This window comes from Pseudonocardia autotrophica (assembly GCF_003945385.1).
Taxonomy (GTDB): Bacteria; Actinomycetota; Actinomycetes; order Mycobacteriales; family Pseudonocardiaceae; genus Pseudonocardia; species Pseudonocardia autotrophica.
The window spans coordinates 6,041,745-6,097,662 of sequence record NZ_AP018920.1 but is presented as its reverse complement, the minus strand read 5'-3'; the positions used below and the strand labels follow the sequence as shown (position 1 = coordinate 6,097,662).

58 protein-coding genes and 1 pseudogene (2 of these 59 only partly in view) are annotated in these 55,918 nt (G+C 73.8%); 23 read left to right on the top strand and 36 right to left on the bottom strand.

The genetic code is table 11. The features are described from left to right. The 7 genes from Pdca_RS28240 to Pdca_RS28210 form a co-directional block, all read left to right on the top strand. A protein-coding gene (locus Pdca_RS28240; protein WP_085914850.1) for an ABC transporter ATP-binding protein crosses the window boundary here: on the top strand, positions 1–659 show its 3' portion. It extends 883 nt beyond the left edge of the window; the window shows 659 of its 1,542 coding nt (coding positions 884–1,542); the start codon falls outside the window, past its left edge; its stop codon occupies positions 657–659. Next, on the top strand, positions 656–1,732 hold the full coding sequence (locus tag Pdca_RS28235; protein WP_085914849.1) for an ABC transporter permease: 1,077 nt from the start codon (positions 656–658) through the stop codon (positions 1,730–1,732). Before Pdca_RS28240 ends, Pdca_RS28235 begins: the two co-directional genes overlap by 4 nt. Further along, the gene (locus tag Pdca_RS28230; RefSeq protein WP_085914848.1) at positions 1,729–2,967 is read left to right on the top strand and encodes an ABC transporter permease; all 1,239 of its coding nucleotides are present in this window, start codon (positions 1,729–1,731) and stop codon (positions 2,965–2,967) included. Before Pdca_RS28235 ends, Pdca_RS28230 begins: the two co-directional genes overlap by 4 nt. Positions 2,968–3,003: 36 nt before the next feature. Further along, entirely contained in the window at positions 3,004–3,420 is a 417-nt protein-coding gene (locus tag Pdca_RS28225; RefSeq protein ID WP_085914847.1) for a cytidine deaminase, read from the top strand. Continuing rightward, positions 3,417–4,709 carry a thymidine phosphorylase gene (locus Pdca_RS28220; protein ID WP_085914846.1) on the top strand — a complete coding sequence of 431 codons (1,293 nt, stop codon included), beginning with the start codon at positions 3,417–3,419 and terminating at the stop codon, positions 4,707–4,709. The genes Pdca_RS28225 and Pdca_RS28220 overlap by 4 nt, the downstream gene beginning before the upstream one ends. Before the next feature lie 148 nt (positions 4,710–4,857). Next, positions 4,858–6,654, top strand: a complete 1,797-nt coding sequence (gene murJ / locus Pdca_RS28215; RefSeq protein WP_085914858.1) for a murein biosynthesis integral membrane protein MurJ — start codon at positions 4,858–4,860, stop codon at positions 6,652–6,654. Between the two features lie 25 nt (positions 6,655–6,679). Next, the gene (locus Pdca_RS28210) at positions 6,680–7,810 is read left to right on the top strand and encodes a MalY/PatB family protein (RefSeq protein ID WP_232021250.1); all 1,131 of its coding nucleotides are present in this window, start codon (positions 6,680–6,682) and stop codon (positions 7,808–7,810) included. A 70-nt stretch (positions 7,811–7,880) separates the two neighbouring features. Here Pdca_RS28210 and Pdca_RS28205 read toward each other — a convergent pair whose 3' ends face one another. Next, a complete protein-coding gene (locus tag Pdca_RS28205; RefSeq protein ID WP_085914844.1) occupies positions 7,881–9,272 on the bottom strand; it encodes a coiled-coil domain-containing protein in 1,392 nt (463 codons plus the stop codon). Between the two features lie 199 nt (positions 9,273–9,471). Between Pdca_RS28205 and Pdca_RS28200 the strand changes: the two genes are divergently transcribed. Further along, complete coding sequence (locus Pdca_RS28200) at positions 9,472–10,641, top strand: adenosine deaminase (protein WP_085914843.1); 1,170 nt, start codon at positions 9,472–9,474, stop codon at positions 10,639–10,641. Here the strand turns inward: Pdca_RS28200 and Pdca_RS28195 are convergent. Further along, entirely contained in the window at positions 10,574–11,875 is a 1,302-nt protein-coding gene (locus Pdca_RS28195) for a primosomal protein (RefSeq protein ID WP_085914842.1), read from the bottom strand. The genes Pdca_RS28200 and Pdca_RS28195 overlap by 68 nt on opposite strands. 107 nt (positions 11,876–11,982) lie before the next feature. Further along, positions 11,983–12,219, bottom strand: coding sequence for a hypothetical protein (locus tag Pdca_RS28190; RefSeq protein ID WP_073576391.1), 237 nt, complete (start codon positions 12,217–12,219; stop codon positions 11,983–11,985). A 480-nt stretch (positions 12,220–12,699) separates the two neighbouring features. Here Pdca_RS28190 and upp point away from each other — a divergent pair, with 480 nt between their 5' ends. Both upp and Pdca_RS28180 read left to right on the top strand, forming a co-directional pair. Then, on the top strand, positions 12,700–13,323 hold the full coding sequence (gene upp, locus Pdca_RS28185) for a uracil phosphoribosyltransferase (protein WP_085914841.1): 624 nt from the start codon (positions 12,700–12,702) through the stop codon (positions 13,321–13,323). Between the two features lie 7 nt (positions 13,324–13,330). Further along, positions 13,331–14,083: an SGNH/GDSL hydrolase family protein gene (locus Pdca_RS28180; RefSeq protein ID WP_085914840.1), complete on the top strand. Its 753-nt coding sequence runs from the start codon at positions 13,331–13,333 to the stop codon at positions 14,081–14,083. Between the two features lie 7 nt (positions 14,084–14,090). Here Pdca_RS28180 and Pdca_RS28175 read toward each other — a convergent pair whose 3' ends face one another. Genes Pdca_RS28175 through Pdca_RS28160 form a run of 4 tightly spaced genes read right to left on the bottom strand, consistent with a single transcriptional unit; the run spans position 14,091 to position 18,702 of the window. After that, the gene (locus Pdca_RS28175; RefSeq protein WP_085914839.1) at positions 14,091–14,552 is read right to left on the bottom strand and encodes a flavodoxin family protein; all 462 of its coding nucleotides are present in this window, start codon (positions 14,550–14,552) and stop codon (positions 14,091–14,093) included. Next, entirely contained in the window at positions 14,549–16,168 is a 1,620-nt protein-coding gene (locus Pdca_RS28170) for a phospho-sugar mutase (RefSeq protein ID WP_085914838.1), read from the bottom strand. The genes Pdca_RS28175 and Pdca_RS28170 overlap by 4 nt, the downstream gene beginning before the upstream one ends. Beyond that, positions 16,168–16,962: a purine-nucleoside phosphorylase gene (locus tag Pdca_RS28165; RefSeq protein ID WP_085914837.1), complete on the bottom strand. Its 795-nt coding sequence runs from the start codon at positions 16,960–16,962 to the stop codon at positions 16,168–16,170. Before Pdca_RS28165 ends, Pdca_RS28170 begins: the two co-directional genes overlap by 1 nt. A gap of 27 nt (positions 16,963–16,989) precedes the next feature. Further along, on the bottom strand, positions 16,990–18,702 hold the full coding sequence (locus tag Pdca_RS28160; RefSeq protein WP_232021249.1) for a serine/threonine-protein kinase: 1,713 nt from the start codon (positions 18,700–18,702) through the stop codon (positions 16,990–16,992). 453 nt (positions 18,703–19,155) lie between these two features. Between Pdca_RS28160 and Pdca_RS28155 the strand changes: the two genes are divergently transcribed. Next, complete coding sequence (locus Pdca_RS28155) at positions 19,156–20,400, top strand: amidohydrolase (protein WP_232021248.1); 1,245 nt, start codon at positions 19,156–19,158, stop codon at positions 20,398–20,400. A gap of 15 nt (positions 20,401–20,415) precedes the next feature. Here Pdca_RS28155 and Pdca_RS28150 read toward each other — a convergent pair whose 3' ends face one another. Next, on the bottom strand, positions 20,416–21,066 hold the full coding sequence (locus tag Pdca_RS28150) for an FMN-dependent NADH-azoreductase (RefSeq protein ID WP_085914835.1): 651 nt from the start codon (positions 21,064–21,066) through the stop codon (positions 20,416–20,418). Positions 21,067–21,162: 96 nt separating this feature from the next. On the opposite strand from Pdca_RS28150, the gene Pdca_RS28145 reads away from it, so the two are divergent. Continuing rightward, the gene (locus tag Pdca_RS28145) at positions 21,163–21,645 is read left to right on the top strand and encodes a MarR family winged helix-turn-helix transcriptional regulator (RefSeq protein WP_085914834.1); all 483 of its coding nucleotides are present in this window, start codon (positions 21,163–21,165) and stop codon (positions 21,643–21,645) included. Between the two features lie 3 nt (positions 21,646–21,648). Here Pdca_RS28145 and Pdca_RS28140 read toward each other — a convergent pair whose 3' ends face one another. Then, positions 21,649–22,107, bottom strand: a complete 459-nt coding sequence (locus Pdca_RS28140; protein ID WP_085914833.1) for a gamma-glutamylcyclotransferase family protein — start codon at positions 22,105–22,107, stop codon at positions 21,649–21,651. 152 nt (positions 22,108–22,259) lie between these two features. Here Pdca_RS28140 and Pdca_RS28135 point away from each other — a divergent pair, with 152 nt between their 5' ends. Continuing rightward, entirely contained in the window at positions 22,260–23,663 is a 1,404-nt protein-coding gene (locus tag Pdca_RS28135) for an NAD(P)H-quinone dehydrogenase (protein WP_085914832.1), read from the top strand. Here the strand turns inward: Pdca_RS28135 and Pdca_RS35840 are convergent. The 6 genes and pseudogenes from Pdca_RS35840 to Pdca_RS28110 all read right to left on the bottom strand — a co-directional run bounded on the left by Pdca_RS35840 (position 23,633) and on the right by Pdca_RS28110 (position 28,742). After that, positions 23,633–24,427 (bottom strand): ESX secretion-associated protein EspG, encoded by a 795-nt coding sequence (locus Pdca_RS35840; RefSeq protein ID WP_158092259.1) that lies wholly within the window; start codon positions 24,425–24,427, stop codon positions 23,633–23,635. The two genes, Pdca_RS28135 and Pdca_RS35840, sit on opposite strands and share 31 nt — an antisense overlap. Then, positions 24,420–26,084, bottom strand: a complete 1,665-nt coding sequence (locus tag Pdca_RS37660; RefSeq protein WP_176604120.1) for a hypothetical protein — start codon at positions 26,082–26,084, stop codon at positions 24,420–24,422. Before Pdca_RS37660 ends, Pdca_RS35840 begins: the two co-directional genes overlap by 8 nt. Then, positions 26,081–26,410, bottom strand: a complete 330-nt coding sequence (locus Pdca_RS28120) for a DUF2046 domain-containing protein (protein ID WP_085914830.1) — start codon at positions 26,408–26,410, stop codon at positions 26,081–26,083. The genes Pdca_RS37660 and Pdca_RS28120 overlap by 4 nt, the downstream gene beginning before the upstream one ends. Before the next feature lie 85 nt (positions 26,411–26,495). Next, positions 26,496–27,788, bottom strand: a pseudogene (locus tag Pdca_RS28115) (MFS transporter); the annotation flags it as partial. Between the two features lie 12 nt (positions 27,789–27,800). Next, positions 27,801–28,058: a hypothetical protein gene (locus tag Pdca_RS37195; protein WP_232021246.1), complete on the bottom strand. Its 258-nt coding sequence runs from the start codon at positions 28,056–28,058 to the stop codon at positions 27,801–27,803. 75 nt (positions 28,059–28,133) lie between these two features. After that, on the bottom strand, positions 28,134–28,742 hold the full coding sequence (locus tag Pdca_RS28110; protein ID WP_085914829.1) for an SAM-dependent methyltransferase: 609 nt from the start codon (positions 28,740–28,742) through the stop codon (positions 28,134–28,136). A gap of 102 nt (positions 28,743–28,844) precedes the next feature. Here Pdca_RS28110 and Pdca_RS28105 point away from each other — a divergent pair, with 102 nt between their 5' ends. Further along, positions 28,845–29,447, top strand: a complete 603-nt coding sequence (locus Pdca_RS28105; protein WP_085914828.1) for a helix-turn-helix domain-containing protein — start codon at positions 28,845–28,847, stop codon at positions 29,445–29,447. Positions 29,448–29,519: 72 nt separating this feature from the next. Here the strand turns inward: Pdca_RS28105 and Pdca_RS28100 are convergent, their stop codons facing one another. The 14 genes from Pdca_RS28100 to Pdca_RS28035 all read right to left on the bottom strand — a co-directional run bounded on the left by Pdca_RS28100 (position 29,520) and on the right by Pdca_RS28035 (position 41,858). Further along, the gene (locus Pdca_RS28100; protein WP_085914827.1) at positions 29,520–30,011 is read right to left on the bottom strand and encodes a hypothetical protein; all 492 of its coding nucleotides are present in this window, start codon (positions 30,009–30,011) and stop codon (positions 29,520–29,522) included. 207 nt (positions 30,012–30,218) lie between these two features. Next, positions 30,219–30,731, bottom strand: coding sequence for a GNAT family N-acetyltransferase (locus tag Pdca_RS28095; protein WP_232021245.1), 513 nt, complete (start codon positions 30,729–30,731; stop codon positions 30,219–30,221). Positions 30,732–30,799: 68 nt separating this feature from the next. After that, entirely contained in the window at positions 30,800–32,575 is a 1,776-nt protein-coding gene (locus tag Pdca_RS28090) for an acetyl/propionyl/methylcrotonyl-CoA carboxylase subunit alpha (RefSeq protein WP_085914826.1), read from the bottom strand. 280 nt (positions 32,576–32,855) lie between these two features. Further along, positions 32,856–33,680 (bottom strand): TIGR04222 domain-containing membrane protein, encoded by an 825-nt coding sequence (locus tag Pdca_RS28085; RefSeq protein ID WP_085914825.1) that lies wholly within the window; start codon positions 33,678–33,680, stop codon positions 32,856–32,858. Between the two features lie 181 nt (positions 33,681–33,861). Next, positions 33,862–34,296 (bottom strand): SufE family protein, encoded by a 435-nt coding sequence (locus Pdca_RS28080; RefSeq protein WP_085914824.1) that lies wholly within the window; start codon positions 34,294–34,296, stop codon positions 33,862–33,864. Further along, entirely contained in the window at positions 34,293–35,195 is a 903-nt protein-coding gene (locus tag Pdca_RS28075) for a sulfurtransferase (RefSeq protein ID WP_085914823.1), read from the bottom strand. Before Pdca_RS28075 ends, Pdca_RS28080 begins: the two co-directional genes overlap by 4 nt. 41 nt (positions 35,196–35,236) lie before the next feature. Next, complete coding sequence (locus Pdca_RS28070) at positions 35,237–35,695, bottom strand: nuclear transport factor 2 family protein (protein ID WP_085914822.1); 459 nt, start codon at positions 35,693–35,695, stop codon at positions 35,237–35,239. After that, positions 35,696–36,322, bottom strand: a complete 627-nt coding sequence (locus Pdca_RS28065; protein ID WP_085914821.1) for a Maf family protein — start codon at positions 36,320–36,322, stop codon at positions 35,696–35,698. Positions 36,323–36,361: 39 nt separating this feature from the next. Further along, positions 36,362–37,018: a response regulator gene (locus tag Pdca_RS28060; protein WP_166665866.1), complete on the bottom strand. Its 657-nt coding sequence runs from the start codon at positions 37,016–37,018 to the stop codon at positions 36,362–36,364. Continuing rightward, complete coding sequence (locus tag Pdca_RS28055) at positions 37,015–38,199, bottom strand: sensor histidine kinase (RefSeq protein WP_085914819.1); 1,185 nt, start codon at positions 38,197–38,199, stop codon at positions 37,015–37,017. The genes Pdca_RS28060 and Pdca_RS28055 overlap by 4 nt, the downstream gene beginning before the upstream one ends. A gap of 40 nt (positions 38,200–38,239) precedes the next feature. Beyond that, positions 38,240–38,737 carry a hypothetical protein gene (locus tag Pdca_RS28050; protein WP_085914818.1) on the bottom strand — a complete coding sequence of 166 codons (498 nt, stop codon included), beginning with the start codon at positions 38,735–38,737 and terminating at the stop codon, positions 38,240–38,242. A gap of 106 nt (positions 38,738–38,843) precedes the next feature. After that, positions 38,844–39,935, bottom strand: a complete 1,092-nt coding sequence (locus Pdca_RS28045) for an alpha/beta hydrolase (RefSeq protein WP_085914817.1) — start codon at positions 39,933–39,935, stop codon at positions 38,844–38,846. A 28-nt stretch (positions 39,936–39,963) separates the two neighbouring features. Further along, entirely contained in the window at positions 39,964–40,209 is a 246-nt protein-coding gene (locus tag Pdca_RS28040; protein WP_085914816.1) for an acyl-CoA carboxylase epsilon subunit, read from the bottom strand. Beyond that, positions 40,209–41,858 (bottom strand): acyl-CoA carboxylase subunit beta, encoded by a 1,650-nt coding sequence (locus Pdca_RS28035; RefSeq protein ID WP_085914815.1) that lies wholly within the window; start codon positions 41,856–41,858, stop codon positions 40,209–40,211. Before Pdca_RS28035 ends, Pdca_RS28040 begins: the two co-directional genes overlap by 1 nt. Before the next feature lie 140 nt (positions 41,859–41,998). On the opposite strand from Pdca_RS28035, the gene Pdca_RS28030 reads away from it, so the two are divergent. The 3 genes from Pdca_RS28030 (at position 41,999) to Pdca_RS28020 (ending at position 44,450) form a co-directional block, all read left to right on the top strand. Next, positions 41,999–42,853: a biotin--[acetyl-CoA-carboxylase] ligase gene (locus tag Pdca_RS28030; RefSeq protein ID WP_085914814.1), complete on the top strand. Its 855-nt coding sequence runs from the start codon at positions 41,999–42,001 to the stop codon at positions 42,851–42,853. Positions 42,854–42,948: 95 nt separating this feature from the next. Then, positions 42,949–43,518: a PH domain-containing protein gene (locus Pdca_RS28025; RefSeq protein ID WP_085914813.1), complete on the top strand. Its 570-nt coding sequence runs from the start codon at positions 42,949–42,951 to the stop codon at positions 43,516–43,518. Next, positions 43,515–44,450, top strand: coding sequence for a hydroxymethylglutaryl-CoA lyase (locus Pdca_RS28020; RefSeq protein WP_085914812.1), 936 nt, complete (start codon positions 43,515–43,517; stop codon positions 44,448–44,450). The genes Pdca_RS28025 and Pdca_RS28020 overlap by 4 nt, the downstream gene beginning before the upstream one ends. Here Pdca_RS28020 and Pdca_RS28015 read toward each other — a convergent pair. Both Pdca_RS28015 and Pdca_RS28010 read right to left on the bottom strand, forming a co-directional pair. Then, on the bottom strand, positions 44,425–44,886 hold the full coding sequence (locus tag Pdca_RS28015) for a MaoC/PaaZ C-terminal domain-containing protein (protein WP_085914811.1): 462 nt from the start codon (positions 44,884–44,886) through the stop codon (positions 44,425–44,427). The two genes, Pdca_RS28020 and Pdca_RS28015, sit on opposite strands and share 26 nt — an antisense overlap. Further along, entirely contained in the window at positions 44,879–45,697 is an 819-nt protein-coding gene (locus Pdca_RS28010; RefSeq protein ID WP_085914810.1) for an inositol monophosphatase family protein, read from the bottom strand. The genes Pdca_RS28015 and Pdca_RS28010 overlap by 8 nt, the downstream gene beginning before the upstream one ends. 74 nt (positions 45,698–45,771) lie before the next feature. On the opposite strand from Pdca_RS28010, the gene Pdca_RS28005 reads away from it, so the two are divergent. Then, positions 45,772–46,428, top strand: coding sequence for a response regulator transcription factor (locus Pdca_RS28005; protein WP_085914856.1), 657 nt, complete (start codon positions 45,772–45,774; stop codon positions 46,426–46,428). 3 nt (positions 46,429–46,431) lie between these two features. Then, a complete protein-coding gene (locus tag Pdca_RS28000) occupies positions 46,432–47,706 on the top strand; it encodes an ATP-binding protein (protein ID WP_085914809.1) in 1,275 nt (424 codons plus the stop codon). A 14-nt stretch (positions 47,707–47,720) separates the two neighbouring features. Here the strand turns inward: Pdca_RS28000 and Pdca_RS27995 are convergent, their stop codons facing one another. The 3 genes from Pdca_RS27995 to Pdca_RS27985 are packed head-to-tail and all read right to left on the bottom strand — an operon-like array spanning position 47,721 to position 51,059. Beyond that, complete coding sequence (locus Pdca_RS27995) at positions 47,721–48,713, bottom strand: LLM class flavin-dependent oxidoreductase (RefSeq protein WP_085914808.1); 993 nt, start codon at positions 48,711–48,713, stop codon at positions 47,721–47,723. Then, a complete protein-coding gene (locus tag Pdca_RS27990) occupies positions 48,710–50,263 on the bottom strand; it encodes an acyl-CoA synthetase (RefSeq protein WP_085914807.1) in 1,554 nt (517 codons plus the stop codon). The genes Pdca_RS27995 and Pdca_RS27990 overlap by 4 nt, the downstream gene beginning before the upstream one ends. Position 50,264: 1 nt before the next feature. Further along, entirely contained in the window at positions 50,265–51,059 is a 795-nt protein-coding gene (locus tag Pdca_RS27985) for an SDR family NAD(P)-dependent oxidoreductase (RefSeq protein WP_085914806.1), read from the bottom strand. Positions 51,060–51,212: 153 nt separating this feature from the next. On the opposite strand from Pdca_RS27985, the gene Pdca_RS27980 reads away from it, so the two are divergent. Then, complete coding sequence (locus Pdca_RS27980; RefSeq protein WP_085914805.1) at positions 51,213–51,830, top strand: TetR/AcrR family transcriptional regulator; 618 nt, start codon at positions 51,213–51,215, stop codon at positions 51,828–51,830. Here the strand turns inward: Pdca_RS27980 and Pdca_RS27975 are convergent. Beyond that, positions 51,827–52,345: a GtrA family protein gene (locus Pdca_RS27975; RefSeq protein WP_085914804.1), complete on the bottom strand. Its 519-nt coding sequence runs from the start codon at positions 52,343–52,345 to the stop codon at positions 51,827–51,829. The two genes, Pdca_RS27980 and Pdca_RS27975, sit on opposite strands and share 4 nt — an antisense overlap. Before the next feature lie 34 nt (positions 52,346–52,379). Here Pdca_RS27975 and Pdca_RS27970 point away from each other — a divergent pair, with 34 nt between their 5' ends. From Pdca_RS27970 to Pdca_RS27960, 3 genes are all read left to right on the top strand, one after another. Next, on the top strand, positions 52,380–53,600 hold the full coding sequence (locus tag Pdca_RS27970) for a 5-(carboxyamino)imidazole ribonucleotide synthase (RefSeq protein WP_269462818.1): 1,221 nt from the start codon (positions 52,380–52,382) through the stop codon (positions 53,598–53,600). Continuing rightward, positions 53,600–54,115, top strand: coding sequence for a 5-(carboxyamino)imidazole ribonucleotide mutase (gene purE, locus Pdca_RS27965; protein ID WP_085914802.1), 516 nt, complete (start codon positions 53,600–53,602; stop codon positions 54,113–54,115). Before Pdca_RS27970 ends, purE begins: the two co-directional genes overlap by 1 nt. A 384-nt stretch (positions 54,116–54,499) precedes the next feature. Further along, positions 54,500–55,513: a hypothetical protein gene (locus tag Pdca_RS27960; RefSeq protein ID WP_174824359.1), complete on the top strand. Its 1,014-nt coding sequence runs from the start codon at positions 54,500–54,502 to the stop codon at positions 55,511–55,513. Here the strand turns inward: Pdca_RS27960 and Pdca_RS27955 are convergent. Next, a protein-coding gene (locus tag Pdca_RS27955) for a TetR family transcriptional regulator (RefSeq protein WP_085914801.1) crosses the window boundary here: on the bottom strand, positions 55,449–55,918 show its 3' portion. It continues 226 nt past the right edge of the window; the window shows 470 of its 696 coding nt (coding positions 227–696); its start codon lies beyond the right edge, outside the window; its stop codon occupies positions 55,449–55,451. The genes Pdca_RS27960 and Pdca_RS27955 overlap by 65 nt on opposite strands.

The window sequence follows — 55,918 nt, the reverse complement described above, 5'->3', positions numbered from 1 at the left end:
AGGTGCTGGGGGTGGCCGGCGTCGAGGGCAACGGCCAGACCGAGCTGGTCGAGACGATCATGGGTATGCGGACGCACGCCCGCGGCCGGGTGCTGCTCTCGGGCGCCGACGTGTCCGGGCTGTCCACGATGGCCCGCCGCGAGCGCGGCGTCGGCTACATCCCCGAGGACCGCTCCCGGCACGCCCTGCTCGGCGACCAGCCGCTGTGGGCGAACCGGATCCTCGGCTTCCAGTCCCGGCCGCCGATCGGGCGCCGCGGGCTGGTCGACCGGGCTGCCGCGCGGGCCGACACCGAGCGGATCGTGACCGGCTTCGACGTCCGGACACCCGGCATCGACGTCACCGCCGCCGCACTGTCCGGTGGCAACCAGCAGAAGCTCGTCGTCGGCCGGGAACTGTCCGGCGACCCGGTGCTGCTGATCGCCGCGCACCCGACCCGCGGTGTCGACGTCGGCGCGCAGGCCGGCATCTGGGCCGAGCTGCGCCGGGCCCGCGCGGCCGGTCTCGCGGTGCTGCTGATCTCCGCCGACCTGGACGAGCTGATCGGACTGTCCGACACGCTCGCCGTGATCCTCGACGGGCGTCTGGTCGGCACCGCCGATCCGGCCACCGTCACCCCGGAGGAGCTGGGAACGAAGATGACCGGAGCCTCCGCGTGAGGCGCCTGGGCGGCGCCGTCGTCGCACCGGCGCTGGCGATCGGGGTCGCCGCACTGCTCTGCGCCATCGCCCTGCTGATCAGCGGCGCGTCGCCGTGGACGGCGCTCACCACGATCGGATCCCAGCTCGGCTCGGGCACCGTCGCGGTGGACACGGTCAACTCGGCGGCCGTCTACTACATCGCGGCACTCGCGGTCGCGATCGGCTTCCAGATGCGGCTGTTCAACATCGGCGTCGAGGGCCAGTTCCGGGTCGCCGCCTGCGTGGCCGCGATCGTCGGCGGGACGGTGATCCTGCCGCCGGTGCTGCACACCGTGCTGATCATGCTGGTGGCGATGCTGACCGGGGCCGCGTGGATCGCGATCCCGGCGCTGCTCAAGGCCTACCGGGGCGTCTCCGAGGTCATCTCGACGATCATGCTCAACGCGATCGCCACCGGGCTGATCGCGTACCTGATCCGCGCCGAGACGTTCGGCGAGCTGCGCGGCAACAACATCACCACGCCGCCGATCCCGGAGTCCGGCTGGTTCCCCGGCATCGACGTCGGCAACGGGCGGATCTTCGGCATGGTCGCGGTCGCGGCGGTGCTGGGTGTCGGCTACTGGTTCCTGCTCGGCCGGACCCGCTTCGGGTTCGAGCTGAAGGCCTCCGGGGAGTCGAAGACGGCGGCGTCGGCGGGCGGGGTGAACGCGCGCCGGACCATCCTGATCGCGCTGCTGCTCTCCGGGGCGGTCGCCGGTCTGGTCGGGCTGCCCGAGCTGCTGGGCCGCGACCACGCCTACACGCTCAGCTCGCCGCAGGGCTACGGCTTCACCGGCATCGCGATCGCGCTGCTGGGCCGCAACCATCCGGTCGGCATCGCACTCGGCGCGCTGCTCTGGGCGTTCCTGGACAAGTCCGCCGTGGCACTCGACGTCGTCGGCATCCCCCGGGAGATCGTGCTGATCATGCAGGGCCTGATCGTGCTCTCGGTCGTCGTCGCCTACGAGGTGGTGCGTCGGATCGAGCGGCGTGCCGAGCAACGCCGGGTCGCCGCCGAGGTACCGCAGCAACCGGTGGGGGCGTCGACATGACCGCGGCGGTGCTGGAACGGGCCGGGCGGCTGCCCGGCTGGGCACGATCGGCGCTGATCGCGGCCGGGCTGGTGCTCATCCTGTCGGTCACCGTGACGCTCACCGGGCAGACCCAGCTCGCCTCGTCCGGAACCTCCGAGGCGGCCGTCCGGCTCGGGCTGCCGATCCTGTTCGCCGCGCTCGGCGGGCTGTGGGCCGAACGCGCCGGGATCATCAACATCGGCCTCGAGGGCATGATGGTGCTCGGCACATGGGGCGCGGCGTGGGCCGGCTACCAGTGGGGGCCGTGGGCCGCGGTGCTGGGCGGGCTGGCATTCGGTGCGCTCGGCGGCCTGGTGCACGCGATCGCGACCGTCACCTTCAACGTCAACCACATCGTCTCCGGTGTCGCGATCACGCTGCTCGGCACCGGCCTCACCAAGTACCTGGCGACGCTGGTGTTCACCCCGGTCTCGCAGAACCCGCGCCAGTCACCCCGGCTGGAGGGCTTCGAACAGTTCTCGGTGCCGGGACTGTCATCGGGGTTGCAGGCGCTGGAGGCCCAGCAGCGGGTGTTCGTCTCCGATCTCGCCGGACTGCTGTCCGGCCTGGTCACCGGCCTGACCCCGATCGTCGTGCTGGGCTTCGGGCTGGTGCCGGTCAGCTACTGGATCCTCTGGCGGACCTCCTTCGGGCTGCGGCTGCGCAGCTCCGGCGAGTCCCCGGTGGCCGCCGAGTCGCTCGGCGTGAACGTGATCGCGCACAAGTACGTCGCGGTGATCGTCTCCGGTGCGCTGGCCGGTCTCGGCGGCGCCGCACTGGTGCTCAACCCCGGCCAGCTCGGCTACCTGGAGAACCAGGTCGGCGGCCGCGGGTACATCGGCCTCGCCGCGATGATCTTCGGCAACTGGCGGCCGGCCGGGCTGCTGGTCGGGTCGGCACTGTTCGGCTACGTCGACGGGCTGCAGCTGCGGGCGGGCGGCGAGGCGGTGCACGCGCTGCTCTACGGCGCGACGCTGGTCGCCGTCGTCGTCGCGGTGCTGTGGGCGATCCGCCGGATGTGGACGGCCACCGCGGTCGCGCTCGGCGCCGGGGCCGTGGTCTACGCGCTGTACTGGGCGTTCGACACCGTGCCGAGCGAGTTCGCGTCCTACGCGCCGCAGCTGGTCACGCTGATCGTGCTGGCCGCGGCGTCCCAACGACTACGACCACCGGCGCGGCTCGGCGACGAGTACCGGCGCGGGGAGGGCGGATAGATGGCAGGCGGAGGACCCTCCGGAGCCGGTGCGGGCATGGTGGCGCCCGATCCGCCCGTCCCCGACTGGGACGCGCTGCGCTCGGCCGCCGTCACCACGGCGGGCTGGGCGTACGCGCCCTACTCCGGACTGCGGGTCGGCGCCGCCGCGCTGGTCGACGACGGCCGCGTGGTGACCGGCTGCAACGTCGAGAACGCCTCCTACGGCCTCGGCGTCTGCGCCGAGGTGACCCTCGCCGGGCAGCTGCGGCTCTCCGGCGGCGGCCGGTTGCTGGCGGTCGCCTGCCGGTCGGTGGCGGGCGGGCTGCTGATGCCGTGCGGCCGCTGCCGCCAGGTGCTGTACGAGTTCGGCGGACCGGAGCTGCTGTGCGACACCCCGCGCGGGGTGCTCCCGTTCGCCGAGGTGCTGCCGGACGCGTTCGGCCCGGACGACCTGCCGGGGGGCCCGCGATGAGCGCCCGGACCTACAGCGCCGTCGAGATCATCGCGGCCAAGCGGGACTGCCGGGAGCTGACCCGCGACCAGATCGACTGGGTGGTCGCGGCCTACACCCGCGACGAGGTCGCCGAGGAACAGATGGCCGCGCTCGCGATGGCCGTGCTGCTCAACGGCATGGACGCGGCCGAGACCGCGCACTGGACCCAGGCCATGATCGACTCCGGCGAGGTGCTGGACTTCGGCGACGTCGGGCGGCCGCTGGTCGACAAGCACTCCACCGGCGGCGTCGGGGACAAGATCACGCTGCCGCTGGCACCGCTGGTCGCCGCCTGCGGCGCGGCCGTCCCGCAGCTGTCCGGGCGCGGCCTCGGGCACACCGGCGGCACCCTGGACAAGCTGGAGGCGATCCCCGGCTGGCGGGCGTCGCTGAGCACCGACGAGATCACCGCGCAGCTCGCCGAGGTGGGCGCGGTGATCTGCGCGACGACGCCCACCCTGGCGCCGGCGGACCGGCGGCTGTACGCGCTGCGCGACGTCACCGGGACCGTCGAGTCGGTCCCGCTGATCGCCAGCTCGATCATGAGCAAGAAGCTCGCCGAGGGGACCGGCGGGCTGGTGCTCGACGTCAAGGTCGGCTCCGGTGCGTTCATGAAGACCGCTGCCCGGGCCGGTGAGCTGGCCGACGCGATGACCGCGATCGGTGCCGCGCATGATCTCCCGACGACGGCACTGCTCACCGACATGTCCCGCCCGCTGGGCCGCTGCGTGGGGAACGCGCTGGAGGTCGAGGAGTCGGTCGAGGTGCTGCGCGGCGGCGGCCCGCCGGACGTCGTCGCGCTGACCGTGGCGCTCGCCACCGAGATGCTCGCGCTCGCCGGGATCACCGATGCCGATCCCGCGCAGGTGCTGGCCTCCGGGGCGGCGCACGACGTGTGGGAACGGATGATCGCCGCCCAGGGCGGGGACCCGTCGGCGCCGCTGCCGGTCGCCCGGCACGTGGAGACGGTCACCGCGGAGCGGTCCGGGATCTTCTCCGGTGCGGACGCGCTCGCCGTCGGGACCGCGGCCTGGCGGCTCGGCGCGGGGCGGGCCCGCAAGGAGGATCCGGTACAGGCGGGCGCCGGGGTGCGGTTGCTCGTCGCACCCGGCGACGAGGTGCGGGCCGGGACACCGTTGCTGGAGCTGCACACCGACACCCCGGACCGGATCGCCGACGCCCGGCGGCTGCTGGCCGGGGCGGCGCTGCTGATCACCGGCGATCCGCCGCCGGCGCGCGAGCTGGTGCTGGACGTCCGGCGCGGCTGATCGCGCTAGCGGCCGGCCCGGCCGCGGTTCGCCCGGCTGTGGTCCGCCCGGCCGCCCGCACCGGGACGGCGATCATGCTCCTGCCCGCCCGTCCCGGGACAGGCGGGTCGTGCGTGCTGCCCGCAACCGATCCGGCACGATGGGCGCGATGCGTGAGGACCGACCGGCCCAACGGGCTCCGATACCCCGTCCGGTGATGCCGGAGCGGGCCGGACGTGCACCCGCGGAGTCCGCCGAGGAGGTCACCCGCCCGGTCGGGCGACCGGTGACACCGCCGGACGACGGCCCCCCCACCACCCCGATCGAGCGGGTGCCCGACGCCGGGGAACCCGAGGGACGGCCGAGCGAGAACGCCGGATCGCTGGTCCGCTCCTCCGGCATGATGGCGATCGCCAGCCTGATCAGCAGGCTGACCGGCTTCCTGCGGAACCTGGCGATCGTCGCGGTGCTCGGGTTCGCGGTCGTCAACGACTCCTACACGGTCTCGAACACGCTGCCGAACATCGTCTACGAGCTGCTCCTCGGCGGTGTCCTGACCAGCGTGATGATCCCGGTGCTGGTGCGCGCCCAGGCCGAGGACCCGGACGGCGGCGAGCAGTTCACCCGGCGCCTGCTGACCGTCGTCGGGGCGGCGCTGCTGCTGGCCACGCTGCTCGCGATGATCGCCGCCCCGCTGCTCACCCAGCTGTATCTGGGCTCCGGCGACGGCGGCGAGGCGAACCCGGCGCTCGCGACGGCGTTCGCCTGGCTGCTGCTGCCGCAGATCTTCTTCTACGGGATCGGGGCGCTGCTCGGCGCGATCCTCAACTCCAAGCAGATGTTCGGGCCGTTCGCCTGGGCACCGGTCCTGAACAACGTCGTCGTGCTCGGCGTGCTCGCCGTCTACGCGCTGGTCCCCGGCGAGATCTCGGCCGACCCGGTGCGGATGGGCGACCCGAAGCTGCTGGTGCTGGGGCTGGGGACGACGCTGGGCATCGTCGTCCAGGCGGCCGTGCTGGTGCCCTTCATGCGCCGGGTCGGGTTCCGCTACCGGCCGGTGTGGGGCTGGGACCCACGCCTGTCGCTGGCCGGCGGGATGGCGCTGTGGATCATCGGTTACGTGCTGGTCGGGCAGGCCGGCTACATCGTCACCACCCGGGTCGCCGCCGCGGCCGACGGCGGCTCGTTCACCACCTACATGAACGCCTGGCTGCTGCTGCAGGTTCCCTACGGGGTGCTCGGGGTGTCCCTGCTGACCGCGCTGATGCCGCGGATGAGCCGGGCCGCAGCGCAGGGCGACACCGACCAGGTCGTGACGGACCTGTCGCTCGGTGCCCGGCTGTCCGTCGTCGGGCTGGTCCCGATCGCGGCCGTGATGACCGCGTTCGGCGGGGCGCTGGGCACCGCGCTGTTCTCGGTCGGCGCCGGGAGCGGGGAGGGCGCCGCGCGGCTCGGCGAGACCGTCGCCTGGTCGGCGTTCGGGTTGCTGCCCTACTCGGTGACGATGCTGCAGATGCGGGTCTTCTACGCGATGACCGACTCCCGCACACCGACGATGATCCAGGTCGTCATGGTCGGTGTGAAGATCCCGCTGCTGCTCGCCTGCCCGCTGCTGCTGCCCCCCGGCCAGGTCGTGCTGGGACTGGCCGCTGCCAACTCGCTGTCCTTCGTCGGCGGCGCGCTGATCGGCCAGTGGCTGCTGCGCCGCAGGCTCGGCCGGGTCCGCAGCGTCGAGGTGCTGCGCTGCCTGCTGAAGGTCACGCTCGCCTCCGCGGTCGCCGCGGCGGCCGCCTGGGGGCTGACCCGGCTCGCGGAGCCGGCCATCGCGGACTGGCCGGTCGTCGCGCAGGCCTGGACGCTGCTGGTCGGCGGCACCCTCGTCGCGCTGCCGCTGGCCGTCGCCGGGATGCGGCTGCTGAAGGTCGCCGAGCTGGATGCGGTGTTCCGGCGGCTCGCCCGCCGCTGAGCATTCCCGTGCCAGGATCGGCGGCGTGCCGGATCCGCTGGAGTTCCCACCGCTGCCCGAGCTGCGCCGCCGCACCAGCATGAAGTGGCGGACCTTCGACGACGACGTCCTCCCGCTCTGGGTCGCCGAGGCCGACGTGCCGACCGCGCCCGGGGTGCTCGCCGCGGTGACCCGGATGCTCGCCGAGGGCGACACCGGCTACCCCGCGGGCGACGGGTACGCCCGCGCGCTGGCCGCGTTCGCCCGGGACCGGTGGGGCTGGGACGGGCTCGACCCGGATCGCGCGCTCGTCGTACCGGACGTCATGCAGGGCGTCGTCGAGGCGCTGCGCGCGGTCGTCCCGCCCGGCGACGCGGTCGCGGTGACCCCGCCGGTGTACCCGCCGTTCTTCGAGTTCCTCCGGCATGCCGGATGGGAACCGGTGAGCGCCCCGCTGACCGCCGCCGGGCGGCTCGACCCGGACACCCTGGAACACGCCTTCGGGCTGCCGCGGGTGCGGGCGTTCCTGCTCTGCTCACCACAGAACCCGACCGGCGCCGTGCACACCGCCGACGAGCTCGCCGCGGTCGCCGCGCTGGCCCGGCGGAGCGGGGTCACCGTGGTCGCCGACGAGATCCACGCCCCGCTCGTCGACCCGGGCACGACGTTCACCCCGTGGCTGAGCGTGCCCGGCGCGGAGAACGGGATCAGCCTGCTGTCGGCGTCGAAGGGCTGGAACCTGGCCGGGCTGAAGGCGGCGGTCGCCGTCGCCGGGCCGGAGGCGCCGATCGAGCGGCTGCCCGCCGCGATGCTGGAGGTGGGCGCCAGCCACGTCGCGGTGCACGCGCACGTCGCAGCGCTGGAGTCGGACCGGCCGTGGCTGGACGCGTTCGTCGCGGCACTCGTCCGGAACCGGGAGCTGCTGGCCGGGCTGCTCGCCGAGCACCTGCCGCAGGTCCGCTACCGGCCGGCCCCGGCGACGTTCCTGGCCTGGCTGGACTGCCGCGGGCTCGGTCTCGACGATCCGGCGGCGATGTTCCGGGAGCGGGGCCGGGTCGCGCTCAACGCCGGGGAGCCGTTCGGGACCGGTGGCGCCGGGCATCTGCGGCTGAACCTGGCGACGCACCCGGACATCCTCACCGAGGCCGTGCACCGGATGGCCGCCGCGGTGCGCTGAGCGGCCCCGGACACGCGAACGCCGCGACCCCCTGGCGGGGATCGCGGCGTCCGTGCGTTGCCTGCGGAGGTCAGTCGTCCGGGTCGTCGGCGACCAGATCGGCTGCCGAGGCGCCGTTCTGGCTCTTCACCGCGACCTTGGACCGGGACCGCCGCTGCGCGGGCCGCGGCGGGGGCGGCGGGGTCTGCTGGGCGTACTGCCCGCCCCGGCCCATGATGAGCTCCGCGAAGGTCGCCATCGCCTCGTCGAGCTGGCTGGCGTTGCGCCGCTCGGAGTCCGCGTTGGCCCGGGTCACCAGCTCGGTGACCGAGCCGGTGTCCGGCCGGTCGCGCAGCGTCGAGTCGAGACCGGACAGCCGGCCGTCGACGTCGCCGGTGAGCTTGTCGAGCCTGCTGTCGACGTTCTCGGTCAGCGCCGTCAGCCGGGTGTCGACCCCGTCGGAGAGCGTGTCGAACCGCCCGTCGACGCTGGTCGTCAGGGTGTCGAACCGGCCGTCGACATCCCCGGCGAGCTTGTCGAGCCGGGTGTCGAAGCCGTCGAGCTTCTCCTCGACACCGCTGGCGAACTCGCCCAGCCGGCTCTGCACCGTCCCGTCGAGCTCACCGAGCCGCTCCGAGACCGTCCCGTCGAGCTCACCGATCCGGTCCTTGAGGGAGCCGCCGAGCTTGCCGACCCGCTCCTTGACCGAGCCGTCGAGGTCGCTCAGCTTGCCGTCCAGGCCGGACTCGACGGTGTCGAGCCTGCCGCCGACCTCCTCCAGCCGGGCCGACAGCGCCTCGAGCCGCTCGGTGAGCGCCTCGAACCCCGGCCCCGGGTCGACCGCGGGCCGCTGGGACAGCTCCTCCAGCCTGCGGTGCAGGCCGACCGAGGTGTCGCCGAGCAGGTTGCGCAGGCCCTCGCCGGTCTCCTCGAAGGAGTGCACGGCCGCGTCGAGCTGCTCGCGGACCTGCCGCTCCACGCCCTCGATGCGCTCCTTGATGGGGGAGGCGACCGCGTTGGGCATCGCGTCGAGACGCATCTCGTGCCGGTCGAGCCGGTTGTCCAGGTCGTCGAGGCGCTTGTGCAGCCCGCCGAGCCGGTCGTCCAGGCCGTCCATCCGGCCGGACACCCCCTCGAGCCGGCCGCTCATGCCGTCCAGCCTGCCGTCCAGCTGGGCGATCGGCTTGGCCAGCTTGTCGGGGAGGGACTCGATGGCGCGGGTGATCGCGCCGAGGATGACCTCCTGGTTGTCCAGCTTGGTCACGGTCTCGTCGAGGCGCTCGGCCAGGACGTTGAGCTCGGTCCGGTCGGGGAGTTCGGTGAGCTTCTTGCGCACGGTGCCGATGGCGTCCAGTGCGGCAAGCCGGGCGTGGATCTCGTCGAGGGAGTCGAAGATCTGCTGCTGTTCGCTGTCGCGAATTTCGGCCGCCCGCATGAGCATGCCGCGCATCCGGTCGAACGAGAGGTTCGAAGTGTCGCTCATGGCACCTGCTGCGCTTCCTCTGAGCCAAGTGGGGAGTGCCCAGAGGGTAGCGACCGCCGTTCGAGGGTCGACGGACGGTGTTGCGTTGAGCCGTCCGGGGGCCTTTCTCAGCTCCCGGATCGTCGCGATCATTGCAGCTCCGTACATCCGGTGCCGGACGGCACGCCGAAGGAGCGGTCCGGATCGGTACCGTGCCCCGGTGGCAGACTCACCCGCGCCCGTGCCGATCTCCAGCGACACCGTGCGGCGCGCACCGAAGGTGCTGCTGCACGATCATCTCGACGGCGGTCTGCGCGTCGAGACCGTCATCGAGCTCGCCCGGGAGGCCGGTTACGACCGGCTGCCGACGACCGATCCGGACGAACTGGCCGCCTGGTTCCTGGGGGCGGCGCACTCCGGCTCGCTGGTCCGCTACCTGGAGACGTTCGGCCACACGGTCGCCGTCATGCAGACCAGGGAGGCGCTGACCAGGGTCGCCGCCGAGGCCGCCGAGGACCTCGCCGCCGACGGCGTCGTCTACGCCGAGGTGCGGTTCGCGCCGGAGCTGCACGTCGAGGGCGGGCTGGACGTCGACGCCGTGATCGCCGCCGTGCTGGACGGGTTCCGGATCGGCACCGAGCGGGCCGCCGAGGGCGGGCGCGTCATCCGGATCGGCGCCCTGCTGACCGCGATGCGGCACGCCGCGCGGTCGCGGGAGATCGCCGAGCTGGCCGTGCGGCACCGGGACGCCGGCGTGGTCGGCTTCGACATCGCCGGCGCCGAGAAGGGGTTCCCGCCGACCCGGCACCTGGATGCCTTCGAGTACGTCCGCCAGCAGAACGCGCACGTCACCATCCACGCCGGTGAGGCGTTCGGGCTCCCGTCGATCTGGGAGGCCATCCAGTGGTGCGGTACGGACCGGCTGGGCCACGGCGTGCGGATCGTCGACGACATCGCCACGACCGAGGGTGCCGCCGGGCCGGAGCACCGGATCGGCAGGCTCGCCGCCTACGTCCGTGACATGCGGGTGCCGCTGGAGATGTGCCCGACCTCGAACGTGCACACCGGCGCCGCGGCGTCGCTCGCCGAGCACCCGATCGGGCTGCTGACCGAGCTGCGGTTCCGGGTCACGGTCAACACCGACAACCGGCTGATGTCGGGCTGCACCATGACCAGCGAGCTGACCGACCTGGCCGAGGTGTTCGGCTACGGCTGGGACACCCTGGAGTGGTTCACCGTGAACGCGATGAAGTCGGCCTTCATCGGGTTCGACGAGCGGGTCGCCCTCATCCGCGACGTCATCCGGCCGGGTTACGCGGCGCTCACCGGCGGCGCAGCCGGGCCTCCAGCCCGGCGACCAGGTCGCTCCAGGCCTGCGCCTCCCGGGTGAACGGCGGGCTCGGCGCCATCCGGGTCGGGTCCGGCCGGACCACGAACGACACCAGCCAGCCCAGGCTGCTCGACTCCGCGAGGGACTCGGCCGGCTCCGGGGCGTCGGCCCACTCGCCGACGTCGGTCAGCAGCTCGGAGGCGAGGTCCAGCTGGACCGGGTCCAGATCGAGGACGCCGTCGGCGAGATCCGCGCCGATGCCGGTGAGCACGTAGGTGTTCATGTCCTCGACGGTCGCGTCGAGATCGCCCGCCTTCGCGGCCTCCAGCACCTCGGCGAAGGTGACCGCCGCGGTCAGGTCGGTGCCGGCCACCGCGGGGTGCTCGGGATCGGCCAGCGCCGCGACCAGCTCCTGCTCGGAGCCGAACACGTCGATCCGGCCCTCCGATCCGAGGAAGACCGGCTTGTCGTCGAGGTAGCAGCGCAGCGTCACCAGCGAGGTGTCGCCGCTCTGGATCCGGATCGGGTCGATGCCGACCTCCGCCCAGAAGCCGGTCGGCTCGTCGGCGGTCTCGTCGTCGGCCGCATCGGCGGAGTCGGAGTCGGTGGCTTCCTCGCCGGAGTCGGTGCCGTCTGCGGAGCCGCCGTCTGCGGAGTCGGCGGCACCGGCGTCGAGCGCGGCGGCCCGGGCGGCGTCCCACTCGGCGGCCTCGGTGCGGGCCTTCGCCAGCGCACCGGCGTCGACCTCGGGGGTGGCGACCAGGCCGTCGAGGGTGTCGACGATGTCGTCCCAGTGCTGGGCGACCGCCGCGGACAGCGCGGCCCAGCGCTTGGCGCCGTCCCGGCCGGCGAACGCGGCAGCGCCACCGCGCAGCAGCGCGAACGCGGGCTCGCCGTCCAGCGCGGCGACGATGTTCTCCAGGTCGCAGACATCGGCCAGCGACCGGACCATCGAGACGGCCTCGTGCAGCTCCTGGACGGTCCACGCGTCCGGGTCCTCGGCCGCCAGCTCGGGCAGCGCGACCAGGTCGTACCGGTGCGCGTCGTCCGGCGTCAGCTCACCGACGGACAGCCCGGGGACCGCCGACCAGGCGGGGTGGTCCTCCAGGTCGTGTCCGGACGCGGTCCTGACGAAGGCTGCGAGACCCGCGACCTCGTCGAAGACGAACACGTGCTCGTCGTCGCCGAGGAAGGCCTCCCACTCCTCGCCGTCCTCCCGCCAGGGGGGAGCCCACAGGGTGACCACGTCGCCCCGGGTGAGAGCGAGCCGGATCGGGACGATGTCGCTTGCCACGACGCCGACCCTATCTCGGTCCGCCCACGCAGCCGGGCCGACCGGCGGGGTGTCGCGCCCGGTGTCGGTGTGGTGGGTCGAGCGGGGCCTCGGGGGCCCCGGCGCGGTCAGGCCTGGCTGTGCAGACGGACCACGCCGATGGACACGTCCTCGAGACCACCGCGGTCGAAGTCGCGCCTCAGCTGGTCCGCCTTGACGGTCGCCGTCATCCCGTCGAACGGGCCGTGTGCGTCCACCTCCCCGGTCTGCGGGTCCACCGCCAGAACGACGTAGCCGTCGCACTGCGTGAGCTTTTCCGCAGCAGCGATCAACGTCTGCTCTTCGGAAGTCGTGTTCTCCGGCATCGGATCACCTCCTCGTCATCTAGTACAGCGTCGGCGGGGGCTCCGGTGTGACACCGTTTCGGCCATACCACCCGTTCGGGTCAGGTGAATCCCGAAATCGGCGACCGCGTGTGCCGATAGTGGCACTCAGTGCGCGTGATCACGCTAAGAGGGGAGCTCGGCGTGTCGGGCCGGACACTGTTGGTCACTGCCAGACCGAACGGGGATCGTCTGTCACGCAAGGTCTGTAGCCGTGCTGCGGGCCTCACCCGGGCGGACGACAGGGGCTGGGGCAAGTGCATTGACATCACCCGTCGGTGGCGGAGTTGTGCTCACCCTTCGTGAACCATGACACGCATCCGTGTCGACGTCCGGGCGGGCGTCCGTGCTGGTCCTGCTGTGCCGCAGCGGGTCCGGTGCCCGCGGTGATCCGGTGCCACTGACGGGTGCCCCTCGCCGGGGGGCTTCCGGGCCGCCCGCGCGCACGTAGGCTCTCGGCCCGTGGACACGATCGTCGTCGACCACCCGCTGGCGCGGGCCCGGCTCAGCAACATGCGGGACGCCCGCAACGACAACGCGACCTTCCGGGCGGCGCTGCGCGAGCTGACCCTGATGCTCGTCTACGAGGCGACCCGCGGCGCTCCGCTGGCCGAGGACCCGATCCACACGCCGGTCTCGCGCACCGTCGGCTATCGGCTCGCGTCGCCGCCGGTGCTGGTGCCGGTGCTCCGGGCCGGCCTGGGGATGGCGGAGGCCGCGCTGAACCTCATCCCGGAGGCACAGATGGGCTTCGTGGGGATGGCTCGCGACGAGGAGACCCACCAGCCGGTGCCCTACATGGAGTCGCTGCCCGACTCGCTCGTCGGGCGGCCGGTCTTCGTACTCGACCCGATGCTCGCCACCGGCGGCTCGATGCTGCACACCGTCGAGCTCCTGACCCGGCGCGGCGCCGACGACGTGACCGTGATCTGCGCGCTGTCCGCCCCGGAGGGCGTGCAGCGGCTGCGCGAGTCGGGGCTGCCGCTGCGGATGGTCACGGCCAGCATCGACGAGCGGCTCAACGACTCCGCCTTCATCGTCCCGGGGCTCGGTGACGCCGGGGACCGCCAGTTCGGCTCGGTCTGAGCTCGTAGTGCCGTCGCCACCCGCCCGGACCCGGCGCCGGGTCCTCTCCGGGCTGCTGGCCGCGGCACTCGTCGCGGTGCTGCCCAGCGCGGACCGCCCGGAGGAGGGTGCGGCCCCGGAGCCGGCGCCGGGCGCGCTGCGGGTGATGCCGCTCGGGGCGTCCTCGACGGTCGGGGTGGGCAGCACCGCCACCGCCGGCTACCGGTTGCCGCTGTGGGAGCGGCTGACCGCCGACGGTGTCGCCGTCGACTTCGTCGGCTCCCGCTCGTCCGGGCCGGACGCGTTGCCCGACACCGACCACGAGGGACGGTCCGGCTGGACCGCCGCCCGGATGCTTCCGCTCACCGGGGGCTGGGTGCTGGCCGCCGATCCGGATGTCGTGCTGCTGCACGCCGGTACCAACGACCTGCTCTCCGGGACCTCGGCGCAGGCGACGGCGGCCACCCTGGACCGGATGCTGGAACGGATCTTCACCGCTGCGCCCGGCACGCACGTGATCATGGCCGGGGTATGGGCACCGCTGCCGAAGCAACGGGCCGAGCGGGCCCGGCTGGGCGGGCTGCTGCCCGAGGTCGCCCGGAAGCACCGGGCGGCAGGCCATTCCGTCGAGTACGCAGACGTGTCGGAGCTGTTCCCGGGCGGGCGCACTGCCGACGGCCTGCACGCCGGCCCCGAGGCCTACCGCGCCATCGCCGGGATGTGGGCCGACCGGATCGGGGCCTGGCAGGACCGCGCACCGGCGCCCTCCACCCGCCGCTAGCCCGGGCTCAGTCCGGCATCACGCCGGCGGCCAGCACGGCGCCCAGCTCGCGGCAGGCCGCCCGCGCAGCGGCGTCGGGGGCGCCGGTGACCTCGACCGGCGCGGCCGCCGCGATCCAGCCCATGCCGTCGGCGATCGCGGTGACCGAGCGGGTCGCGCCGGAGGTGTCCGATCCGCCGTGCACCCACAACCCGTACGGCAGACCGCGGGTGTCCTCGCCGCACACGTAGTAGACCTGGTCGAGGAAGTGCTTGAGCGCCCCGGACATGTAGCCGATGTTGGCCGGGGTGCCCAGCAGCACGGCGTCCGCGGCCAGCAGATCGGAGGCGGTCGCGGCGAGCGCTGCCCGGGCGACGGTCCGCACCCCGGTGATCTCCGGATCGGCTGCGCCCGCCCGCACCTGCGCGAGCAGCTCCGCGGTCGCCGGGGACGGCGTGTGGTGCACGATCAGCAGCCGGGCCTCGCTCACCGGCCCAGCATCCCGTCCACCTCGGTGCGCAGCGCGCCCAGCCGTTGCTCGGCCCGCTCCCGGGACGCCGGGACCAGCGCCGGATCGCCGGCCGGCGGTTCGACGACCTCCAGGTAGGCCTTGAGCTTCGGTTCGGTCCCGGACGGCCGGATCACCACCCGGACGCCGTCGCGGCGCAGCCGCAGCACGTCCGGCGCCGGCCGGTCGGTGTCCCAGCCCGGCGGCGGCGCGTCGCGCAGCCGCTGCACCGCACGGTCCCGCTCGGCGGGCTCCATCCGGATCGAGACACCGAGCGTGCGGTGCACGCCGAACGCGGCGGCCAGCTCGTCGAGGCGCTCGGGCACCGACGACCCGGCGGCGGCCAGCCCGCGCACCAGGTCGGCGGCGAGCACCGCAGCGGAGACGCCGTCCTTGTCCCGGACCGCGTCCGGGTCGACGCACAGCCCGATCGCCTCCTCGTACCCGAAGACCAGGCCGTCCCCGGCGCGGACGATCCACTTGAATCCGGTCAGCGTCTCGGCGAACCGGGCGCCGTGCGCGGCCGCGACCCGCGCCAGCATCGACGACGACACCACGGTCGTCGCGACCAGCGGATCCGGGTGGGCACCGGTCCGCAGCAGGTGGTCGGCCAGCAGCACGCCGGTCTCGTCGCCGGAGAGCATCCGCCAGCCGTCGTCGAACCGGACGCCGATCGCGCACCGGTCGGCGTCCGGGTCCAGGGCGACCGCGAGCGCGGCCCCGCTGCCGGCGGCCAGCTCGAGCAGCAGGTCGGTGGCGCCCGGCTCCTCCGGGTTGGGGAAGGCGACCGTCGGGAAGTCCGGATCGGGCCGGGCCTGGGCGGCGACCACGTGCACGTCGTGCACCCCGGTGCGGGCGAGCGCGGCGGTCGCGAGCGCCCCGCCGACGCCGTGCATCGGGGTCAGCGCGATCCGCGGGGCGGCGCCGTGCGGGGTGCGGGGGAGTGTCGCGATCCGGTCCAGGTACGCCTTGGTGACGTCGGAGACGGCGGGCAGCGGCCCCAGCGGGACCGACAGCGCGGCGGGGGCGGCGGTCACGGCGGCCTCGATGCCGGCGTCGTCGGGCGGGACGAGCTGGGAGCCGTCCGCCAGGAAGACCTTGTAGCCGTTGTCGGCGGGCGGATTGTGCGAGGCGGTGATCGCGATCCCGGCGACGGCGCCGAGCTGCCGCACCGCGAACGCGACCAGCGGGGTCGGCACCGGGGGATCGAGCAGCGCCACCTCGAACCCGGCGCCGGTCAGCACCCTCGCGGCGGCCTCGGCGAACGCGGCCGAGCCGTGCCGGGCGTCGCGCCCCACGACGACCGTCCCGGTGCGGCCGCCCGCGCGCAGCCAGCCGGCGAGCCCGGCCGTCGTGCGGGTCACCACGGCCACGTTCATCCCGGCCGGTCCGGCCCGGACCGGTCCGCGCAGGCCCGCGGTGCCGAACCGGAGCGGCCCGGACATCCGGTCGGCCAGCTCGGTGACGGCGCCGGCGGCCGGTGCGCCGCCGGCCAGCGCGGTCGCCAGCAGCCGCTGCAGTTCGGCCCGGGTACCGGGATCCGGGTCGTCGGCGATCCAGCGCAGCGCGGCGTCCCGCAGCTGTGGCGCGATGCCCATCAGACGCGGGCGACGAGCTCGCCCAGCAGCTCACCCATCCGGGTCGCCGCGGCCTGCCCGGCGTCGAGCACCTCCTGGTGGTTCAACGGCTGCCCGGACAGCCCGGCGGCCAGGTTGGTGACCAGCGAGATGCCGCAGACCTCCAGCCCGGCGGCGCGGGCCGCGATCGTCTCCAGCACCGTCGACATCCCGACCAGGTCGGCGCCGAGGCCGCGCAGCATCCGGATCTCGGCCGGGGTCTCGAAGTGCGGGCCGGGCAGGCCGGCGTAGACGCCCTCGATCAGCGACGGATCGAGCTCGCGGGCGGCGGCGCGCAGCCGCGGTGAGTAGGCGTCGGTGAGATCGACGAAGTCGGCGCCGACCAGTGGTGAGCGGGCGAGCAGGTTCAGGTGGTCGGAGATCAGCACCGGTTGCCCGACCGAGAGCCCGTCGGTGATTCCGCCCGCGGCGTTGGTGAGCACCACCGCCGACACACCGGCCGCGGCGGCCGTCCGGATCCCGTGCACCACCGGCTCGACGCCGTGGCCCTCGTAGAGGTGGGTGCGGCCGAGCAGGACCAGCACCCGGCGGCCGCCGATCATCAGCGAACGCACGGTGCCGCCGTGCCCGACCGCGGACGGTGCGACGAACCCGGGGAGCTCGGCCATCGGCAGCTCCGCCTTGGCGGTGCCGAGCACGTCGGCGGCGGGGCGCCAGCCGGAGCCGAGCACGACCGCGACGTCGTGCCGCTCGGTTCCGGTGCGGCGGGCCAGCTCGGCGGCGGCCTCCTGGGCGGCATGCGCGGGGACGGACATGGGCGTCACCCTAATCACCGGGCCGGTTCAGCTCGCGGTGCTCCGGAACCCGGCGGCGATCGCGTCGAACAGCCCGGCGGCGGCGTCCTCGGCCTGGCCGGCGGGGGACGTCAGCTGCAGGACCCACACGCCGTCCGGCCCGCGGCCGGGGATGATCCGCAGCAGCGTGCTGCGCTCCTGCGGACCGGTGGTGGTGGTCATCTCGATCTGGTCGGATCCGTCGGGCTGCGGCTGCACCGGACCGGCGGCGACGTCGTCCACGCCGAGTGCCTCGGGGGTGAGTGCCTCGGCGACCGCAGCGGTCGAGGCGCCGGCCCGCACGGACAGCTCCTGCCTGCCGTCCGGGCTGACGAACCGGACCACCGCGGAGCCGTCACCGGCCGGCGAGCGGTACTGGGTCCAGTCCTGCGGGACGGCGACCGAGAAGCCGAGCGGATCGGGGTGCGCGACCCGCGGGGTGCGCTCGGTGGCGACGGTGATCGTGCTCAACGGCTCCTGCCCGGCCAGCGCACGGACCCCGGCGAACCCGGCGAGCGCGCCGAGCAGCACCAGCAGCGCACCACCGAGCACCAGCGGGATCCCGCCGAGGACGCCGGCGAACCCGGTGCCGCCGGACCGTGCCGGACCGGCCGGGGCCGCTCCCGCCCGGCCCGCTCGGCCGGCCGGGCGCGACGGGCGGGCCGCGGGCCGGTGCTCGGGTGCCGGGGCCGGGACGGGTGCCTGCGGCGCGACCGGAGCGGCCTCGGTGGCGGGCGGCCCGCCGCGGGCGTAGGTGCCGGTGGCGGTCGGCGACGGCGGGCGGTGCGGCACCTGCGGGCCCGACGCGGGCGAGCCGCTCGGCGCCGGGACCCTGGCCATCACGGTCGGGACGTCCGGTGAGCCGGGGAAGATCGGGTCGTCCGGGTCGGCGAGCAGCGGCCGCAGCCGCGCCCGGACCTCGTCCAGCGGCATCCGGGCGGCGGGCTCCTTCATCATCAGCCCGGAGATCACCTCGGCGATCGGGCCGCCCACGGTCGGCACCGGCACCGGGCCGTCGACGACCTCGGTGATGGTCCGCACGGGGTCGCCGTCGACGTCGTAGGGCGGTTTGCCCTCGACGGCGGCGAACAGCGTCGCGCCCAGCCCCCACAGGTCCGCGGCCGGGGTGACCGGCTGGCCGGCGGCGACCTCCGGGGCGATGTAGGCGGGGGAGCCGAGCACCAGGCCTGCCGAGGTCATCGGGGCGTCCGACTCGTTGCGGGCGATGCCGAAGTCGGTGAGCTTGATCCGGCCGTCGTCGGAGATGAGGACGTTGCCGGGCTTGACGTCGCGGTGCGTGATCCCGGCCCGGTGCGCCGCCCGCAGCGCGGCCGCGGTGCCGTAGCCGACGACGCCGGCCTGGGCCCGGTCGAGCCGCCCGGCCTCGGAGATCGCCGCCGCCAGGTTCTTCGACGGGACCAGCTCCATGACGACCAGCGGCTCGTCGCCGCCGGAGTCCAGTACATCGAACACGGTGACGACGTTCGGGTGCGAGAGCCCGGCCAGCGCCCTGGCCTCGCGCATGATCCGTTCGCGCAGCTCGAGCCGCTCGGCGTCCGGGATCCCGTCCGGGATCTTCAGTTCCTTCAGGGCGACCCGGCGCTGCAGGACGTCGTCGAAGCCGGACCACACGGTGCCCATCGCGCCGCTGCCGAGCGGCCCGTCGACGCGGTACCGCCCGGCGATCTGGCGGCGCTGGACATCGCCCTCGGGAACGGTCACGCCCGCGATTGTTCCATCGTCGTGCGCGCGGCCTGCCTGGACACCGACTGTCACAGCCGGTTCCGACTGGTGACGGTGTGTCACCAAGGCAGGTGGTTCCGGTCGCCGGGCGGTGTCCGGTGCGGGACGGACGCCGCTGCGTCACGGCGCGGTGACGGTGCGGATGCGGCGCGGACGCGGGGTTGTTGCGGCCCGGTCCGGAACCACCGATGAACGGCGGAAACGGCCGCTCGTCGTGCTCCCGCCCGCCCGCTCATCAGGTCTGGTGAACCCGTTGGCAGCAGCTCGCCGACCCCTCGCCGCCCCGACCCGTGAACGGCCGATTTCGACTGGAACACCGCCGGACGGGTGAGCACCATGAGTCGTGGTCGGGCACGTCGTGACGCCGTGACGGGCGAGGGCCAGAGGTCCACAGGGCGACGGGGCCCCGACAACCCGGACGAGGAGGACAAGGTGACTGCGCTGCAGACCCGCACCGAGCTCCCCGAGGTGGGCGACCTGCCGGTCGACGACCTCGGCGTCGGCACGGGTCCGGCCTGGCTGGAATCGTGGATGCGGGCGCACAAGGGCGAGATCGTCGGCTGGCGCCGCGCCATCCACGCGCAGCCCGAGCTGGCCCGTCGCGAGCACCGCACCACCGCGCGCATCTCCGAGACCCTGCTGCGCGCCGGCCTCGAGCCGCGCACGCTGGCCGGCGGCACCGGTGTCGTCTGCGACATCGGCCACGGCGGCCCGCTCGTCGCGCTGCGCGCCGACATGGACGCGTTGCCGCTGCAGGAGCAGAGCGGCCTGTCCTTCGCCTCCACCGTGCCCGGCGTGATGCACGCCTGCGGGCACGACGGGCACACCGCGATGCTGCTCGGCGCGGCGCTGGCGCTGAACTCGGCGCCGTCGCTGCCGGGTCGGGTCCGGCTGGTGTTCCAGCCGGCCGAGGAGGTGCAGCCCGGTGGCGCGCTGGACGTCGTCGCCCAGGGCGTGATGTCCGACGTGCAGCGGATCTTCGCGCTGCACTGCGACCCGCGCCTGGAGGTCGGACGGCTGGGCACCCGGGTCGGGCCGATCACCTCGGCCTGCGACCTGATCGAGGTCCGGCTGACCTCGCCGGGCGGACACACCTCGCGCCCGCACCTGACCGCGGACCTGGTCCAGGCGCTCGGCCTGCTGGCCACCCAGGTTCCGCTGCTGCTCACCCGGCACGTGGACCCGCGCTCGGGCACCGTGCTCACCTGGGGCGCGGTGCAGGCGGGCGACGCGGCCAACGCGATCCCGCAGTCCGGGCTGCTGCGCGGCACGCTGCGCACCGCCGACCACGCGACCTGGACCGAACTGGAGGACACACTGCGCGCGCTGGTCGCCGCGGTGCTGGCCCCGACCGGCGTCGGGTACGTGCTGGACCACGTCCGCGGGGTCCCGCCGGTGGTCAACGACGAGATCTCGACCGGGCTGCTGCGCGACGCGGCGGTGACCGTCGGCGGTGAGCCGGCCGACGCGAGCACCGAGCAGTCCTCCGGTGGCGAGGACTTCGCCTGGTATCTGGAGCACTCCCCGGGTGCGATGGCCCGGCTCGGTGTGTGGTCGGGCACCGGCCCCCAGCGCGACATCCACCAGCCGACGTTCGACCTGGACGAGCGGGCGCTGCCGTTCGGCTCCCGGGTGCTGGTGCACGCCGCGCTCGCGGCGCTGGCGAACGCCGCCTGACGGCCGGGGTCCGGGTCAGACGACCGACCGCAGGCGGAGCGTCACCGCGCGCCCGCCACGCCGCGCGGCGTCGTGGGACTCCTCGAGCTGTGCTCGTGCCAGATCGCGCAGTTCCGCCATCTGTGGGGTCACCTCGGCGAGGGTGAGCTCGGTCTCGATGACGTCCAGATCCAGGTTCCACACGTCGGCGAGGATCCGGCGCATCCAGCCGGTCGCGTGGTCCCAGCCCGCACGCGGCGTCCCGGGCGCATAGCCGCCACCGCGCGCCGTCACGAGGAAGGCGGGCCGGCCGGCCAGCGGGGTCTGCCCGGGTGCGAGGCGCGGGTCGCCGATCAGCGTGTCGACCCACGTCTTGAAGTGCTGCGAGACACCGAAGTTGTACAGCGGGACGGCGAACACGAACACGTCGGTGCCGAGGACCTCGTCCGCCAGCTCGCCGGTGGTCCGGACGGCCCGCTCCTGCGCCTCCGAGCGCCCCTCCGCCGGCGCGAACGTGGCGGTCTGCCACACGTCGGCCGGGACCGGGTCGGCGGCGACGTCGCGCCGGATCAGCCGGGTGTCGGCACCGAGCTCCTGCAGGACCGTGCTCTGCAGGGTGTCGGCGACGGCCCGGGTGACGGAGCCGTCGTGCCGGATGCTGGCGTCGAGCCGGAAGAGGGTGCTCATCGGATCCTACTTTCGGTGATGAAGATGGTCTGTAAACAAGATGATCGTACATGAAGACTATCTGGGCGCCAGGGTCCGATCTGTACGATCCGGGGCATGGCGGAGGCGGTGCGCGAGGCGTCGGGCACGGGCGATCTCGGCCGGTCGCTCGGCACGGTGTTGCGCGCCTATCAGCAGTCGGTGCGCGGTCATGTCGACGACCTGCCCGGTGGCCCGCGCGGGTTCCAGGTGTTGTCGATCGCCGCCGGCGGCGCCTGCCACAACCAGGCGACGATCGCGCAGCTGCTCGGGCTCGACCGGACGGTGATGACCTATCTGGTCGACGACCTGGAGAAGCGTGCCCTGGTGGAGCGTCGCCCGGATCCGGCGGACCGCAGGTCGCGGCAGGTGCTGCTCACCACGGCAGGTCGCCGGCTGTTGGACGACGTGTCCGCGCGCATCTCCGCCGTCGAGGAGCAGCTCCTCGCTCCGCTCGACGAGGCGGAGCGCCCGCTGTTCCGCGAGATGGTCGCCCGGATCGCGCAGGCCCGGCCGGTCGACGCCGTGGACTCCTGCGACGGGCCGGACGTGACCTGCTGATCCTCAGTTGCCGGGGGAGGACTTCCGGCTGGGCTTGCTGCGCAGGTCGTTGACGTAGTCGGCGGGTGCGCCCGCCATCTCGGCCGCGTCGGCGAGCACCCCGAGGTAGCGGGCCGACGGCTCACCGCCCTCGTAGGCGTTGAGCACGTAGATCCAGGCGAGGACGCTGCCGTCCAGGGTGGCGACCCGCAGCCGCAGCTTCTTGTGCAGGCCGAGTTCGCCGCCCTCCCAGCGGTCGAGCTGCGCCTCGTCGTGTTCGGGGACGTCGTAGAGCACGACGAAGACCTGCGAGCCCGGCTCCTCCACCACGGTGGAGAGCGCGCCCTCCCAGGTGTAGTCCTCGCCGCCGAACGTCAGCCGCCAGCCCTGGAGCCACCCGGTACCGGCCATCGGCGAGTGCGGGGCGCGCTCCTTCATCTGCTCGGGGTCCATGTTCGACCCGTACGCGGCATACAGAGGCACGGGGGCAGCGTAATGGCTCGGGGTCGGAGGGTGGCCGGGCGCCCCCGCCCCACCCGGCCCGGTGAACCGGACACGCGTACTGTGAGCGTCTGTCGACGCCGGAGGCGCGAGGCCGCCGGCCCACCACCACCGACGTCTCAGGGGGACATCTCGTGACCCGCATCGTCATCATGGGCGGCGGACCTGCCGGATACGAGGCCGCATTGGTCGCGGCGCAGCACGGCAGTGAGGTGACCGTCGTCGAGCGGGACGGGATGGGTGGCGCCTGCGTCGTCTACGACTGCGTCCCGTCCAAGACGTTCATCTCCTCCGCGGCGGTCCGGGTGGACCTGCACCGTGCCGAGGACCTGGGTGTGCTCGTCGACCGGGGCAGCTCGGCGGTCGACCTGCCGGCGGTCAACCAGCGGGTGAAGTCGCTGGCGCTGGCCCAGTCCGCGGACGTGCGCACCCGGCTGGAGAACGAGGGCGTGCGGATCATCGCGGGCACCGCGCAGTTCGACGGCCCCGGCGCGGACCGCGCGACGCACGACGTGACCGCCACCCACACCGACGGCTCCACCGAGCGGCTGGTCGCCGACATCGTGCTGGTCGCGACCGGCGCGACGCCGCGGGTGCTCGACACCGCCCGGCCGGACGGTGACCGGGTGCTGGACTGGCGTCAGCTCTACGACCTCGAGGAGCTCCCCGAGCACCTGGTCGTCGTCGGCTCCGGTGTGACCGGCGCCGAGTTCTGCTCCGCCTACGTGGAGCTGGGCTGCCGGGTCACGCTGGTCTCCAGCCGGGACCGGGTGCTGCCGCACGAGGACGCCGACGCCGCCGCGGTGCTGGAGGAGGTCTTCGCCGAGCGCGGCGTGGAGATCCTCGCGCACGCCCGCGCCGACAAGGTCGAGAACACCGGCGACGGCGTGCTGGTGACGTTGTCCGACGGCCGCACGGTCGAGGGCTCGCACGCCCTGATGACGGTCGGGTCGGTGCCGAACACCGGTGACCTCGGCCTGGAGAAGATCGGCGTCGAGACCGATCGCGGCGGGTTCATCCCGGTCGACAAGGTGTCCCGCACCGCGGAGGCCGGTGTCTACGCGGCGGGCGACTGCACCGGTGTCCTGATGCTCGCGTCGGTGGCGGCCATGCAGGGCCGGATCGCGATGTGGCACGCGCTCGGCGAGGGCGTCGCCCCGATCCGGCTGCGGACGGTCGCGGCGAACGTGTTCACCCGGCCGGAGATCGCGACCGTCGGCATCAGCCAGAACGCGATCGACTCCGGCGAGGTCCCGGCCCGCACGGTGATGCTGCCGCTGTCGACGAACCCGCGGGCGAAGATGCGTGGCCTGCGCCGCGGCTTCGTGAAGCTGTTCTGCCGTCCCGCCTCCGGTGTGGTCATCGGGGGTGTCGTGGTGGCGCCGGTGGCCAGCGAGCTGATCCTGCCGATCGCGATGGCCGTGCAGAACGGGCTGGGTGTCGACGACCTGGCGCACACCTTCTCGGTGTACCCGTCGCTGTCCGGCTCGATCACCGAGGCGGGCCGTCAGCTGATGCAGCACTCCGACCTGGACTGATCCCCGAAGAGCCGGTCGAGCAGGGTCCGTAGCTCGCGCGGGGAGACCGGGGCGAGGGTGACCCACTCCGGCCCGGGGCCCGGTTCGGTGTCGCGGGTCAGCCGGTAGCGCCCGCGGAGCGTGTCGACGACGGTGACGTACCCGGGCAGCCGGGCCGGGTTGCCCCAGCGGTCGGTGCGGACCGCGCACACCTGGGCGTGCCGGGCCGGTCCGCGCAGCACCGACTCCAGCCGCGCCGCCGGCTCGGTGGCCGCGGTGTCCCGGCCGGGCCGGCCGCCGCTGTTGCTGCTGCTGCCGTCGTCGAGCAGCAGCGCCATGTCGGCGGTCGGCATCCCGATCGCGGGGCCGGGGCCCGGAGGGGCATGCGGGAGCACCGACACCGCCGCGTGTGCCGGGGAGCCGGCCGCGGTGACGGTGACGGTGCCGTCGGTGTGCACCGCGAGCACGCCGCCGTCGGCGTTGTCGGCGGCGACGGCGCGCAGCACCGAGCCGAACCGGGCGCGCACCTCAAGCCGGCGCTCGGGCCGGGCCAGCAGGGTGAGCAGGTGCACCAGCCCGGGGGCGGGTCCGTCCGGCCCGGCCAGGCCGCGTCCGCGCAGGGCGGCCACGACGCCGGCGACGCCCCGGGTCCGCTCGTCCGCGCTGCGGCCGGGGGAGGGCACCGACAGCGCGGACGGGGTGGCGCCGAGCCCGAGCCGCTCCCACACGACGTCGAACTCGGCGGCGGAGAGCACGAACCGGGTCGTCCGGTCCTGCTCAGCCACGGTCCCGCCAGCGCTGCTCGGGGCGCAGCACCGCGTCGCCGTCCGCCGGATCGGGCACCGGGGTGTCCGGTGCGGCGGGGCCGGGCCGGTCGGAGAGCAGCCGCCCGGGTGCGGGTTGCCCGACACCGGACGCGGCGAGGTGCGATTGTGCCGCGGTCGAGGCTCCGGCCGGGGGCATCGTCGCGCCGGGTGGCGGGTGGACCGCCGGTGTCGTGACGCCCGGTGCGGTGCCGCCCGGTGCGGTGCCGCCTGGCGCGGTGCCACCCGGCGTGGTGCCACCCGGATCCGCGGGCGCCGATCCGGTCGATCCGGGAGCGCCCGGTCCAGGAGCGACCAGCCCGGGAACACCCGGCGCCGAAGCACCCGGTCCAGGAGCGCCTGAGCCGGGAACGGCCGGCCCGGGAGTGTCTGATCCGGGAGCGCCGAGCTCGGGAGCACCTGGCCATGCAGCTTCCGGCCCGAGAGCGCCCGGCCCTGCAACGCCCGGCCCCGCAACGCCCGGCTCTCCGGTCGCGGGACCCGACGGCCCGGCGGCCGGCCGCCCCGGTACCCGCCGAGACCCGGCGACCCCCCGCCCGGTCTGCTCCCCGGATGCCCGGGTGCGCCCCGGCGGCGCGTCGCCGGACTGCGCCCGCTGCCCGGCGCCATCCGCCGCGACCCGGCGCCCGGTCCCCGCACCCGGCCCCGCGCCGGAACCACCCGCCCGGCCGGCGGATGCCGCCGCCGCCATACCCGAGCCGAGGACGACACCCCCCGCGGACGCCCACCCCGGCCCCGGACCACCGGAACCCGGAGCAGCGCCGCCCCCCGGAGCGCCGCCGGCCGCCGGACCACCACCGGCCGCCGGACCACCGCCGGAACCCGGAGCACCGCCGACCCCCGGAGCACCGCCGACCCCCGGAGCACCGCCGACCCCCGGAGCACCGCCGACCTCCGGAGCACCGCCGGCGCCCGGCACACCGCCGACCTCCGGCGCGGCACCGGCCGACCCCGGAGCCCCGGCTGCGGCCGCCCCCACCTGCCCGCTGTCCACCGGCACGGACGTGAGCCCGGGATCGGCCCCGGTACGGCCGAGGCCGGCGGGTGCACCCGCTCCGCCGAGCCCCCCGATCCCGGCGCCGCCGGAGGCGACCGTCGCGTCCACCTGCGTCACCACCGGGGGCGGGGACCAGCCGGTCCAGTGCGCCCCGGCGGCCCGGCTGTCATCGGTGTAGCGCTGCATCAGCTCGGTGGCCCGGGCTGCCGCGTTCCCGGTCGCGGCGTCCGTCGCGGCCCAGTCGGTCAGGACCGCCGCACCGGCCGGGGCGACCTCCGGCGGGGACGCGGGCGGGGGCGCGGCCATCCGGGCGCGCAGCTCGGCGGCCAATGCGGCCTGCGCGGTGAGCCCGGCGGCGGTCTGCGCCGCGTCGCCGGCCGCGACGCCGACCCATCCGGCGAGTGCGTCGAGTGCCCCGGTGGTCCCGGCGGCGGCGCTCCCGGTCCAGCCGGCCGGGAGTGCCCGCACCCGTTCGGTGAGTTCGCGGTGCACGTCGTCGAGGGCCTCGGCGGCGGTCCGCCACGCCCGCTCGGCCGCCGCCGACGCGGACGGGCCGGGGCCCGCGGCGACCATGGCGTGCAGCTCGGCGTGGCTGATGCCGGCCCAGCGCGGCGCGGTCACCGCGGGGTCCAGGATCGGACGATCGCGGCCTCGGTGCCGGTGTAGTCCCGGCCGGAGCGTGCGACGGCGTCCCGGGCGCGGACGAGCTCGGTGCGCAGCGCGCGGATCCGTTCGATCGCCGCGCCGGGGCCGTCCGCGGAGTGCGTGGCGTACCGGGCGGCCGCGTCCGCACTCACCGGATCGCCCAGCCAGGGCTGGATCCGGCGGGCGTCGGCGTCGAGCAGATCGAGCGCGGTGGCCAGCCGATCCGCGGCACGGTCCAGCGCCGCGACGACGGCCGTGGGCGTCGTCGGGTCGATCCGTAGATCCGGATGGGAGACGGGCACGGGTGGCCTCCGGGACGGCTGGGTGCGATGACGGGCGCACGCTAGCCACGATCGCCGCCGGTCGCGTCCGTCCGGCGAGCGCCGGTCACCATCGCGAACGGCCGGCCGGTGCACCGGCGCCGCGCGGTCCGCGGAACAGGATGAGCAGTGTCAGACCTCCCATCACGACCACACCGACCCACATGGCCTGCTGCCATCCGGCGATGAAGGCCTCCTGCGCGGCCCGCAGGATCTGCTCGCCGTGGCCGCCCGCCTCCCGGCTGACGGCGGTGGCGTTGGCGACGCCCTCGCTCGCCGTCGCGGCGAGATCGGCCGGGACGCCGTCGAGGCGCCCGCCGATGGCGCTCTGGTAGCCGGCGACGAGCAGCCCGCCCAGGAGCGCGATGCCGAGAGCAGCGCCGAGCTCGCGAGTGAGGTCGTTGAGCGCGGAGGCCACACCCTGCTGATCGCGGGGAAGCGCGGAGGTGATCGCCTCGGTCGACGGGGTCATCGCCAGCCCCGCGCCGAGCCCCATGGCCATCAGACCGGGAAGCACCGTGAGGTAGCCACCGGACACCGACACGAGTGACGCCATCAGGGCGAGCCCGGTCCCGGCGACGGTGAGCCCGGTGACCATTGTCGCGCGCGCGCCGATGCGTGCGGCGAGGTGTGGCGCGAGGCCGGAGGCGAGCATCATCAGCAGCGCCATCGGCATCAGCGCGAGCGTGGAGAGCAGACCGCTCCAGCCGAGCACCACCTGGAAGAACGGGTAGAGGACCAGGGACGTCCCACCCTGTACCCCGAACAGGACCAGCAGCAGCGTGCTGCCCGAGGACAGCCCGCGGGTGCGGAAGTGCCGGATGTCGAGCAGCGGGAACGGCGTGCGCAGCTCCCGGGTGACGAACCCGGCCGTCGCGAGCACGGCCATCGTGAGGGTGGCGACGATGAGCGGGTCACCCCAGCCGAGCGCGGGCGCCTCGTGCAGCGCGAACGTGAAGCCGACGGCGGCGACGACCGACGCCAGCGCCCCGGGCAGGTCGAAGCGGCCCGGAGCCGGCTCGCGGGAGTTCGGGACGGCCCGGACGCCGATCGCCAGTGCTGCGATCGTGAGGCCGATCGGCAGCGCGAACAGCCACCGCCAGGAGGCGATGTCGACCAGTAGCGCGGACAGGTACATGCCGAGGATGCCGCCGCCGCCCGCGACCGCGGTCCACATCCCGATCGCCCTGGAGCGTTCCTCGTCCGGGAACGACGAGGTGATCACCGACAGGGTGACGGGCATGATCATCGCCGCGCCGACCCCGCTGAGCAGCCGGGCCACGAGCATCACCTCGGTGGCCGGGGCGACGGCCGCGGCGACGTTCGCGAGTCCGAACACCACCAGCCCGGTGATCAGGACCGGTCGGCGCCCTCATCGGTCGCCCGCGGCACCGAGCGGGAGCAGGAGGGCGGCGAGGGTCAGGGTGTAGGTGTTGATGATCCACAGCACCTCGCCCTGAGAGGCACCGAAGGTGGTGGACAGCTGGGGCTGGGCGACGTTGAGTCCGGAGACGGAGGCGACGACGGCCATCAGCGCGATGCCCACCGCCCAGAGGATCGCGCGGCGGTGCCGCGGATCGTCGATCAGCGTCGCGGTCCGGTCCGTACCGGACACCTGGGGGGACGACATGGCTCACCGGTTCTCTCAGGATCGGGTCACCACCCGGCGGTGACCGGGTGGTGATGCGGGTGCGGGGCCGGCGGGTCAGGGATTGCGGTGGGCACGCACGACGACGTCGTGCAGCTCCACCGGGCGGCCGCCGGGGTGGACGGTGCGGGTCGTCTCGTAGCCGGCGTCGATTCGCCACTCCGGTTCGGTGAACAGCGCCGCGATCCCGGTCCGGTCGGCGGTGGCCTCCCCGGGGTGGTGGTGACCGTGCCCGCCGTGCAGGTGCCCGATGACGAGCAGCGTGCCGCCCGGCGCGACCCAGGAGCCGATCCGCCGGTAGAACGCGAGCTGCCCGGAATCCGGGTGGGCGTAGCTGGTGACCACGAGATCCCAGGTCCGGCCGGGAGCCCAGCCGGTCAGATCGGCCTCGATCCAGTCCACCCGGCCCGCCAGGCCCGCCTGCTCGGCGCGATCGGCGGCGGCGGACAGCGCGGTCGCGGAGATGTCGGCGCCGGTGACCCGCCAGCCCTGCTCGGCCAGCCAGAGCGCCTCGGTCCCGGTGCCGCATCCGGCGTCCAGAGCGGTTCCGACGGTCAGGCGCCGGGTCTCGGCCGGGAGGTAGGGGCTGACCGGCAGGCTCCGGCCGCCGGCCTCGGCGGCCGGAGCCCAGTGCTTCTCCCAGTAGGCCTTGTCGAACGTGTGCATCGCGAACCCTCCGATGTCGTGCCGTGTCTCCGTACCGGGATCAGGTTGACCTCCGTCCGGCCGAACTGGCAAAGAATCTTGCCGAATGGCAAAGTTGCCGGCGTGAACGAGCCGATCGACCAGACCCTGGACACCGTCGGGCCACGCCTGAAGCACCTGCGGCTGCACCGCGAGGTCACTCTGACCCGGCTCGCCGACGAGACCGGGATATCCGCCAGCACGCTGTCCCGGCTGGAATCCGGGCTCCGGCGGCCGACGCTGGAACAGTTGCTGCCACTCGCCCGCTACTACGGCGTCACCATCGACTCCCTCGTCGACGCTCCCCGCACCGCCGATCCCCGGCTCGACCTGCGGCCGATGGCGTGCAGCGACGGGTCGGTCATCATCCCGCTCACCCGGCGCCCCGGAGGTATCCAGGCGTACAAGTTCGTGCTGCCCACCGGCAGCGACGACACGCTGCCCGATCCGCGATCACACGAGGGCTACGACTGGGCGTACGTCCTCAACGGCACCTTGCGTCTCGTCCTCGGAGATCAGGACCTGCTCCTGCGGGCAGGCGAGGCGGTGGAGTTCGACACCCGCACCCCGCACTGGTTCGGTGCGACCTCGAGCGGGCCCGTGGAGTACCTCAGCCTGATCGGGCGCCAGGGTGAACGGGCGCACATCCGGGCCGTCACCGATCCGCACGACCACATCGTCCACTGAACACGCGCCATACACGACGACACCCCCGTGCGTGCCGGTCGCGATCCGGCACGCACGGGGGTGCGTCTGTGGCTATGCCGCGGCGACCGCGTGACGGTCGCCGGTGTCGACGGGCCGGCACCCGCTCAGCGGGCACGGTGGTGGGGCCCAGGCCGTGGCGGTGAACGCGGGGACGAGCCCCGCGAACGGCCAGCGGCCCGCGAACCGCTGCAGGTACCAGTAGACGAACAGATGGTCCGGTTCCGCGGGGTCGACGACGAACTGCGGTCGGCCTCCCAGGTCGTCCACCCAGGCGGCGTAGGCGTTCGCGACCTGCCCCGGCGGACGGGCGGACCGCCGGGTGAGGAGCCAGTCCTCGGCCCGGCTGCGCCAGTTCTCCAGCGCTGCCGGATGCAGCGTGGCCCCCGGGAGTTCGCGGAGGTTCGCGGTGAATGTGCCGATCACGATCCCGCCCGCGCCGTACGCGGTCGAGATCAGGCTGAGCAGGGAGTGCGGGCCCGGGATCGGGCCATCGGTGTGGACGTGCGTCGTCACGTATGACGACGCCTGCGAGACAAGGGGCATGACGGATCCTGTGCGTCGTTGGAGCTGGTGACGGCTCACGGCGCGGGACTGGCCTGCGTGGTGAGCGGATCCGCGGCGCGGTACTCCGCGTGGCGGGGTGTCCGGGCCCCGTGGATCGGGCACACGGGTCGGCTGTTGAGTTGTCGGCCGCGGGCACCTGTGCGGTGTGCGCGGTGCAACGACGCTAGAGCCGCGCCGGGTGCCCGGTCAACGCGCTTCCCAGGGACCGGGATCGGTGCGCAGCAACCCCAGGACGAGCACGTCGACCCGGGCGCCGTCGACCTCCCACGCCTCGCGCATCCGTCCCTCGTGGACGAAGCCGAGTGCGGCCGCGACCGCCGCCGAGGTGTGGTTCGGCTCGGCGTGGTGGTAGGTGATCCGGTGCAGGCCGAGCCCGCCGAACCCGAACCGGACGACGGCGCCGACCGCGGTGCGGGCCAGCCCCCGCCCGCGGGCGGGGGGCAGGGTCCAGCAGCGCACCTCGGCGGTGCCGTGCGCCAGGTCGAGCTGCTCCAGGGTGACCTCGCCGAGCATCTCGCCGGTGGTCGGCTCGGCGACCGACCAGGCGTACCGGGTGCCGCGGGCCCAGCCCTCGATCCGGTCCGCGACGTGCGCGGTGACGGTGGCGTCGAAGTCCGGGCCGGCCGGGTCCGGCCGGTTGCGCCAGCGCCGGATCTCCGGATCCCTGGCGGACGCGGCGACGGCCGGGCGGTCGTCCACCCGGTCGTCGTGCCGCGGGCCGCGCAGGTACCAGGCCCCGGCGTTGATCTCGACGGGGTCCAGGGTGATCAGTCCTTGATCTCGCAGATCACGGTGCCCTGCGACACCGAGGCACCCTGCTCGGCGGTGAGCCCGGTGACGGTGCCGTCCTTCGACGCGGTGACCGGGTTCTCCATCTTCATCGCCTCCAGCACGACGATCAGGTCGCCCGCCGAGACCGTGTCGCCGTCGGAGACCGCGACCTTGATGATCGTGCCCTGCATCGGCGCGGTGACGGCGTCGCCGGAGACCTTCGCGCCGCCGCCCTTGCCCGTCCGCTTGCGGGGTGCCGCCGCCGTGCGCCCGGCCGATCCGCCGCCACCGCCCAGTGCGAGATCACCGGGCAGCGAGACCTCCAGCCGGCGGCCGCCGACCTCGACGACGACGGTCTGCCGCTCGCCGGACTCGTCGTCGGCCCCGGCGCCGCCCTCGAACGGCGGCACCGTGTTGTCCCACTCGGTCTCGATCCACCGGGTGTGCACGGCGAAGTCCTCGACGGACTCGGCGGTGAAGGCCGGATCGGCGGCGACCAGCCGGTGGAACTCCAGCACCGTGGCCATGCCCTCGACCCGGAACTCGTCCAGCGCGCGGCGGGCCCGCTCCAGGGCCTGCCTGCGGTCGGTGCCGGTGACGATCAGCTTCGCCAGCAGCGAGTCGAACTGTCCGCCGATCACCGAGCCGTCCTCGACACCGGCGTCCACCCGGACACCGGGGCCTGCGGGGTACCAGATCCGCTCGACGGTGCCGGGCGCCGGGAGGAAGTTGCGGCCTGCGTCCTCGCCGTTGATCCGGAACTCGATCGTGTGCCCGCGCGGCGCCGGGTCGTCGGTGATCTCGAGCTCGAGGCCCTCGGCGATCCGGAACATCTGCCGGACCAGGTCGATCCCGGTGGTCTCCTCGGAGACCGGGTGCTCGACCTGCAGCCGGGTGTTCACCTCCAGGAAGGTGATCATCCCGTCCTCGCCGATCAGGAACTCGACGGTGCCGGCGCCGTAGTAGCCGGCCTCCTTGCAGATCGCCTTGGACGCCTCGTACAGGGTCGTCCGCTGCTCATCGGTGAGGAACGGCGCGGGGGCCTCCTCGACGAGCTTCTGGAAGCGGCGCTGCAACGAGCAGTCCCGGGTCCCGACGACGACGACGTTGCCGTGCTGGTCGGCCAGCACCTGGGTCTCGACGTGCCGGGGCCGGTCCAGGTAGCGCTCGACGAAGCACTCGCCCCGACCGAACGCCGAGGTGGCCTCGCGGACCGCCGAGTCGTACAGCTCGGCGACCTCGGACCGCTCGCGGGCGACCTTCATCCCGCGGCCGCCGCCGCCGAACGCGGCCTTGATCGCGACCGGCAGGCCGAACTCGTCGGCGAAGGCGAGCACCTCGTCGGCGCCGGAGACCGGGTCCTTCGTGCCCGGGACCAGCGGTGCCCCGGCGCGGGTGGCGATGTGCCGGGCGGTGACCTTGTCGCCGAGGTCGCGGATCGACTGCGGCGACGGCCCGATCCAGGTGATTCCGGCGTCGATCACGGCCTGGGCGAAGTCGGCGTTCTCGGACAGGAAGCCGTAGCCGGGGTGGATGGCGTCGGCGCCGGCCTGCTTCGCGGCACCGATCACCTTGTCGATGTCGAGGTAGGACTCGGCGGCGGTGGAGCCGCCCAGCGCGAAGGCCTCGTCCGCGAGACGGACGAACATGGCGTCGCGGTCCGGTTCGGCGTAGACGGCGACGCTCGCCAGACCCGCGTCCTTCGCGGCTCGGATCACACGAACGGCGATCTCGCCGCGGTTGGCGACGAGCACCTTGCGCAGTGCGGGCACGGTACGAACTCCTCGGGTCGCAGGCGCCGGCCCGATGCTCCGGCGCTGGGTTACCGGCGAGTGTAAGAGCCGGATCCCGAATCATTCCGTGTGGAGACTGTGGTGAAGGCAACTCACGCCCGACGGTGTGGTCCCTGACGTCGTCGTGAACGGCCCGGAGGTGAGTCGGGCCACGCCACGGGTCCGTGCCGCCCGGCCCGTCCCCGCAACTCCACACCCCCCAGTGGTGGAGTTGCGGGGACCGCCGAGCCCCGACCCCCCGGGGTAGTCCGTGCCGCGCTCAGCCGCGCCCGTCGAGGGCGACGGCCCGCTGGGCGGCCAGCTCCTCGGCGAACGCGGGCTCCGCGGCGAGCATCGCGCCGAGCCCGAACGCGCCGACGCTCAGCGCCGCTGCGGAGGGCCCGCTCGCCACCCAGTCCGGGTGCATCGACGGAGAGAGTTCGGGATGCTGCTCCCGCACCCGGCGCAGCGCCTCGTCGCCGGCGCGGGTGCGCACCGGCATCCGCGCGCCGAGCAGGAGCGTCACCGTGGCCATGGCCATGGTCACGAGCAGCAGCGCTCCGATCGGGCGCGCGTTCGTCGCGCCCACCAGGACCCGGACCAGGCCCAGCGCGGCGACCAGCCCCGGCAGTACGGCCGCCGAGCGGAGCCGGTCCCGCTCGGACGCGCCGAGCAGCAGCCCGGCCGATTCGAGCCGCCGGGCGATCCGCGCCAGCTCGGCGGCGACCGCGGCGTGCGTGCGCAGGCTGCGGCCCGGGATGAGCCGGTGCGCCGAGCGGTGGATCGCCCGCTGCAGCCCGGTCGCCGACCGGGTCAGCGGGCCACCGGCCCGGACCTGGCCCGGGGTCCGGCAGGAGGTGACGACGGTGCCGTCGACGTGCATCGCCGACAGCGCCGCGTACACCGCCAGGTGCGGGCCGCCGTTGAGATGCGCGACATCCTCCGGGCGGCCGTCGATCGTGGTCACCCCGGCCGGGTCACCGGCGACCACACGGGCGCGGTACCAGCAGACCAGCGCCGTCACGACGACGGCGAGCAGCAGGTAACCCGCCAGGAAGGTGGTGGGGCTGACACCCCAGGTCTCGCCGGTGAGGTTCGTACCCATTCCGGCCTCCCCGTGCAGGTCCGCGCGCTTCGTCGTTCGAAGTAGTGTGCGCCCGCTCACGAGGAGACCCGCCTGATTTCACAGAGACTTGAGGTTCACCGGAGCGAACGGCGGAGACCCGATCGGGTGGACTCCGCCGTTCGGTCCAGTGCAGTCCTACGCAGCCCTGCGCGGCCCTGGATCAGCCGGTCGCCGCCCGCACCTGCCGCTTGATCCGGGCCAGCATCGCCGCGATCCCGCGCAGCCGCAGCGGGCTCACCGCCTCGGCCAGGCCGAGATCGGTGTAGAAGTCGTCCGGGACCGCCAGCACGGCATCGGCCGGCTGCCCGTCCAACCCGGTGTGCATGATCGACGCGAAACCGCGGGTGGTCGGTGCCTCCGGCGGTGCCGAGAAGAACAGGTGCACCGGCCGGTCACCGCCCTCGGCGACCTCGACGGCGAGGAACAACGGGGACTGGCACTCGTGCACCTGCTCCATCGAGTCCGCGGCGTCGGCGTACCGGTCGGGCAGCTCGGGCAGCTCCCGGGAGAGCTCCAGCAGCAGCTGCAGCCGATCCTTGGGGCCGAGCGCGGCGAAGTCGTCGACCAGCTCGGCGAGTGCCGGTGGGAGGCTCACCCGCGCTCCTCGCCCTGCGCGATCGGAACCCGCACAGCGTTGCCCCACTCGGTCCAGCTGCCGTCGTAGTTGCGGACCCGATCGAAGCCCAGCAGGTAGGTCAGCACGAACCAGGTGTGGCTGGAGCGCTCACCGATCCGGCAGTAGGCGACGACGTCGTCGGACGGCGCGAGGCCCTGCTCCTGCTCGTAGATGGCGGCCAGTTCGGCACGCGACTTGAAGGAGCCGTCCTCGGCGGCGGCACGGGCCCACGGGACGCTCGCGGCACCCGGGATGTGCCCGCCGCGGACCGCGCCCTCCTGCGGGTAGTCCGGCATGTGCAGCTTCTCGCCGGTGTACTCCGGCAGCGAGCGCACGTCGACCAGCGCCCCACCGCCGCTCGACACGAGCCCGAGGTGATCCAGCACGTCCTCCTTGAACGCCCGGATGCCCGCGTCGTCGCGCTCGACGACCGGGTAGTCGGCCCGGGCCGGGGTGGGCGTGTCGGTGACCATCTCGCGGCCCTCGGCGACCCACTTGGAGCGCCCGCCGTCGAGCAGTCGCACGTCGGCGTGGCCGAACAGCGAGAACACCCACAGCGCGTAGGCGGCCCACCAGTTGTTCCGGTCGCCGTAGACGACGATCGTGGTGTCCCGGCCGATGCCGCGCTCGGACATGATCTCGGCGAACCGGGTGCCGTCGACGTAGTCCCGGGTGACCGGGTCGTTCAGCTCGGTGTGCCAGTCGACCTTCACCGCGCCCGGGATGTGCCCGGTGTCGTAGAGCAGCACGTCCTCGTCGGACTCCACGACGACCAGCCCCGGGTCCTCGAGGTGGTCGGCCAGCCACGAGGTGGTGACCAGGCGCTCCGGGTGCGCGTACTCGGCGAGCTTGGGATCGGGGTCGTTCGTGACAGCCATGGCGGGAGGGTAACCGCGCCCCCTGACACCCACACGCGGGCTCAGACACCGAAATCGGAGTCGTCCCCCTCGGGCCGCGGGCCGTGGATCGTCCGGTCCTCCGGGGCGATCGGCAGATCGTTGATGCTGGCCTCGCGCCTGCGCATGAGGCCGTTCTCCGCGAACTCCCAGTTCTCGTTGCCGTAGCTGCGCCACCACTGCCCGTCGGCGTCGCGGGACTCGTACCGGAAGCGCACCGCGATCCGGTTCCCGCCGAACACCCACAGCGACTTGCGCAGCGCGTAGTCGTGCTCGCGCTCCCACTTCGCGGTCAGGAACGCGACGACCTCGTCGCGGCCGGTCAGCCAGGTGTCGCGATTACGCCAGACGGTGTCCGGGGTGTAGGCCTGCGCCACCTTGTGCGGGTCGCGGGTGTTCCACGCGGCCTCGGCGGCGAGCACCTTCTTCCAGGCCGTCGCCTCGTCGAACGGCGGGAACGGGGGACGGGAACCGTCACTCACTCAGGACTCCTTGCGCCACAGGTCGACCACGCTCACGCCGATCCCGCCGAGCAGCCGGCGGACCAGCGGGAGGCTGATCCCGATCACGTTCGACGGATCGCCGTCGATGCCGTCGATGAACCAGGCGCCGAACCCGTCGAGGGTGAAGGCGCCCGCCACCTTCAGCGGCTCGCCGGTGCCGAGATAGGCCGCCAGCTCCTCGGGGTCCGGCTCGGCGAACCGGACCGCGGTCACCGCGTGTCCCTCCGCCTCCTTCGCGACCGCACCGCCGACGAGCCGCAGCACCGCGTGCCCGGTGAGCAGCTCACCGGTCCGGCCGGCCATCGCCAGCCAGCGGTGGCGCGCATCGTCGGTGTCGCGGGGCTTGCCGACCAGGTCGCCGTCGAGGAGCAGCATCGAGTCGCAGCCGATCACCAGCGCGTCCGGGTGCTCGCCGGCGATCCGTTCCGCGACCGCCGCCGCCTTCGCCGCGGCCAGCAGGGTGACCTTGCGGGCGGGGTCGGCGTCCGGGTGGGCGGCCAGCAGGGCGTCCTCGTCGACGTCGGAGACCTCGACGAGCGGGTCGGCGCCTGCGGCGCGGAGTACACCGAGCCGGGCGGGGGAGGCGGAGGCGAGAACCAGGCGCACGCGCGGGACGCTACCGGGTGGTGATCGGACCGGCCCGGGTCACGGCGCGCTCCCGGCCAGGCCGTGCCGGTAGGCGTAGCCGACGGCCTGGGCGCGGTCGCGCAGCCCGGCCTTGGCGAACAGGTGGTTGACGTGCGTCTTCACCGTCGCCTCGCCGACCACCAGCCGCCGGGCGATCTCGGTGTTGGACAGGCCCTGCGCGATCAGGCCGAGCACCTCGACCTCGCGCGGGGTGAGCCCGTCCGGCGGGTCGGCGGGGGTGGCCGGGACCGCCGACGCGCGCTCGGTGACCAGCCGGGACAGCACCCCGGCGTCGACCGTGGACACGCCGTCGGCGGCGGAGCGCAGGGCCCGCCCGATCGCCTCGGCGTCGGCGTCCTTGGACAGCCAGCCCGAGGCGCCTGCGGCGATCGCGTCGATCACGGCGTCGTCGTCGACATAGGTGGTCAGCACGACGACGGCGGTGCCGGGGTGCCCGGCCCGGACCCGCCGGGTCGCCGAGACCCCGTCGCCCGCGGGCATCCGCAGATCCGTGAGCAGCACGTCCGGCGCCAGCTCGGCGACCAGCGCGACGGCGTCGTCGCCGCCGGCGGCGGTCCCGACGACCTCGATGCCCTCGAGCAGGCCCAGGACGGTGGCGAGGCCGTCGCGCACGATCCGCTGGTCGTCGGCCAGCACCACCCGCAGGTCGCTCACGTCGGGATCCTCTCGTGGTCCGGGGCGTGCGCGGGCAGCCGGAGCCGGACCCGCCAGCCGTCGGGGGTGGGGCCGGTCTGCAGCTCGGCGCCGGCCAGCGCGGCCCGCTCGGCCATCCCGGCCAGGCCGGAGCCCGCGCCGTCGCCGGGGGGCGGCGGCGCCCCGACGACATCGACGACCTCCAGCTCGGCGGTACCGTCACCGTCGCGGCGCAGACGCACCGTCACCGGCGCCCCGGGGGCGTGCTTGCGGGCGTTGGACAACGCCTCCTGCGCGGTGCGCAGCACGGTCTCGCCCTCGCGGGCGCCGAGCCGCAGCCCGTCGTCGATCTCGACGGTCGCGTCCGGGTGCGCCCGGCCCAGCTCCCGCAGCTCCCCGGCGACGTCGACCGGCGCCGGCCCCTCGCGCAGCGCCCGCACGGCACGCCGGGCCTCGGCGATGCCGTCGGAGGTGAGCCGCTGGGCCCGCTCGATCTGGGCGACGGTGTCCGGCGCCGCGCCGTCGCGCAGCGCCAGCAGCCGGGCCCCCTGCAGCTGCACGGCGAGCGCGGACAGCGAGTGGGCCAGCACGTCGTGCACGTCGCGGGCGACCCGGGCGCGGTCGGCGATGGCCTCGGCACGGGCGTGCTCCTCGCGGGCCCTGGCGTCGGCGACCAGTGCCCGCTCGTGCTCCGCGACGCGGCGGGCCGCGTCGCGGCGGCCGAGCCCGAACAACACCATCGCGGTCAGCGCGCCGACGACCAGCAGCACGTCCCACACCGACGTGTAGGGCCCCACGACGACCGTCGTGGCCGCGATGACCGGCACGTCGACGGCCAGCGCGGCCCGGCGGGGCAGCCGCAGCGCAGCGACGAACACCGCCATCATAGGGAAGGCGGCCGAGGTGGTCCAACCGCCCGAACCGGCGAGCAGGGCGATCCCGCCACCGGCGAGAGCGAGGCTGGTCAGCACCGTCACCACCGGCGGGGTGTTCCGGTAGAGGGCGAAGACCAGCCAGCCGGCGACGGCGGGGACCAGCCCGACCGGGTAGAGCCACGCCGGGGAGACGCCCTGCCCCGGCGACCAGAACAGCAGGAACAGCACGACCGGCAGCCACAGCAGCGACACCAGCCGCCGGGGTATCCCGAGCGCCGGCGACCGGTCGGACTCCACGCGGCGGGCCGCGGCGGCGATCGGGCTCACCGTTTCACCCTGGCACAGTGTGCGTGTCGGGGCGGGGCGCTCAGGCCGCCGCCCGGACCCGGCGGCCGCGGTCCGGGCGGACGGGCAGTCCGCTCGCGGCCACCCGGCGGCGCACGACCAGGCTCTGGACCAGCAGGCTGCCGCCGAAGACCAGTGCCGACGACGTCGAGAGCAGCAGACCGGCGCCGACGGACTCGCCGAGGAACCCGGAGCCGATCCGGACGCCGATGGTCAGCACCCAGGCCGCCAGCAGCGCGGCCGAACCGCTGCGGTACGCCCACCCGTCGCGGGTGCCGATCCGGAACGCGTAGCCGCGCAACACCCCGAGCCCGCCCACCACCACCAGTTCGGCGGCGAGCAACGCCACCCCCGCCGTGGTGACCGACGGGTGGGCCTGGGCGACGGTGAGCAGCCCGATGCCCATCACCACGAACGGGAGCACGACGTCCCGGTTCCCGCCGACGAACTGCCCGCGGAACTGCTTGTAGAGGACCAGGCCGACGATCGCGACCGTGATGACGAGGGAGATGACGTCCATGCCGACGACGATCTCCCGGCAGGCCCGGCCGGCGCGTCGGCGCCGGGGTCGATCCCGGGTGGAGCCGTGCCATCCACCCCTGGGTGGACGGCACGCCGGGCCCTGCTCAGCCGCCCGGGCAGGGGCCCGGCGGGAACGCCCCCGTGCGCCCGGCGATCCACGGCAACGAGTCCGCGAACGCCGTGGAGAACAGGTCGAAGTCGTGCCCGCCGTCGGGGATCACCCGCTCGCACACGTCGATCCCGGCCGCCCGGGCGGCCGGTGCGAGCCGGCGTGCGGCGACCAGCGGCTGCTCGTCGGCCGATCCGGCCTCGAACCAGCCGCCGAGACCGGGGAAGCGCCGGATCGCGAGGACCGCGGCCGGTTCGTGCTCCTCGAAGGCGGCGCGGGAACCGTCGAACAGGTCCGCGACCGTGCTGCCGGTCGCGTTCGTGTCGCCCGAGCGTGGCCCGGCCAGGCCGGCGTAGTCGCCGAAGGTGCCGAACACGGTGGGATGGCGCAGCGCGAGCATGATCGCGCAGGAGCCACCCTCGGACAGGCCGGCCACCGCCCAGGCCGGGCCCGGATCGAGGGTCCGGAAGGTCTGCTGCACGGCGGGGACCAGGTCCTCGGTCAGGTAGGTCTCGACCTTTCCGGCCGGCCCGTCGACGCACTCGGAGTCGGCCGCGAGCGATCCGTTGACGTCCGGCAGGACCAGGATCGGGGCCCGCCCGCCGTGCGCGGCGGCGAACGCGTTGGCGGTGTCGGCGGCGCGGCCGCCGTCGATCCAGTCCTGCGGCGATCCCGGGGTGCCGTGCAGCAGCAGCACCACCGGGAGCTGCGGCCGAGGCCGGGCGAACCAGGCCGGCGGGACCCAGACCAGCGCCTCCCGGGCGTCGAACCTGGATGCCCGCGCCGGGATCGGGAACGGCGCGATCTCACCCTGGTCGGGGGCCGCGGTGCGGGCCATCAGCTCGTCGAGGGCGACCTCGTCGCCCGGCGCGTCACCGAGCACGTACCCGAGGTCGCGGTAGTAGTCGTAGTAGCTGTTGGCAAGCGCCCCGGTGTTGACAACCAGCAGCGCCAGGACCACGACGACCACACCGGGCCGGGGGAACCGGAGCAGGCGCAGCGCGACGACCACCAGCACGCTGAGGACCGCCAGCCCGGCCAGGAAGCCGACGGTCGTGACGTCGATCCGTAGCAGCGTGTTCAGCACGGCATCGCCGGTCCGGTACCGGGCGACGTCAGCGGGGCAGCCCCGAGGCGCGCCACGCCCCGCGCCCCGCGACCAGCGGGACCCGCAGCTGGGACGCCGGGTGCGACCACAGGTTCGCCGGAGCCGGGGCCGGGGCCGGGGCGCCTGCACCGGCCGCGGCGGCGACCACCGCGGTGAGCGCGGCCAGCTCGTGCTGGTCCGGGGTGCCCCGGACCACCCGGAACAGCGCGCGGCGCTGCTCCGGGGTCTGCTCGGCGGAGTCCTCGGTGCCCATCAGAGCGGGATGTTCCCGTGCTTGCGGGTCGGGCCCTGCTCCCGCTTGGTGGACAGCATCCGCAGCGCCCGGCCGACGTAGCCGCGGGTGTGCGACGGCGGCACGACCGCGTCGATGTAACCCCGGTCGGCGGCGATGTAGGGGTTGCAGAGGGTGTCCTCGTAGTCCTGCTGCAGCTCCGCGCGCTTGGCGGCGAGCGCGCTGCCGTCCGAACCCTCCAGCGCCTTGAGCTCCTTGCGGTACAGGATCGACACCGCGCCCTGCGCCCCCGTGACCGCGATCTGCGCGGTCGGCCAGGCGATGTTGACGTCGGCGCCGAGGTGCTTGGAGCCCATCACGTCGTACGCGCCGCCGTAGGCCTTGCGGGTGATCACGGTGATCTTCGGGACGGTCGCCTCGGCGTAGGCGTAGATCAGCTTCGCGCCGCGCCGGATGATGCCGTTCCACTCCTGCTCGGTGCCCGGGAGGAAGCCCGGGACGTCGACGAAGGTCAGCACCGGGATGTTGAACGCGTCGCAGGTCCGTACGAACCGGGCGGCCTTCTCCGAGGCGTCGATGTCCAGGCAGCCGGCGAACTGGGTCGGCTGGTTCGCGACGATGCCGACGCTGCGCCCCTCGATCCGGGCGTAGCCGGTGACGATGTTGGGCGCCCACAGCTCCTGGACCTCGAGGAAGTCCTCGTCGTCCACGACCCGGTTGACGACCTCGCGGATGTCGTACGGGGTGTTCGGCGAGTCCGGGATCAGAGTGTCGAGCTCGGCGTCGGAGTCGGTGAGCCCGTCGCTGATCGAGCCCTCGACGGGCTCCGCCGCGGGGAACTCCGGCGGCTCGGACAGGTTGTTCGACGGCAGGAAGCTCAGCAGCTGCTTCACGTAGTCCAGCGCGTCCGACTCGTCGCCGGCCAGGTAGTGCGCCACGCCGGACCTGGTGTTGTGCGCCCGGCCGCCGCCGAGCTCCTCCATGTCGACGTTCTCGCCGGTGACGGTCTTGATCACGTCCGGGCCGGTGATGAACATGTGGCTGGTCTCGTCGACCATCACGGTGAAGTCGGTGATCGCGGGGGAGTACACCGCGCCGCCCGCGCACGGGCCCATGATCAGCGAGATCTGCGGGATCACACCGGAGCTGCGCACGTTGCGGGTGAAGATCTCGCCGTAGAGGCCGAGTGCGACCACGCCCTCCTGGATCCGGGCGCCGCCACCGTCGTTGATCCCGATCATCGGGCAGCCGATCTTCGCCGCCAGATCCATCACCTTGACGATCTTCTCGCCGTAGACCTCGCCGAGCGCACCGCCGAACACCGTGGCGTCCTGCGAGAAGATCGCCACCGGCCGGCCGTCGATCGTGCCGGTGCCGGTCACCACGCCGTCACCGAACGGGCGCTTGTCCTGCATCCCGAAGTTGGTCGACCGGTGCCGGGTCAGTGCGTCCAGCTCGACGAACGAGCCGGGATCGAGGAGCTGGTCGATCCGCTCGCGTGCGGTCTGCCTGCCCTTGGCGTGCTGACGCTCGACGGCCGTCTGCGATCCGGCGTGGATCGCGTCGTCGAAACGCTGGTACAGGTCGGCGAGCTTGCCCGCCGTGGTGTGCACGTCAGGTGCGGCCCCACCGTCGTCCGGGGTCGCCATCGGCTCCGTTGCGGCGCTCATGAGTCGGGAGCCTAACCCGGTGTCCCCGCGCCGACCGGCGTGATGTCCGCCGCAGCACACCCGGTCGTGTCGAGAGCGTTATCGATCCGGGTCCTGCCGAGGGCCACCGTGTTCCTTTTCGCCCGTTACCGTCCCCGGTGATGACGACCGGGACGAACCCTGACGAGGGTGCTGACGAACCGCTGGACGTGTACGCCCTGCGCACGGCCGTGCTGCGCCCGGCGGGCGGCTGGACGGCCCTCGAGGTGGTCGCCTCGACCGGATCCACCAACGCCGACCTGCTCGCCGAGGCCGGTCGGGGCGCGCCGGACCGGTCGGTGCTGATCGCCGAGGAGCAGGTCCGTGGTCGCGGCCGGCTGGACCGCACCTGGATCTCGCGGCCCGGTGCGACGGTGACGATGTCGGTGCTGTGGCGCCCCGAGGGGGTCCCCGCGGACCGGCTGGGCTGGCTGCCGATGCTGGCCGGGGTGGCACTGGTGGACGCGATCGCCGAGGTGGCGCCGGACGTCCCCGCCGCGATGAAGTGGCCGAACGACCTGCTCGTCGGCCCGTCCCGGGGCAAGGCGGCCGGGATCCTGGCCGAGATGACGGCGGTGTCCGGCGGCGGTCCGGGCGTCGTGCTGGGCATCGGGCTGAACGTCGCCACCCCGGCACACGAGCTGCCGTGGGGGGCCACCTCGCTGGCCGCGCACGGGCTGACCGCGACCCGCGCCGAGGTCGTCGTCGCACTGCTCGGGCACCTGTACCTGCGTGAAGCCGAGTGGCGCGACGCCGGCGGCGACGCCGACGCCTGCGGGCTCCGGTCGGACTACCGGTCCCGCTGCGCCAGCCTCGGCTCCCGGGTCCGGGTGGAGCGCCCCGGCGGCGACCACCTCGTCGGGATGGCCGAGGACGTCGACCCGCAGGGCAGGCTGCTCGTGCACCCCGACGGCGGCGAGCGGGTCGCGGTGGCGGCAGGCGACGTCGTGCACCTGCGCCCCGCCGATCACCCGTAGCGGATCTTCCCGAGCCGATCACCCGGAGCGCTGACCTGGCTCTTCGTGCCGCGCGTCGGACCCGCTGCCGGCGCGTGGCGTCCTAGCCTGGGTGCATGGCGTTCCCGGACGACGCGCTCGGTGAGGACGAGCGCGTCGTGCTGCACGGCAGGCCGCACTGGCGGTTGTGTCTCGGCCCGGTGTGCGCACTGCTGCTGGTGAGCGCCGCGGCCGGGTTCGCCGCGGCGGTCGTGCGGCTGCAGACCTGGGCGCCCTGGGCGTGGGCGCTGCTCGGCGTGCTGGCCGGGCTCGCCGTGACCCGGACGACGGTGCTGCCGCTGGTCCGCTGGCGCTGCTCGCACCTGGCCGTGACGAACCTGCGGTTCATCGTCCGGGAGGGGATCACCACCCGGAACGGGCTGGACGTGCCGATCGACCGGATCGACGCGGTGCGGGTCCGCAGCAGCACACTCGAACGGGTGCTGGGCTGCGGCACCCTGCAGCTCGACGTGGCCGGCGAGCGGCTCAGGTTCGCCCACGTCCCCGCCGTGGAGCGGGTGCAGGCCCGGCTGCACCGCGAGATCGGCCGGATCGAGAGCACCCGCCGGGCGGCCGCGGGAGAGACACAGCGCACATCCCTGCGGGGGCATGCGGACGCCGCGGTCCGGGAGAGGATGGGGGCGTGAGCAGCCTGCCGACGACGGTGCGCGACCCGGAACTCCCGGGCCGGGTCGAGATCTACGAGGTCGGGCCGCGTGACGGCCTGCAGAACGAGTCAGCGGTGATCCCGGTCGAGGTCAAGGCCGAGTTCCTGGACCGCCTCGCCGACGCGGGCCTGCGCACCCTGGAGGCGACCAGCTTCGTGCACCCGAAATGGGTCCCGCAGCTCGCCGACGCCGCCGACCTGCTGGCCCGGCTGGAGCGCCGCGACGGGCTGGACTACCCGGTGCTGACGCCGAACGAGCGCGGCCTGGACCGGGCGATCGAGGCGGGCTGCGACCACGTCGCGGTGTTCGCCTCGGCCACCGAGACCTTCGCGAAGCGCAACCTCAACCGCACCCTCGACGAACAGTTCGCGATGTTCGAGCCGACCGTCACCCGCGCCGTGCGCGAGGGCCTGCGGGTGCGCGCCTACGTGTCGATGGTGTTCGGCGACCCGTGGGAGGGCGGCGTCGATCCGGACCAGGCGGCCGCCGTCGGGGCCCGGCTGATGGAGATGGGCTGCGACCAGCTCTCGCTGGGCGACACGATCGGCGTCGCGACCCCGGCGCACGTCGGTGCGGTGCTCGACGCCTGCGATGCGCGCGGCGTCGGCATCGACCGGATCGCGGTGCACTTCCACGACACCTACGGCCAGGCTCTGGCCAACACCCTCGCCGCACTGCGCCGCGGGGTGACGACGGTGGACGCCAGCGCCGGCGGCCTGGGCGGCTGCCCCTACGCCGGGTCGGCGACCGGCAATCTCGCCACCGAGGACCTGGTGTGGATGCTCGACGGCCTGGGCATCTCGCACGGCGTCGACCTGCGCGCGCTGGTCGGCACCAGCACCTGGATGGCCGGGCACCTGGGCAGGCCGTCGCCGTCGCGGGTGGTCACGGCGCTGGCGCAGGATTCCTGACCTCGACCATCCCGGTGAACCGGGACCGGTAGACCAGCCGCTCGTCGCTGGTCCTCCTCGACGTGCCGAGGAGCGTGATCAGCCCCAGCGACGGCCGGCTGCGGGACACCCTGGCCTCGAGCACCTCCATCGCCGAGCGCAGCTCGTCGCCCGCGAACACCGGGGCCGGCCAGGCGATCTCGTCGCCGCCCGGGGAGCCCAGGCTCGCCGACCGGCTCAGCAGGTGATCGACGTAGGCCCGCATCCACAGGCTCGCGGTGAACCAGCCGGACGCGGCCAGCCCGCCGAACACCCGGTCACCGGCCGCCCGGTCCAGGTGGAACGGCTGCGGATCGAACCGGCGGGAGAAGGCGACCATCTCCGCCTCGTCGACCACCGTCGTCCCCAGGTCGAACACCGATCCCGGGACGAAGTCCTCGAAGTACAGCTCAGCCACGGAGCACCCCCAGTACGTCGTCGTGCAACAGTCCGTTGCTGGTCAGGCCGTGCCCGCCGGCGTAGGTCGGGTTCCCGGCCAGGTCGGTCAGCCGGCCGCCCGCCTCGGCGACGACGGCGGCCGGTGCGGCCAGGTCCCACGGGTTCGCGGCCGGTTCCACCGCCACGTCCAGCACGCCCTCGGCGACCAGGCAGTGCTGCCAGAAGTCGCCGAACGCCCGGGACTCCCAGCAGGTCTCGGTGAGCGCCGTCCACCCGTCCCGGGTGACCGGGCCGGGCTCGGCGCGGAAGGTCTCCTGGTTGGTGGTGGAGACGTAGGCGTCGGCGATCCGCGACACCCCGGACACCGTGATCCGGTGCGGCGTCCCGGACGGCAGGTCCCGCGCCCACGCCCCGGCCCCGGCCGCGCCCCACCAGCGGCGGTGCAGCGCGGGTGCGCTGACGACCCCGACCACCGGCACGCCGTCGACCACCAGGGCGATCAGCGTCGCCCAGGCGGGCACCCCCCGGGAGAAGTTCTTGGTCCCGTCGATCGGGTCGATCACCCAGCCGCGCCCGGTCGGCGCGCCGGCGCTCGCGCCGCGCTCCTCGCCGAGGATCCCGTCCCGCGGTCGCTCGTGGCCGAGCGCCGCCCGGATCGCGTCCTCGGCGGCGGTGTCGGCGTCGGTCACCGGTGTGCGGTCCGGTTTGCGGGTCACCCGCAGGTCGGCCGCCCGGAACCGGGGCAGGGTGATCGCATCGGCGAGATCCGCCAGCCGCAGCGCGAGATCGAGATCACGCGGATCGGCGGGCACGTTCGGCGCGGGGCTCACGTTCGGCGAGCATGCCAGTCCACACCTTCGGCGCCGCGCCCCAGTCCCCGGCGGGCGGGCCTATGCTCGCCAGGATGACCACCGTGGTGCTTGCCGAGGACGATGCGGCGATCGCCGAGCCGCTCTCCCGCGCGCTGCAGCGGGAGGGCTACGACGTCGAGGTCGTGTCCGACGGGCTCGGTGCGCTGGAGCGGGTCACCCGTGACCCGGCGGACCTGCTCGTGCTCGATCTCGGGCTGCCCGGGATGGACGGCCTGGAGGTGTGCAGGCGGGTCCGGACCGCCCAGCCCGACCTGCCGGTGCTGATGCTCACCGCGCGCACCGACGAGGTCGACTTCGTCGTCGGTCTCGACGCCGGCGCCGACGACTACGTCTCCAAACCGTTCCGGCTCGCCGAGCTGCTCGCCCGGGTGCGCGCGCTGCTGCGCCGCCGCACCCAGGACGTCGTCGAGGTCGACGGGCTGCGGATGGAGCTCTCCGGGCGCCGGGTGCTGCTCGACGGCGACGAGGTGACCCTCGCCAACAAGGAGTTCGAGCTGCTGCGGGTGCTGATGACGCACGCCGGGCAGGTCGTCACCCGGGAGGAGATCCTGCACGCGGTCTGGGGCGACGCCGACATGAAGTCGTCGAAGACCCTGGACATGCACATGTCGTGGCTGCGCCGCAAGATCGGCGGCGAGAAGCGCATCGCGACCGTCCGCGGGGTCGGCTTCCGCTACAACGCGGACTGACCGGTGCGCCGCCGGATCCTGGTCTCGACGCTGCTCACCGTCGCGGTGACGGCGCTGTTCCTGGGCGGTCCGCTGGCGCTGGCGACCTGGCAGCTGGTCGAGGACTTCACCCGCGCCGAGCTGACCCAGCGGCTCGAACAGCTGACCGGGACCCTGGAGGACACCGGTACCGAGACGCCGCCGCCGGGGGCGATCGAGCTGGCGATCCCGGCCGACAGCAGGCTCACCATCGAGACCCCGGACGCGCCGACGACCGAGTACGGGGTCCGCGAGGTGGTCGATCCGGTCGCCGAGTCGCTGCCGTTCGGACCGGGCGGCACGATCACCCTCGCCCAGCCGACCGCGATCATGCGGGCCCAGCAGACCCAGGTCGTCCTGGTCGTGATGCTGCTGGTGGGGTTCTCGGTGACGGTGGGCACCGGGGTCGCGATCTACACCGCGCGCCGGCTGTCCGATCCGCTGCGCGATCTCGCGGCACGTGCCGCGCGGCTCGGCGCCGGGGACTTCCGTCGCTCACCGGCCCGCTACGACATCGCCGAGCTGGACCGGGTCTCGGAGGTGCTCGACTCCTCGGCGACCGCGCTGGCCCAGCTGCTGCAACGCGAGCGCGCGCTGGTCGGCGACGTGTCGCACCAGCTGCGGAGCCGGATCACCGCGCTGCAGCTGCGGCTCGACGAGCTCTCCACCCATCCCGATCCGGACGCCCGCCGCGAGGCGCTGGCCGCGTTGGAGCAGACCGAGCGGCTCACCGGTGTGCTGGACGACCTGCTGGAGTCCGCCCGCGCCGCCCGCGCGGTGGGCGCCGAGCCGGTCGACCTGGCCGAGGCGCTGGAAGAGGTCGCCCGGGAATGGCGGGTGCCGCTGTCGCGGGCCGGGCGGTCGCTGCGGCTGCGGGTACCGGAGGGCATGCTCGCCCGGGTCACCGTCGCCCGGCTCCGGGAGGCCGTCGGCGCGCTGGTGGACAACTCGGTCCAGCACGGCGACGGCCAGGTGACGATCACCGCGCGGGCCGCGGAGAACGCGTTGCAGGTCGAGGTCTCCGACACCGGGCCGGGGGTGCCGGAGGAGCTCATACCGCACGTGTTCGACCGCGGGGTGTCCGCGCAGTCGTCCACCGGGCTGGGGCTGGCGCTGGCCCGCACCCTGGTGGAGGCCGACGGCGGGCGCCTGGAGCTCTACCGGGCCCGGCCGCCGGTCTTCCGGATCTACCTCCCGGCCGCCCGCACCGACGACGTCGCGGCCGGTGCGCCCGCGGCGGACCGGAGCGGTCCCCGCTAGCTAGCGGGGGTGGTTCACGCCGCCTCGACCTTCGGCATGATCTCCTCGCGGATCCGCTTGAGGTCGTCGACCGTCTTGGCGACCGGGACGTCGGCGAACGGCGGCCAGAACATCGGCATCGTCATCCCGGCCTCCTTGTAGGCCTTCAGCCGGTCGGTGATCTGCCCGGCGCTGCCCACCAGCAGGTTGGTGAGCTTGCCCTGCGGGGCCTGGTCGACGTCGGTGTCGGTGATCACGGTCCACAGCATGCTGCTGATCTCGAGGTCGTCGACGGTGCGGGTGCTGCCGATCTCGGCGAGCTCGCGGCCGATCTCACCGCGCCAGTGGGCGATGTCCTCGGGGGAGTCCTGGATCCCGATCCAGCCGGCGAGGTTGTAGCGGCTGACCCGGGTCGCGGCCCGCTTCGGGTCCTTCAGCCCGCTGAAGAAGATCGGCGGGCCGGGCTGCTGCAGCGGCTTCGCGCCGAACCCGCAGGGATCGAAGTCGGCGAACTCGCCGTGGTACTCGAACACCTCGTTGCCCCAGATGCCCTGCATGATCTCGATCGTCTCGCGCACGTGCTTGTTGCGCTTCGGGAAGATGTGCGCCGCGCTGGACGCGGCGAACTCCTCGGGCATCCAGCCGGCGCCGACACCGACGTTGAGCCGGCCACCGGACAGGTGGTCGATGGTGGCCATCTCGGCGGCGAGCACACCTGGCGCCCGGAACGGGGTGTCGATGATGCTCATCCCGATCCGGACCTTCGAGGTCTTCGCGGCCAGCCACGGGATCAGCGGCATCCCCTGCAGCCACTGCCCGCGCGAGCTCACCGGGAGCCCCTTGGGCATGCCCTCGATCATGCCGAACGAGTACTGCAGTTCCTGGCGGTCCGAGGCCTCCGGCACCACGATCCGGTCCAGCGTCCAGACCGAGTCGAAGTCCAGGGTCTCGGCGAGCGCGGTGAGCTCCTCGAGCTCGGCGACCGTCACCTTTTCGCGGAAGTTCGGGAGATAGAGCGCGAGCTTCATGAGGACGTTCTCCTTGGGGTGACGAACTGCTTCTTGATCTCGGCCTTCAGGACCTTGCCGATCTTCGAGCGCGGCAGGTCGGGCCAGATCTCGATCTGTTTCGGCGTCTTGACGCTGCCGATCCGGGCCTTGACGAACGACGTCAGCTCCGCGTCGTCCAGCGTGGCGCCGGGTCGCAGCTGCAGGACGGCGGTGACCCGCTCGCCCCACTTGTCGTCGGGCAGCCCGACGACGGCGCAGTCGGCGACCGCGGGATGGGCCATCAGTGCCTGCTCCACCTCGGAGGAGTACACGTTGAACCCGCCGGTGATCACCATGTCCTTCGCCCGGTCGACGATGAACAGGAACCCGTCGTCGTCGAGGTAGCCGATGTCGCCGGTGTGGTGCCAGCCGTGCGCCGACGCCTCCGCCGTCGCCTCCGGGTTGCGGTGGTAGCCGCGCATGACCAGCGAGCCGCGGACCACGATCTCGCCGCGCTCACCCGGCCCGAGCAGCCGGCCGCCGTCGTCCATCACGGCGACGGTCACCAGCGGGGACGGCCGCCCGGCCGACGACAGCCGGTCCCGTGCGGGTCGCCCGTCCGTGCCGAAGTGATCCTCCGGGGGCATCGTCGAGATCATCATCGGCGCCTCGGTCTGGCCGAAGAGCTGGGCCATCACCGGCCCGATCCGGGTGAGCGCCTCCTCCAGGCGGGCCACCGACATCGGCGCGGCGCCGTACCAGAAGCACTGCAGCGACGACAGGTCCCGCCCGTCGAGCGAGGGATGGTCGAGCACCATGTAGATCAGCGTCGGCGGCAGGAAGGTGTGCGTGACCCGGTGCTGCTCGACGTGGTCGAGGAAGCCGCCGACGTCCGGACTGCGCATCACGACGACCGAGCCGCCCCGGCACAGCACCGGGAAGCACAGCACCCCGGCCGCGTGCGTGAGCGGCGCGAGCGCCAGATAGGTCGGCCGCCCGCCGGCCGCAGGCCACGGGTAGCTCATCAGCGTGATCGCCGTCATCGTCTCGATGTTCGTGCCGGTCAGCACCACGCCCTTGGGACGCCCGGTGGTGCCCCCGGTACCGACGATCATCGCCACGTCGTCCGGGCAGGCCCGGTCGACCGGCCCCTGCCCGCGGGACAGGAAGGTCTCCCAGCCGAGGGCCCATCCGGGATCCCCGTCGAGGCAGACCAGCGTCCGCAGCCCGGGAAGGTCGTGCCGGATCGCGTCCACCAGCGGCGCGAACGAGGCCTGGAAGATCAGCACCGAGCACTCGAACAGGTCGAGCAGCTCACGGTTCTCGGCGGCCTCGTTGCGCGGGTTGACCGGGCACCACACCGCGCCCGCGCGGCTGATCCCGAACACGCAGGTGAACGCGGTCGGGTCGTTCGCCGACAGCACCGCCACCCGGTCGCCCGGCTCGACCCCGTCGGCGACGAGGGCGGCGGCGATCCGGTCCCCGAGCTCCCGCACCTCACCGTAGGTGCGGACCTCGCCGTCGCAGACCAGGCACGGTGCGTCCGCGCCGAGCGACGCGCCCTTGTCCAGGTGGTCGATCAGGCGCATCTCACATGCCCATCCCGCCGTCGACGGGCAGCCCGGCGCCGTTGACGAAGCGGGCCGCGTCGGAGGCCAGGAAGGCGACCGCGTCGGCGATGTCGGCGACCTCACCGAGCCGGCCGGACGGGGTCAGCTCCACGACCGCTCCGACCGCGGCCTCCGGGCTCTCGAACAGCCCGAGCCCGGCGGTCTCGACGGCCAGCTTCTGGCCCATCGCGGTCGGCACGAGCCCGGGGTAGACGCAGTTGACCCGCACCCCGTAGCCGAGCTTGCCCGACTCCATCGCGGCGACCCGGGTCAGCCGGTCGACGGCGGACTTGGTCGCGGAGTACCCGCCGATCGCGGGGAACGCGATGGTGGCGGCGACCGAGGCGACGTTGACGACGGTGCCGCCCTGCCCGGCCGGGCCGCCCGGGCGCATCGCCCGGAAGGCGTGCTTGATCCCCAGCATGGTGCCGACGATGTTGACGTCGAGCATCCGCCGCACGTCGTCCGGCTCGGTGTCGGCGAGGAGCTGGGTGACCTCGATCCCGGCGTTGTTGACGACCACGTCGAGGCCGCCGAAGCGCTCGACGACGGTGGCGACGGCGGCCGTCCAGGACGCGTCGTCGGTGACGTCGAGGTGGACGAAGCCGTGCTGCTCGCCGAGCGCCTCGGCGAGCTTGCCGCCGACCTCGTCCTGGACGTCGGCGACGACGACCCGGGCACCGGCGGCGGCGAGGGCGCGGGCCATCCCCTCGCCGAGGCCCTGGGCGCCTCCGGTGACGAGAGCGGTACGGCCGGTCAGATCGATCTGAGTCACGGGCACTCCTGTGTGCTGGTGATGGGGACCACACCATGGTTGATGATCTATCCGACTGTCAAGATTTTTCTGGTCAGCTGTCAAGATTTCTGTGACCGGCCGCCCCGTGTTCGGCTAGAGTCCGGCTCCGGGGGAGCGCGGAAGGAGTGCGATATGGCGCGGGCCAATCCGGTGGACAAGCACGACGCGCGACGTCGTGCGCTCGCGGACTCCGCACTGCGGACGCTCGGCGAGCTCGGCTACGCCCGGTCGTCGCTGCGCGAGATCGCGAACAACTCGCCGTTCAGTCACGGGGTGGTGCACTACTACTTCGCCGACAAGCTCGACCTGATCGTCTACTGCGTGCGGCAGTACAAGGCCGTCTGCGTCACCCGCTACGACGGTGCGGTCGCCACCGCGACGACCGCGGACGAGTTGATCGCGGCCTTCGCCGACAAGCTGCGCGAGACGATCGTCGACGAGGCCCCGATGCACCGGCTCTGGTACGACCTGCGCGCACAGAGCATGTTCGAGGAGAGCCTGCGCGAGGCCGTCGAGCAGATCGACCGCACCCTGGAGGACATGGTCTGGCGGGTGGTCGTGCGGTACGCCGAGCTCGCCGACACCGAGCCCGCACTGCCCCCGCACGCCGCGTACGGGATGCTCGACGGGGTCTTCCAGCAGGCTCTGCTCGGCTATCTGTCCGGCAACGCGACGGCGGCCCTGGACACCCTGCGCACCGAGGTGCACGACGTGATGCCGCTGCTCGTGCGCGCGCCCGCCCGGGTCTAGTCGGCCGGCGGCGGCACCGGCTGGCGCCGCACGAACTGCTCCGGCCAGACGAACCGGCGGAACGCCCACCAGCGGAACGCCATCCCGGCCAGGGTCCCGGCTATCTGCCCGGACACGAAGTCCGCGATCTCCTGGGTGAACAGCGAGACGCCCGGCACCTGCAGCTCGAGTACGTATCGCGAGATCGCCAGCGGTGCCGAGTACACGGCCACCCCGACCCCGCTGATCAGGAAGAACAGCGCGGCCTCGTGATGTCGCTCGCGCCCGCCCCTGGTGCGGAAGGACCACTCCCGGTTGAGCACGTACGACACGATCGTGGCCACCAGCACCGCGAACACCTTCGCGGTGACCGGCTTGGTGTCCAGCACGGTCATCTTGAGCAGCAGGAACACCGCGGTGTCGATGATCCAGGTGGTGCCGCCGACCATCAGGAACTTGATGAGTTCCCGGTGCTTGATGGCCTTGTCACGGTACGGCTGGGGGATTCGAGCGAGCGTCGCCTCCACCACCGTCACGTGGGTGATCGTGCCAGATTAGGCTCCACGTCCTGTGGAGAGGGTTGACAGCGCAGGGAAGAGCGGACTGCCCACGGTCGGCATGGTCGGCGGTGGGCAGCTGGCCCGCATGACCGCACAGGCCGCCGTCGCGCTCGGGCAGACGCTGCGGGTGCTGGCGGCCTCGCCGGACGATCCGGCGGCCCGGGTGACCCCGGACGTCGTCATCGGCGACCCGGACGACGGTGCGGCGCTGCGCGAACTCGCCACCGGATGCTCGGCGGTCACCTTCGACCACGAGGGCGTCCCGCAGGAGGTGCTCCGCCCGCTGGCCGAGGCCGGGATCCCGCTGCGGCCGCCGCCGGAGGCGCTGCTGCACGCCCAGGACAAGCTGGTGATGCGCCGCAGGCTGTCCGCGATGGGGCTGCCGATGCCGCAGTTCGCGCCGGTGGCCGCCGCCGCCGACGTCGACGCGTTCGGCGCGGCGCACGGCTGGCCGGTGGTGCTCAAGGCCACCCGCGGCGGCTACGACGGCCGCGGCGTCTGGTTCCTGACCGCCCCGGACGCCGCGCTGGTCACCGACCTGCTCGACCGTGGCACCCCGCTGATGGTCGAGTCGGCGGTGCCGATGGTCCGGGAGCTGGCCGCGAGCGTGGCCCGGTCGCCGTTCGGCCAGGCGGCCGCCTGGCCGGTGGTGGAGACCCTGCAGGTCGACGGCCAGTGCGCCCGGGTCACCTCGCCCGCACCGGGGCTCGCCGACGACGACGCCGCACGGATCCAGGAGATGGCCCTGCGGATCGCGGCCGAGCTGGGCGTCGTCGGGCTGATGACGGTCGAGCTGTTCGAGACCGCCCCCGGCGAGGTCGTGATCAACGAGCTGGCGATGCGACCGCACAACTCCGGGCACTGGACGATCGAGGGCTCGGTCACCTCGCAGTTCGAACAGCACTTGCGCGCGGTGCTGGACTACCCGCTCGGCGCCACCACCCCGGTCGCCCCGGTGGCCGTGATGGCCAACGTGCTGGGCGCTCCGGAGGAGCCCACGATGTCGATGGACGAGCGGCTGCACCACTGCTTCGCCCGGTTCCCGGACGCGCGGGTGCACCTCTACGCCAAGGACGGCAGGCCGGCCCGCAAGATCGGCCACGTGACCGTGCTGGGCTCCGACGGCGAGGCCGTGCGGGAGCGCGCCGAGCTGGCCGCGGACTGGCTGGCCACGGCGCAGTGGGCCGACGGCTGGTCGGCACACGCGGACGACCCCCGAAAGGACTCCTGATGGCCGAGGCGAGCACTCCCCGGGTGGGGGTGGTCATGGGCAGCGACTCCGACTGGCCCGTGATGGGCGCGACCGGTGCGGCGCTGGACGAGTTCGGCGTGCCGTGGGAGGTCGGCGTCTACTCGGCGCACCGGACCCCGCAGCGGATGCTCGACTACGCCGCCTCCGCGGCCGACCGTGGCCTGCAGGTGATCGTCGCCGGTGCCGGCGGCGCGGCGCACCTGCCCGGGATGGTCGCGGCGGCGACGCCGCTGCCGGTGATCGGCGTACCGGTGCCCCTGAAGTACCTCGACGGCCTGGACTCGCTGCTCTCGATCGTGCAGATGCCCGCCGGGGTGCCGGTGGCGACGGTCGCGGTCGGCAACGCCCGCAATGCGGGCCTGCTCGCCGTGCGGATCCTCGGTGCCGGGGACGAGTCGCTGCGGCAGGCGATGGTCGAGTTCCAGGCGGACCTGGAACGGACCGTGCTGGACAAGGACGCCGCGTTGCGCGCCGTCGCCCGCGGCCAGGCCTGAATTCTCCTGGCGCCGGGCCCGAGCGCGTGGTTACGGTGTCGGTACACGGGAGAGGAGGTGGTCCGAGCAGATGAGCTACTGGACACGTGAGGTGGCCCTCAGCTAGCACCACGTTCTGCCGGGCGGGGCGATCCCGCTCGGAGACGGTCGTGGAAGCCGGTGTGGTGCCGGCAATACCAGACGGTCACCCGTGATCCCCGGGTCCCAACCTTGGCCCGGGGATCACGCATGTCCGGACCCGGCAGGGAACCCTGAGGGACCCCTGAGGGATCCCTCAGGGGGAGAACCGCAGGGAACCTCGGGTGCGCTCCCCCGTGAGGTCCGGCCAGTCCCCGGCCAGGCTCGGTGCTGCAGCAATCGCTGCACCGTCGAGGGGGGAGTCCGATGACTCACACGATCCGTGCGCTACCGGCGTCCTGGCACCGGCCGTTGCTCCTGATGTCGCTGCTGATGGCCGGGCTCGCCCTCGTCGCGGCGGCCGGTCTCGCCGTCGACGACCGGATGCTGCTCACCGAGTCGGTCTGGGCGAAACCGCTCAAGTTCGCCGTCTCCTTCACGATCTTCGGGTTGACGCTCGCGGCGCTGATCCCGCGGCTGACCCGTTTCCGCCGCACGCTGTGGTGGCTCGGGACGGTGTTCGCCGCCACCGGTGTGGTCGATGTCGGCTTCATCGCGTTGCAGGCGGCGCGCGGGACCTTCAGCCACTTCAACACCGACTCCGACCCGATCAACGCGATCGGGCAGCAGATCTTCTCCAGCGGGGTGATCGGGCTCTTCGGGGCGACCATCGTGATCGCGGTGCTGATCCTGCTGCAGCGGGTCGGCGACGCCGCGCTCACCCGCGCACTGCGGGCCGGGCTGCTGCTGGTCACCGCCGGCATGGCCGTCGCGTTCGGGATCGCCGGTGGTGGCGGGAGCCGCACGGTGCCGGATGCGAACGGGCGTCCGGTGACGCTGTCCGGCGCGCACGGTGTCGGTGTGCCGGACGGTGGCGGGATGCCGGTCACGAACTGGAGCACCACCGGTGGCGATCTGCGGGTCCCGCACTTCGTCGGCCTGCACGCGATCCAGGTACTCGTGCTGTTCGTGCTGCTGCTCGGTTTCCTCGCCGGCCGGGTGCTGTGGTTGCGCGACGAGCGGGTCCGTGTGCGGCTGACCGGGGTGGCGGTGCTCGGTTGCAGCGGGGTGTTCGCGATCACCACCTGGCAGGCGGTCCGCGGTCAGTCACTGGTCGATCCGGACGGGCTCACCCTGCTCGCCGTCGCGGCGCTGGTGGCGGTCTGCGCGGTGTGGGCGGTGGGCACGGTCGTCGCGGCCCGGCGCCGGTCGGCGCTCACCCGGTCCGGTGACCGGTCTGACGCTCCAGCGCCTGCGTGGCCCGCTCCAGGCGGCGGGTGACGTCGGCGAGATCCGGCTCGGTGTCGACCTCCAGCGGCAGCATCGGCGCGACCCGGCGGAAGTGGTCGATGCAGGCCGGCAGGTCGGCCTCCCGGGCGCCGTCGGCGAGCCACCGGTGCAGCGCCTGGTTGTGCGCGGCGACGAGGGCCGCGGCCGTCACCGCGGCCCGCAGTTCACCGTCCGGCTGTCCGGCCAGCCGGGTGGCGATCTTCCGGGTGAACAGCCGCCGGTAGTGGTGCACCGATGCGGCCTCCCGGTCCCGCAGTGCGGGCACCGCACCGACCAGTGCGAACCGCTGCCGGGCCACCCCTGGGTCGTCGGTGTAGAGATCGAAGACGGTCTCCGCGGCACGCAGTGCCAGTGACAGCAGCGGTTCGTCCGGGTGCGCGTCGGCGAACACCTCGG

What these genes read in the sequence shown, in the direction of transcription:
- Pdca_RS28205 (WP_085914844.1), bottom strand. Translation starts at nt 9,272, where the DNA reads ATGAGCGACACTTCGAACCTCTCGTTCGACCGGATGCGCGGCATGCTC.
- Pdca_RS27995 (WP_085914808.1), bottom strand. Translation starts at nt 48,713, where the DNA reads ATGAAGCTCGCGCTCTATCTCCCGAACTTCCGCGAAAAGGTGACGGTC.
- Pdca_RS28100 (WP_085914827.1), bottom strand. Translation starts at nt 30,011, where the DNA reads ATGCCCCTTGTCTCGCAGGCGTCGTCATACGTGACGACGCACGTCCAC.
- Pdca_RS28165 (WP_085914837.1), bottom strand. Translation starts at nt 16,962, where the DNA reads ATGTCCGTCCCCGCGCATGCCGCCCAGGAGGCCGCCGCCGAGCTGGCC.
- Pdca_RS28230 (WP_085914848.1), top strand. Translation starts at nt 1,729, where the DNA reads ATGACCGCGGCGGTGCTGGAACGGGCCGGGCGGCTGCCCGGCTGGGCA.
- Pdca_RS28220 (WP_085914846.1), top strand. Translation starts at nt 3,417, where the DNA reads ATGAGCGCCCGGACCTACAGCGCCGTCGAGATCATCGCGGCCAAGCGG.
- Pdca_RS28225 (WP_085914847.1), top strand. Translation starts at nt 3,004, where the DNA reads ATGGTGGCGCCCGATCCGCCCGTCCCCGACTGGGACGCGCTGCGCTCG.
- Pdca_RS28025 (WP_085914813.1), top strand. Translation starts at nt 42,949, where the DNA reads ATGGCGTTCCCGGACGACGCGCTCGGTGAGGACGAGCGCGTCGTGCTG.
- Pdca_RS28145 (WP_085914834.1), top strand. Translation starts at nt 21,163, where the DNA reads ATGGCGGAGGCGGTGCGCGAGGCGTCGGGCACGGGCGATCTCGGCCGG.
- Pdca_RS27980 (WP_085914805.1), top strand. Translation starts at nt 51,213, where the DNA reads ATGGCGCGGGCCAATCCGGTGGACAAGCACGACGCGCGACGTCGTGCG.
- Pdca_RS28035 (WP_085914815.1), bottom strand. Translation starts at nt 41,858, where the DNA reads ATGAGCGCCGCAACGGAGCCGATGGCGACCCCGGACGACGGTGGGGCC.
- Pdca_RS28005 (WP_085914856.1), top strand. Translation starts at nt 45,772, where the DNA reads ATGACCACCGTGGTGCTTGCCGAGGACGATGCGGCGATCGCCGAGCCG.
- purE (WP_085914802.1), top strand. Translation starts at nt 53,600, where the DNA reads ATGGCCGAGGCGAGCACTCCCCGGGTGGGGGTGGTCATGGGCAGCGAC.
- Pdca_RS28085 (WP_085914825.1), bottom strand. Translation starts at nt 33,680, where the DNA reads ATGGGTACGAACCTCACCGGCGAGACCTGGGGTGTCAGCCCCACCACC.
- Pdca_RS28150 (WP_085914835.1), bottom strand. Translation starts at nt 21,066, where the DNA reads ATGAGCACCCTCTTCCGGCTCGACGCCAGCATCCGGCACGACGGCTCC.
- Pdca_RS28110 (WP_085914829.1), bottom strand. Translation starts at nt 28,742, where the DNA reads ATGCACACGTTCGACAAGGCCTACTGGGAGAAGCACTGGGCTCCGGCC.
- Pdca_RS28190 (WP_073576391.1), bottom strand. Translation starts at nt 12,219, where the DNA reads ATGCCGGAGAACACGACTTCCGAAGAGCAGACGTTGATCGCTGCTGCG.
- Pdca_RS27990 (WP_085914807.1), bottom strand. Translation starts at nt 50,263, where the DNA reads ATGCGCCTGATCGACCACCTGGACAAGGGCGCGTCGCTCGGCGCGGAC.
- Pdca_RS28040 (WP_085914816.1), bottom strand. Translation starts at nt 40,209, where the DNA reads ATGGGCACCGAGGACTCCGCCGAGCAGACCCCGGAGCAGCGCCGCGCG.
- Pdca_RS28030 (WP_085914814.1), top strand. Translation starts at nt 41,999, where the DNA reads ATGACGACCGGGACGAACCCTGACGAGGGTGCTGACGAACCGCTGGAC.
- Pdca_RS37195 (WP_232021246.1), bottom strand. Translation starts at nt 28,058, where the DNA reads ATGTCGTCCCCCCAGGTGTCCGGTACGGACCGGACCGCGACGCTGATC.
- murJ (WP_085914858.1), top strand. Translation starts at nt 4,858, where the DNA reads ATGCGTGAGGACCGACCGGCCCAACGGGCTCCGATACCCCGTCCGGTG.
- Pdca_RS28170 (WP_085914838.1), bottom strand. Translation starts at nt 16,168, where the DNA reads ATGGGCATCGCGCCACAGCTGCGGGACGCCGCGCTGCGCTGGATCGCC.
- Pdca_RS28050 (WP_085914818.1), bottom strand. Translation starts at nt 38,737, where the DNA reads ATGGACGTCATCTCCCTCGTCATCACGGTCGCGATCGTCGGCCTGGTC.
- Pdca_RS28075 (WP_085914823.1), bottom strand. Translation starts at nt 35,195, where the DNA reads ATGGCTGTCACGAACGACCCCGATCCCAAGCTCGCCGAGTACGCGCAC.
- Pdca_RS27960 (WP_174824359.1), top strand. Translation starts at nt 54,500, where the DNA reads ATGACTCACACGATCCGTGCGCTACCGGCGTCCTGGCACCGGCCGTTG.